The 57671-nt window shown below is 46.1% G+C and carries 53 protein-coding genes (2 of these 53 running past the window's edge); 23 read left to right on the top strand and 30 right to left on the bottom strand.

The window, feature by feature from the left end; all coding sequences use genetic code 11:
* Together KIO97_RS17790 and KIO97_RS17785 are read left to right on the top strand one after the other, a co-directional pair.
* On the top strand, positions 1–970 hold the 3' portion of the coding sequence (locus KIO97_RS17790) for a DUF3549 family protein (protein ID WP_285383571.1). It extends 68 nt beyond the left edge of the window; only the last 970 of its 1038 coding nucleotides appear in the window; its start codon lies off the left edge, out of view; its stop codon occupies positions 968–970.
* 13 nt (positions 971–983) lie between these two features.
* A complete protein-coding gene (locus tag KIO97_RS17785; RefSeq protein WP_005446190.1) occupies positions 984–1283 on the top strand; it encodes a DUF3301 domain-containing protein in 300 nt (99 codons plus the stop codon).
* Here KIO97_RS17785 and KIO97_RS17780 read toward each other — a convergent pair.
* Positions 1243–1728, bottom strand: coding sequence for a GNAT family N-acetyltransferase (locus KIO97_RS17780; protein WP_010650007.1), 486 nt, complete (start codon positions 1726–1728; stop codon positions 1243–1245). The genes KIO97_RS17785 and KIO97_RS17780 overlap by 41 nt on opposite strands.
* A 920-nt stretch (positions 1729–2648) precedes the next feature.
* On the opposite strand from KIO97_RS17780, the gene KIO97_RS17775 reads away from it, so the two are divergent.
* Positions 2649–2942, top strand: coding sequence for a hypothetical protein (locus KIO97_RS17775; RefSeq protein WP_010650004.1), 294 nt, complete (start codon positions 2649–2651; stop codon positions 2940–2942).
* Positions 2939–3382 (top strand): YaiI/YqxD family protein, encoded by a 444-nt coding sequence (locus tag KIO97_RS17770; protein ID WP_285383570.1) that lies wholly within the window; start codon positions 2939–2941, stop codon positions 3380–3382. Before KIO97_RS17775 ends, KIO97_RS17770 begins: the two co-directional genes overlap by 4 nt.
* Positions 3383–3489: 107 nt before the next feature.
* Here KIO97_RS17770 and KIO97_RS17765 read toward each other — a convergent pair whose 3' ends face one another.
* The 3 genes from KIO97_RS17765 to KIO97_RS17755 form a co-directional block, all read right to left on the bottom strand.
* The gene (locus KIO97_RS17765) at positions 3490–5076 is read right to left on the bottom strand and encodes an AbgT family transporter (RefSeq protein ID WP_010449785.1); all 1587 of its coding nucleotides are present in this window, start codon (positions 5074–5076) and stop codon (positions 3490–3492) included.
* A 228-nt stretch (positions 5077–5304) separates the two neighbouring features.
* On the bottom strand, positions 5305–5430 hold the full coding sequence (ykgO, locus tag KIO97_RS17760; protein ID WP_005380299.1) for a type B 50S ribosomal protein L36: 126 nt from the start codon (positions 5428–5430) through the stop codon (positions 5305–5307).
* Positions 5431–5433: 3 nt separating this feature from the next.
* Positions 5434–5694 (bottom strand): type B 50S ribosomal protein L31, encoded by a 261-nt coding sequence (locus tag KIO97_RS17755; RefSeq protein WP_010650001.1) that lies wholly within the window; start codon positions 5692–5694, stop codon positions 5434–5436.
* Positions 5695–5816: 122 nt separating this feature from the next.
* Here KIO97_RS17755 and tsaA point away from each other — a divergent pair, with 122 nt between their 5' ends.
* The 5 genes from tsaA (at position 5817) to KIO97_RS17730 (ending at position 9692) form a co-directional block, all read left to right on the top strand.
* Entirely contained in the window at positions 5817–6512 is a 696-nt protein-coding gene (tsaA, locus tag KIO97_RS17750; RefSeq protein WP_285383569.1) for a tRNA (N6-threonylcarbamoyladenosine(37)-N6)-methyltransferase TrmO, read from the top strand.
* A 111-nt stretch (positions 6513–6623) separates the two neighbouring features.
* Positions 6624–8339 carry a proline--tRNA ligase gene (locus KIO97_RS17745; RefSeq protein ID WP_285383568.1) on the top strand — a complete coding sequence of 572 codons (1716 nt, stop codon included), beginning with the start codon at positions 6624–6626 and terminating at the stop codon, positions 8337–8339.
* Positions 8340–8512: 173 nt separating this feature from the next.
* Complete coding sequence (locus KIO97_RS17740; protein WP_050904963.1) at positions 8513–9181, top strand: tellurite resistance TerB family protein; 669 nt, start codon at positions 8513–8515, stop codon at positions 9179–9181.
* 113 nt (positions 9182–9294) lie between these two features.
* On the top strand, positions 9295–9501 hold the full coding sequence (locus KIO97_RS17735) for a YaeP family protein (protein ID WP_005529380.1): 207 nt from the start codon (positions 9295–9297) through the stop codon (positions 9499–9501).
* Entirely contained in the window at positions 9501–9692 is a 192-nt protein-coding gene (locus KIO97_RS17730; protein ID WP_010449802.1) for a DUF4250 domain-containing protein, read from the top strand. Before KIO97_RS17735 ends, KIO97_RS17730 begins: the two co-directional genes overlap by 1 nt.
* 93 nt (positions 9693–9785) lie before the next feature.
* Here the strand turns inward: KIO97_RS17730 and KIO97_RS17725 are convergent, their stop codons facing one another.
* Entirely contained in the window at positions 9786–11150 is a 1365-nt protein-coding gene (locus KIO97_RS17725) for a sodium-dependent transporter (RefSeq protein WP_005427479.1), read from the bottom strand.
* Positions 11151–11552: 402 nt separating this feature from the next.
* Here KIO97_RS17725 and KIO97_RS17720 point away from each other — a divergent pair, with 402 nt between their 5' ends.
* On the top strand, positions 11553–14093 hold the full coding sequence (locus tag KIO97_RS17720; protein ID WP_285383567.1) for an Ig-like domain-containing protein: 2541 nt from the start codon (positions 11553–11555) through the stop codon (positions 14091–14093).
* Between the two features lie 76 nt (positions 14094–14169).
* Here KIO97_RS17720 and KIO97_RS17715 read toward each other — a convergent pair whose 3' ends face one another.
* The gene (locus KIO97_RS17715; RefSeq protein WP_050904966.1) at positions 14170–14913 is read right to left on the bottom strand and encodes a YggN family protein; all 744 of its coding nucleotides are present in this window, start codon (positions 14911–14913) and stop codon (positions 14170–14172) included.
* A gap of 60 nt (positions 14914–14973) precedes the next feature.
* On the bottom strand, positions 14974–15453 hold the full coding sequence (locus KIO97_RS17710) for a GreA/GreB family elongation factor (RefSeq protein WP_285383566.1): 480 nt from the start codon (positions 15451–15453) through the stop codon (positions 14974–14976).
* Positions 15454–15529: 76 nt separating this feature from the next.
* On the opposite strand from KIO97_RS17710, the gene KIO97_RS17705 reads away from it, so the two are divergent.
* Positions 15530–17455 carry an ATP-dependent DNA helicase RecQ gene (locus KIO97_RS17705; RefSeq protein WP_285383565.1) on the top strand — a complete coding sequence of 642 codons (1926 nt, stop codon included), beginning with the start codon at positions 15530–15532 and terminating at the stop codon, positions 17453–17455.
* Here the strand turns inward: KIO97_RS17705 and dinB are convergent.
* The gene (dinB, locus tag KIO97_RS17700) at positions 17452–18480 is read right to left on the bottom strand and encodes a DNA polymerase IV (protein ID WP_045369612.1); all 1029 of its coding nucleotides are present in this window, start codon (positions 18478–18480) and stop codon (positions 17452–17454) included. The genes KIO97_RS17705 and dinB overlap by 4 nt on opposite strands.
* A gap of 211 nt (positions 18481–18691) precedes the next feature.
* Between dinB and KIO97_RS17695 the strand changes: the two genes are divergently transcribed.
* Positions 18692–19906 (top strand): diguanylate cyclase, encoded by a 1215-nt coding sequence (locus KIO97_RS17695; RefSeq protein ID WP_285383564.1) that lies wholly within the window; start codon positions 18692–18694, stop codon positions 19904–19906.
* A 72-nt stretch (positions 19907–19978) separates the two neighbouring features.
* Here the strand turns inward: KIO97_RS17695 and nqrM are convergent, their stop codons facing one another.
* The 9 genes from nqrM to bolA form a co-directional block, all read right to left on the bottom strand.
* A complete protein-coding gene (gene nqrM, locus KIO97_RS17690; RefSeq protein ID WP_005427386.1) occupies positions 19979–20212 on the bottom strand; it encodes a (Na+)-NQR maturation NqrM in 234 nt (77 codons plus the stop codon).
* A 22-nt stretch (positions 20213–20234) separates the two neighbouring features.
* Positions 20235–21239, bottom strand: coding sequence for an FAD:protein FMN transferase (locus KIO97_RS17685; protein ID WP_005427326.1), 1005 nt, complete (start codon positions 21237–21239; stop codon positions 20235–20237).
* A 154-nt stretch (positions 21240–21393) separates the two neighbouring features.
* Positions 21394–22617 (bottom strand): NADH:ubiquinone reductase (Na(+)-transporting) subunit F, encoded by a 1224-nt coding sequence (gene nqrF, locus KIO97_RS17680; protein WP_005529391.1) that lies wholly within the window; start codon positions 22615–22617, stop codon positions 21394–21396.
* 33 nt (positions 22618–22650) lie between these two features.
* Positions 22651–23247 (bottom strand): NADH:ubiquinone reductase (Na(+)-transporting) subunit E, encoded by a 597-nt coding sequence (gene nqrE / locus KIO97_RS17675; protein WP_005427385.1) that lies wholly within the window; start codon positions 23245–23247, stop codon positions 22651–22653.
* Between the two features lie 7 nt (positions 23248–23254).
* Positions 23255–23887: an NADH:ubiquinone reductase (Na(+)-transporting) subunit D gene (locus KIO97_RS17670; RefSeq protein ID WP_012128720.1), complete on the bottom strand. Its 633-nt coding sequence runs from the start codon at positions 23885–23887 to the stop codon at positions 23255–23257.
* A complete protein-coding gene (locus KIO97_RS17665) occupies positions 23887–24672 on the bottom strand; it encodes a Na(+)-translocating NADH-quinone reductase subunit C (RefSeq protein WP_005427293.1) in 786 nt (261 codons plus the stop codon). The genes KIO97_RS17670 and KIO97_RS17665 overlap by 1 nt, the downstream gene beginning before the upstream one ends.
* Positions 24662–25903: an NADH:ubiquinone reductase (Na(+)-transporting) subunit B gene (locus tag KIO97_RS17660; RefSeq protein ID WP_005427308.1), complete on the bottom strand. Its 1242-nt coding sequence runs from the start codon at positions 25901–25903 to the stop codon at positions 24662–24664. The genes KIO97_RS17665 and KIO97_RS17660 overlap by 11 nt, the downstream gene beginning before the upstream one ends.
* A 3-nt stretch (positions 25904–25906) precedes the next feature.
* Positions 25907–27247, bottom strand: a complete 1341-nt coding sequence (locus KIO97_RS17655) for a Na(+)-translocating NADH-quinone reductase subunit A (protein ID WP_038891887.1) — start codon at positions 27245–27247, stop codon at positions 25907–25909.
* A 471-nt stretch (positions 27248–27718) separates the two neighbouring features.
* Positions 27719–28027, bottom strand: a complete 309-nt coding sequence (bolA, locus tag KIO97_RS17650; RefSeq protein WP_005427328.1) for a transcriptional regulator BolA — start codon at positions 28025–28027, stop codon at positions 27719–27721.
* A 205-nt stretch (positions 28028–28232) separates the two neighbouring features.
* Between bolA and KIO97_RS17645 the strand changes: the two genes are divergently transcribed.
* The 4 genes from KIO97_RS17645 to KIO97_RS17630 all read left to right on the top strand — a co-directional run bounded on the left by KIO97_RS17645 (position 28233) and on the right by KIO97_RS17630 (position 31968).
* Positions 28233–29390: a class I SAM-dependent methyltransferase gene (locus KIO97_RS17645; protein ID WP_285383563.1), complete on the top strand. Its 1158-nt coding sequence runs from the start codon at positions 28233–28235 to the stop codon at positions 29388–29390.
* A gap of 39 nt (positions 29391–29429) precedes the next feature.
* Positions 29430–29999, top strand: a complete 570-nt coding sequence (locus tag KIO97_RS17640; protein ID WP_285383562.1) for a YajG family lipoprotein — start codon at positions 29430–29432, stop codon at positions 29997–29999.
* On the top strand, positions 29999–30544 hold the full coding sequence (locus KIO97_RS17635; RefSeq protein WP_285383561.1) for a peptidylprolyl isomerase: 546 nt from the start codon (positions 29999–30001) through the stop codon (positions 30542–30544). The genes KIO97_RS17640 and KIO97_RS17635 overlap by 1 nt, the downstream gene beginning before the upstream one ends.
* Before the next feature lie 71 nt (positions 30545–30615).
* Entirely contained in the window at positions 30616–31968 is a 1353-nt protein-coding gene (locus KIO97_RS17630; protein ID WP_038891891.1) for an MFS transporter, read from the top strand.
* 72 nt (positions 31969–32040) lie between these two features.
* On the opposite strand, the gene KIO97_RS17625 is transcribed toward KIO97_RS17630, so the two are convergent.
* From KIO97_RS17625 to KIO97_RS17610, 4 genes are read right to left on the bottom strand one after another with little or no spacing between them, the layout of a single operon-like run.
* Positions 32041–32703: a ChrR family anti-sigma-E factor gene (locus KIO97_RS17625; RefSeq protein ID WP_285383560.1), complete on the bottom strand. Its 663-nt coding sequence runs from the start codon at positions 32701–32703 to the stop codon at positions 32041–32043.
* Positions 32700–33284, bottom strand: a complete 585-nt coding sequence (locus tag KIO97_RS17620; protein WP_045421765.1) for an RNA polymerase sigma factor — start codon at positions 33282–33284, stop codon at positions 32700–32702. The genes KIO97_RS17625 and KIO97_RS17620 overlap by 4 nt, the downstream gene beginning before the upstream one ends.
* 46 nt (positions 33285–33330) lie before the next feature.
* A complete protein-coding gene (locus tag KIO97_RS17615; RefSeq protein WP_285383559.1) occupies positions 33331–34665 on the bottom strand; it encodes a DUF4397 domain-containing protein in 1335 nt (444 codons plus the stop codon).
* Positions 34662–35258 carry an LON peptidase substrate-binding domain-containing protein gene (locus tag KIO97_RS17610; RefSeq protein ID WP_050904974.1) on the bottom strand — a complete coding sequence of 199 codons (597 nt, stop codon included), beginning with the start codon at positions 35256–35258 and terminating at the stop codon, positions 34662–34664. The genes KIO97_RS17615 and KIO97_RS17610 overlap by 4 nt, the downstream gene beginning before the upstream one ends.
* Before the next feature lie 323 nt (positions 35259–35581).
* Between KIO97_RS17610 and KIO97_RS17605 the strand changes: the two genes are divergently transcribed.
* The 4 genes from KIO97_RS17605 to csdA all read left to right on the top strand — a co-directional run bounded on the left by KIO97_RS17605 (position 35582) and on the right by csdA (position 39208).
* A complete protein-coding gene (locus KIO97_RS17605; protein ID WP_012128732.1) occupies positions 35582–36403 on the top strand; it encodes an outer membrane protein OmpK in 822 nt (273 codons plus the stop codon).
* 107 nt (positions 36404–36510) lie between these two features.
* Positions 36511–37401: a 2-dehydropantoate 2-reductase gene (gene panE / locus KIO97_RS17600; RefSeq protein ID WP_285383558.1), complete on the top strand. Its 891-nt coding sequence runs from the start codon at positions 36511–36513 to the stop codon at positions 37399–37401.
* The gene (locus KIO97_RS17595) at positions 37398–37997 is read left to right on the top strand and encodes a DJ-1 family glyoxalase III (protein ID WP_038885195.1); all 600 of its coding nucleotides are present in this window, start codon (positions 37398–37400) and stop codon (positions 37995–37997) included. The genes panE and KIO97_RS17595 overlap by 4 nt, the downstream gene beginning before the upstream one ends.
* Entirely contained in the window at positions 37997–39208 is a 1212-nt protein-coding gene (csdA, locus tag KIO97_RS17590) for a cysteine desulfurase CsdA (protein WP_285383590.1), read from the top strand. Before KIO97_RS17595 ends, csdA begins: the two co-directional genes overlap by 1 nt.
* Positions 39209–39309: 101 nt before the next feature.
* Here the strand turns inward: csdA and csdE are convergent, their stop codons facing one another.
* From csdE to KIO97_RS17570, 4 genes are all read right to left on the bottom strand, one after another.
* Positions 39310–39738 carry a cysteine desulfurase sulfur acceptor subunit CsdE gene (gene csdE, locus KIO97_RS17585; protein WP_285383557.1) on the bottom strand — a complete coding sequence of 143 codons (429 nt, stop codon included), beginning with the start codon at positions 39736–39738 and terminating at the stop codon, positions 39310–39312.
* Positions 39739–39759: 21 nt separating this feature from the next.
* Positions 39760–40569, bottom strand: a complete 810-nt coding sequence (gene tcdA, locus KIO97_RS17580; protein ID WP_005427322.1) for a tRNA cyclic N6-threonylcarbamoyladenosine(37) synthase TcdA — start codon at positions 40567–40569, stop codon at positions 39760–39762.
* A 102-nt stretch (positions 40570–40671) separates the two neighbouring features.
* A complete protein-coding gene (gene mltA, locus KIO97_RS17575) occupies positions 40672–41784 on the bottom strand; it encodes a murein transglycosylase A (RefSeq protein ID WP_010649948.1) in 1113 nt (370 codons plus the stop codon).
* 265 nt (positions 41785–42049) lie between these two features.
* Complete coding sequence (locus KIO97_RS17570; RefSeq protein ID WP_005427286.1) at positions 42050–42505, bottom strand: DUF2850 domain-containing protein; 456 nt, start codon at positions 42503–42505, stop codon at positions 42050–42052.
* A 164-nt stretch (positions 42506–42669) separates the two neighbouring features.
* On the opposite strand from KIO97_RS17570, the gene argA reads away from it, so the two are divergent.
* Together argA and KIO97_RS17560 are read left to right on the top strand one after the other, a co-directional pair.
* Positions 42670–44007: an amino-acid N-acetyltransferase gene (argA, locus tag KIO97_RS17565; protein ID WP_038891899.1), complete on the top strand. Its 1338-nt coding sequence runs from the start codon at positions 42670–42672 to the stop codon at positions 44005–44007.
* A 253-nt stretch (positions 44008–44260) separates the two neighbouring features.
* A complete protein-coding gene (locus KIO97_RS17560) occupies positions 44261–44446 on the top strand; it encodes a hypothetical protein (protein WP_005427310.1) in 186 nt (61 codons plus the stop codon).
* A 40-nt stretch (positions 44447–44486) separates the two neighbouring features.
* Here the strand turns inward: KIO97_RS17560 and KIO97_RS17555 are convergent, their stop codons facing one another.
* The 5 genes from KIO97_RS17555 to recC all read right to left on the bottom strand — a co-directional run bounded on the left by KIO97_RS17555 (position 44487) and on the right by recC (position 55617).
* Positions 44487–44858, bottom strand: coding sequence for a hypothetical protein (locus KIO97_RS17555; RefSeq protein ID WP_038891900.1), 372 nt, complete (start codon positions 44856–44858; stop codon positions 44487–44489).
* Complete coding sequence (locus KIO97_RS17550) at positions 44846–45862, bottom strand: LysM peptidoglycan-binding domain-containing protein (protein ID WP_045421777.1); 1017 nt, start codon at positions 45860–45862, stop codon at positions 44846–44848. The genes KIO97_RS17555 and KIO97_RS17550 overlap by 13 nt, the downstream gene beginning before the upstream one ends.
* Positions 45863–46024: 162 nt before the next feature.
* A complete protein-coding gene (gene recD, locus KIO97_RS17545; RefSeq protein ID WP_285383556.1) occupies positions 46025–48184 on the bottom strand; it encodes an exodeoxyribonuclease V subunit alpha in 2160 nt (719 codons plus the stop codon).
* Positions 48184–51822, bottom strand: coding sequence for an exodeoxyribonuclease V subunit beta (gene recB, locus KIO97_RS17540; RefSeq protein ID WP_285383555.1), 3639 nt, complete (start codon positions 51820–51822; stop codon positions 48184–48186). The genes recD and recB overlap by 1 nt, the downstream gene beginning before the upstream one ends.
* Positions 51823–52143: 321 nt before the next feature.
* Positions 52144–55617 carry an exodeoxyribonuclease V subunit gamma gene (gene recC / locus KIO97_RS17535; RefSeq protein WP_285383589.1) on the bottom strand — a complete coding sequence of 1158 codons (3474 nt, stop codon included), beginning with the start codon at positions 55615–55617 and terminating at the stop codon, positions 52144–52146.
* A gap of 367 nt (positions 55618–55984) precedes the next feature.
* Here recC and KIO97_RS17530 point away from each other — a divergent pair, with 367 nt between their 5' ends.
* On the top strand, positions 55985–57671 hold the 5' portion of the coding sequence (locus KIO97_RS17530; protein WP_285383554.1) for a DUF3413 domain-containing protein. Its footprint extends 137 nt past the window's final position; only the first 1687 of its 1824 coding nucleotides appear in the window; the start codon lies at positions 55985–55987; the stop codon falls past the right edge of the window.

Here is a 57671-nt window from a genome sequence, read left to right as displayed (position 1 = left end):
TGGTCGTCGTATCAAGACCATCGAGCCACAAGTCTTTGCGGATGTGGAAAAAGGTCAATGCCCTTACCCATTCCCAATGCAACGCAAAGCGCATTTGGCTATTGCCTACTGGAATGAGCAAAAGCAGCCTTGGATTTGGTTCTTGAAGTTCGAGTTGGATGAACGTGGCCTGCTCAAGCAAGCGGATATTGGTAACTTCATTAAATACGTCGTAGAAGCCATGGGTACTCGTTTAAGCGAGGAAATGTCGGAAGAGCAACAACAAAAGCTTTCTAACAACCCATACACTTTCAAACCTGCGGAAGAAAAGATGGCCGTCTTCCACAGCCAAGTTCGCGCTAACTTGGACTTACCCACCAGCCAATATTACGAGCACACCCAGCATTACTTTACCGGTGGTTTAGGTTGGGAAAACTGGCAAACTGTAGGCCTACAAGGCATCACAGATATGGCTGCACGCCTAGGCAAAGAACAAAATGCCGTCACCTTACGTAAAGCCCTGAATCATTTACCTAATGAACCGCTTTATGCTCTACTTGGTGCGCTTGAACATGTCGACCTACAAGAACGTTTGGCGGGGCGCATTGCCGAGAAAGCGCAGCAAGAAATCGAAAGCAACGAACCTGACTTGTTCCTACTTTCCGCTCTGATTCGAGCTCTGGCGGGTGCACCGATCGAGGTGTCACAGCCCATCTTAATAATGATTTTGCAAAGCCCGCGCTTGAGCCACCAAGAAGTGTTGATCGGTATCGCTGGCCGTACTTGGCACTTATTAGCCAACGCAGATATCGCTGAACAATTTTTGCTGCGCCTCGCACAAACGGGTAACCAAGCCCTATTTAATCAGTTGTTTGCCGATTTAGTTATGCTTCCAGAGCTAAGAATGGTATTGCTTCCTTTGCTGCACTCTAGCCCATCGGAAGAGCTAGCGACTGCATTGGTAAAACTGCAGCAAGCAACAAAAGGATAATAAAGGATTAGGGATGATCGGTGACCTATTAGCCATTTTAGGACTGTGCTTCTTCTGTTTTTTGTTTTGGCAGCAACGACGTCAATCAGAGTTGGCAAAAGCGGCCATTACACGTAAATGTGAGCAGTTAGATCTGCAATTGGTGAGCATTGCATTTGGTGCGCATAAATTGAAAACGCCAGACGGAATCTGGCGTTGGCATACAGTGTATCAATTTGAGTTTTCATCCCTTGGTGATGACTGCTACCAAGGTGAGTTAACGATGATCGGGTTTAGGCCGCTGAACTTTCACCTACCGCCACATCGCTTGTGAATTCCATTTCAAAGTAAGGGCCGTAAAGGTCCTTGCTTTCTCTTTTCTTCGTAAATCCCAGTTTTTCCAGTACTGCCATGGATGCTTCGTGGTGGCTATTCACACTTGCTTTGACTTTGTGCAGCCCAAGCTCACGGCACGCTTTCGGAAAAAACGCCTTTAGCGCTTCTGTCGCTAACCCTTTGCCCCAATAAGCCTTATCAAAGATAAAACCTAGCTCTGGTTCATGATCTAGGTTTGAAATGAACACGTGTCCCATGTAATCACGGCTTGTACTCTCAAGCACCGCCATACTGTGGACATTCTCATCATCCAAGATCTTCTCAAACAACTGTTTGGCAGAAGATACGGTATGAGGTCCATTCATCTCTGCGCGGTTTTTAGCGCAGCAATTTAACATCACGAACTCTAGTTGCAACGACTCATTGTAGGGTAGAAGAAGCATTCTTCTGGTTACTATGGTCACATCTGTTCCTTGATTACAGCAAACTTAATTTATCCACATAGCAAAATTCAATAACGATAAGTTTTGTTACGCTATGACATTGTTATGCGGCACATAACGCCTTTTGAGAAGCCGAAAGTTAAACCAACTGATTGGAAAGGATATTGATCTGGATTGTTTTTTATTCAGTGTTATGAGGAATTTATAAACTTTGTGATATTGATACTTTTAATTATTGTAAGTTGTGCAAGTACAAAATAAGAAAGACCCCGATACTAGCGTATCGGGGTCATAGTCTTACTCGCAGCAGTCCGGCTACTAATTAGTGCTCCATGCATCATCCATAATAGTGGCTGATTCCGTCAGCTTAGTCCTTACGTCGCCGTCCTAGCGGTGTCCTTATCATCCTGATAGCTAACATTCCTCGTTAGCGCGCTTCACTTGTTCCTTGAGCGGTGTCCTTTGCATCGTCCTGATGCTGTCCTTACCTCAATCCTATGAGGGGTCCATTGTCTTTCCTTAGTCATCAACATCCTATTGATGATTGTGTCCTTACAATGTCCTACGCTCCTTGCTTGATCACTCATCCTGAATAATCAAATCGTCGTCCTGACGATGACCAAATCCTTGGTGCTTTCCTGTTCCATGTCTGCTTCCTGCCGACAAGGTTTAATTTACGCTTTTCCCTTTAAATCACAATCTACCCTAGGAAATCTTTTGCTGAAAAACTTAGTTAACAGTATGTTAAAATTATATTTTTCATAGACTTAAAGATAAAAATTTCTGTTTGGCTGATGACGAAATCGTTTTCTCTCACAACCCGTGTGAGAGATCTCGCACAAGGCACTGCCGAAATTGCTATTCGCTAAAATGTGCAGCGCAAAGTATGATGATATAAGTCATTTTAGTAGGGACAAATTATGTTAACTCAAGACGTCACTAAAGAGCTGGAAGCCGTGATGGAACAGTTGCAACAGCAAGGTAAAGAGCCGACCGTTGCTCTCGTTAAAGCTCGAATGAAAACACCAGTGCCAATGCCTGCATTAATCGCAACCATCAAAAGTTGGAAGAGCGCCAACCGCATTCCTAAAGTCGAGGTTGCGGTTCAAACGCCGAAAGAAGAAGATCGCATTGTTGCGCTGGAGAATACGGTGGCGAAGTTGGTTGCTCGAGTAGAAGAACTAGAAGCAAAGCTGAGTGAGAAAACATCATGAAACTGTGGGTAGATGCGGATGCTTGTCCGAAAGTAATCAGAGAGACGATTGTACGTGCCGCTGAGCGAACCGGTGTTGAATGTACATTTGTAGCGAACCATGTGGTCCCTGTACCCAAGCGTACCAATATTCACTCTCTGCAAGTACCCGCTGGCTTTGATATTGCCGATAACGAAATCGTCCGTCGCGTGGAAGCTAATGACTTAGTGATCACGTCTGATATTCCATTGGCAGACGAAGTGATCAGCAAAGGTGCTCAAGCACTAAGCTCACGAGGCGAGTTATATACCAAAGACACCATCAAAGCGCGTTTGAACATTCGTGACTTTATGGACACCATGCGCTCAAGTGGCATTCAGACTGGCGGCCCTGCTGCTTTGTCTCAAACGGAACGCAGAGAGTTCGCTAACCACCTCGATAGAATCCTTGCCAAGCGTTGATGACATCCCCCCCTTCCTCTCTCACATCAGCGGATTAATAGGCTAGACCATGAAACAAAAAGCCTGCGATAGACGCAGGCTTTGATTGAGCTGAGTGAGGTTGCCAATTAAGGCGTGTAATACGTTGCCGCACCAGGACCTACTGGTAAACCAAATACGAATACCCATAGGTAGAACAGTACGCTCCAACCAACAATGAAGACGATTGAGTAAGGCAGCATGGTCGCGATCAGCGTACCGATACCTAGGTTCTTCATGTAGCGTGTTGCTACCGCAAGGATAAGACCGAAGTAGCTCATCATCGGTGTGATGATGTTCGTCGTTGAGTCACCGATACGGTAAGCTGCCTGAATCGTTTCTGGCGCGTAACCAACAAGCATTAGCATAGGAACGAAGATTGGTGCTGTCACAGCCCACTGCGCCGATGCCGAGCCAATCATCAAGTTGATGAAGCCACACATTAGGATGAAGGCGAAGAACAGCATTGGACCCGTTAGACCGATTTCTTGCAGGAAGCTTGCCCCCGCTACCGCGAAGACTTGACCAAAGTTTGTCCACTTGAAGAAGGCAACAAATTGAGCCGCAAAGAATACCAAAACAATGTACATGCCCATTGAAGACATTGACTTCGACATTGCATCAATCACATCGCGATCATTTTTCATCGTGCCAACAACGCGACCGTAAACAAAGCCCGGTACTGCGAAGAAAACAAAGATGAACGCAACAATACTCTTCAGGAATGGAGAGCCTGCAACCGTGCCTGCATCAGAGCGCAGAACACCGTCAGCTGGAACGATAGTCCAAGCTAGTAGCGCAGAAACCGCCAGTACCGCAATACCTGCTAGTTTTAGACCTTTCTTCTCTACGTCAGTCAGACCACCCATCTTATCTTGAGATAGGTCTTCTGCCGCTTCTTCATCATTGTATTTGCCAAGTTTTGGCTCAACGATCTTCTCAGTAACAAATGCACCGGTAATCGCGATGAAGAAAGTAGAAACAAACATGAAGTACCAGTTTACTTCTGGGCCTACTGTGTAAGTTGGGTCAATCATCTGTGCAGCTGTTTCAGTGATACCTGAAAGCAGTGGGTCAACCGTACCAATCAGTAGGTTTGCAGAGTAACCACCAGATACACCAGCAAACGCCGCTGCTAGACCAGCAAGTGGGTGACGACCTAGAGAGTGGAACAGCATTGCCGCCAGTGGGATCAACACCACATAGCCAAGCTCAGAAGCCGTGTTTGAAATGATACCAGCGAAAACTACCGTTACCGTAACCATGCGCTGAGAAGCGCCCATTACTAGGCCACGCATTGCAGCAGAAAGTAGTCCAGAATGTTCTGCAATGGCAACACCAAGCATCGCAACCAGTACAGTACCTAACGGTGCGAAGCCTACGAAGTTTTTCACTAGGTTAGTAACAATCAGTTGTAAGCCTTCAGCGTTTAACAGGCTAACGACTTGAATCATGCCGTCGGCAGCGCGACCAGGTGCACCTTCAGGGCGAGGGTCAACAACGGAAACTTCGAAGTAACCAGCAATGCCGGACATGACTAGGATTGCAAGACAGAAAATAGCGAAAAGTGTGATTGGGTGGGGTAATAGGTTCCCCAAATATTCAACTGTATCTAAGAAGCGCGTGAACATTGGCTTCTTTGGCGAGTTTTGTTTCATTGAAGCAGATGAACTCATCTGTTCCCTCCTTGTATGTATTCCTGCGCATATGTAACAAAAATGTCACTAAGCATGCGCAGGGTACTCGACACAAGGGTTAAGTGAAAGTTCAAAACGTTACAGAATGTAAACAACAGTCGAACTTATGACCTATAATCGATAAATATATAGTTATATCACCCACATATAGATCATAAATTAGAATTATAGGTAACTACATTCCATAAATTCTTGCGATGTTTAAGGTTATTTCTGAACGGCCTTAAAACGCGGGTTTGTCTTGCAGATAACGTACAAACGCCCTCTTCGCTTAACGATTTGGCAATCTGGGTGACGGCTTTTTGCGCTCTTCAATGATTTAACCACTTTCATGTCTTAATCCTTATCTTTGCTAAATTGCCCAAAACGGCGATTAAAGTTCGCGATACGGCCTTCTGCTTGAACGACACGTTGCTTACCTGTGTAGAACGGATGGGACTCAGACGAAACGTCTAAAGTGAAGTACGGGTAAGTTTTTCCGTCTTTCCACTCGATAGTTCGGTCGGTTTGCAGCGTTGAACCAACCACAAAATATTCGTCTACGCTGGTGTCGTGAAATACCACAGGTCGGTATTCGGGGTGGATACCTGGCTTCATAAAAATTGTCCTTTTGATTAATTGTTATGTTATAACATTATAATTAATAATCATTCTCAAAAAGAAAAGCAAGCGAAATTTGTGATACTTTTCTTCTCAAACCTTTCATCAAGACACAAACCATGTATTCCATAGAGCCAGTTGGCATTATTGAAAGCCCGTATAAAGAGAAGTTCGCTGTTCCTCGCCAGCCACGTTTAGTGCCCGCAGCGCGATCTCGCGTCAAACTTCAAGGCGCAGCAAATAGCCCTGAAGCCGTGCGCGGATTGGAGCAGTTTTCTCATGTGTGGTTACTGTTTTTGTTTGATCAGAACTTAGAAGCGGGATGGAAGCCAACCGTGCGCCCACCCCGCCTGGGCGGCAACGAACGTATTGGCGTATTTGCTTCACGTTCTACCTTCAGACCCAACGGTATCGGCATGTCCGCAGTAGAGGTCAAAGGCATCAGCAAGAAAGGAGATCAGATCTATTTGGAGCTGGGTAACGTAGACTTGGTCGATGGCACGCCGATTGTCGATATCAAACCATATATCCCCTACTCGGATTCAATTGTAGAAGCGCAAGGTGGTTATGCCGAAGACGAGCCTGAAACTTCGCAGGTAGACTTCTCTGATATTGCACTGGCAACACTCAAAAAGCGTAGCGATACTGAGTATGTCAAAGCGGTAATCGAACAAGTTCTGGCGCAAGATCCCCGTCCGGCTTACAAGAAAAACAAGCCTGATAGTAAGGAATATGCGGTAAATTTGTTCGATCTGAACGTCAAGTTCACAGTAAGCGATAACTTAATAACAGTTACTGCGATTGAAAGCTTTTGACAAAGGCATTTGGCTGATATTATAAGCGGCTAACAATTTTCCCTTCGTGGGACCTCCATACTCTTGTCCATTCCGGCTTGAGTATCTAACTTTAATAAACGGATAAATTTAATGCGTACCAGTAATTATCTTCTTTCTACTCTGAAGGAGACTCCAAACGACGCAGAAGTAGTGAGCCACCAGCTCATGCTACGCGCGGGTATGATCCGTAAGCTGGCTTCAGGTCTATACACCTGGCTGCCTACTGGTCTACGTGTGCTGCGTAAAGTCGAAAACATCGTTCGTCAAGAAATCGACAATGCAGGTGCAGTCGAAACTTTGATGCCCGTTGTTCAGCCGTTTGAACTATGGGAAGAGACAGGTCGTTCTGAGAAGATGGGTCCTGAGCTACTTCGCTTTACTGACCGTCATACTCGTCCGTTTGTTCTTAGCCCTACAGCCGAAGAAGTGATCACTAGCCTTGTGCGTAACGAAGTGAGCTCTTACAAACAGCTTCCGCTAAACCTGTACCAAATCCAGACTAAATTCCGTGATGAGCGTCGCCCACGTTTCGGTGTAATGCGTGCACGTGAATTCTGCATGATGGATGCATACAGCTTCGACATCGACAAAGAAGGTCTAGAGAAATCTTACCAAGCGATGCACGATGCTTACTGTAAAGCATTCGATCGCATGGGTCTTGAGTACCGTCCAGTACTTGCTGACTCTGGCGCTATCGGTGGTAGCGGCTCTCAAGAGTTCCACGTACTTGCTGAAAGCGGCGAAGACCTAATCGCATTCTCTACTGAGTCTGATTACGCAGCGAACATCGAAAAAGCAGAAGCAGCAGCGCCTGCAGGTGAGCGTGCTGAGCCAACTCAAGAGATGACGCTGGTTGATACGCCAAACGCGAAAACAATCGCTGAGCTTGTTGAACAGTTCGACATGCCTATCGAGAAGACAGTTAAGACGCTTTTCGTTAAAGCATCTGATGAAGTAGACGCGGACATCATCGCTCTTATCGTTCGTGGTGACCACGAACTAAACGAAGTGAAAGCAGAAAACCTACCTCAAGTTGCTTCTCCACTAGAGATGGCTACAGAAGAAGAAATTCGTGCACTGATTGGCGCAGGTCCTGGCTCTCTAGGCCCAGTAAACCTTGAACTGCCATTCATTGTTGACCGCACAGTAGCTGTAATGAGCGACTTCGGCGCAGGCGCTAACATTGATGACAAACACTACTTCGGTATCAACTGGGGCCGTGACGTTGAGCTAGGCCAAGTTGAAGATCTACGTAACGTAGTTGAAGGCGATCCAAGCCCATGTGGTCAAGGTACGCTAATGCTTAAGCGTGGTATCGAAGTTGGTCACATCTTCCAGCTAGGTAATGTTTACTCTCAAGCGATGAACTGTGGTGTTCTTGGTCCTGACGGTAAAAACGTAATCCTAGAAATGGGTTGTTACGGTATCGGTGTTTCACGTGTTGTTGCTTCTGCAATCGAGCAGAACCACGACAAATACGGCATCATCTGGCCAGACGCACTAGCGCCTTTCAAAGTGGCTATCGTTCCTATGAACATGCACAAGTCTGAAGAAGTGAAAGAAGCGGCTGAGAAGCTGTACGCTGAACTGACGGCTATGGGTATCGAAGTACTATTCGATGACCGTAAAGAGCGCCCAGGCGTAATGTTCTCTGATATGGAACTTATCGGTATTCCTCACACTATCGTGATCGGTGATCGTTCAATGAAAGAAGGTAACTTCGAGTACAAGAACCGCCGCTCTGGTGAGAAGACAGCCGTTGCGATGGCAGACATCGTTGAGCACGTTAAAGCTCAGCTACAATAAGCTGCACTAAGCACACTGTGCTGAATATATAGCGATGAAAAGGGTTGGCTTCGGTCAGCCCTTTTTTACATCTGTTTTTTTAAATCTGCTGACTCCCTCTAATATTTGCGTTGTTAATCTTTGGTTCAGATTCATCACCTTACACTGAATTCAATCTAGTAAGGAGGTCACTCATGGATCTAAAAAGTCTTCTTAACCAAGCTCTCAAATCAGACCTGATCAAGCAAGGTGCCGATGCGCTTGGTAAACAATCGAGCAATATCAAATCTTCATCTAACTCTAGCCAACTAAAAACCCTTGGCGCAGGTGCGATCGGCGGCGGCCTTATCGGCATGCTGATGGGCTCGAAGAAAAGTAAAAAGATGGCGAAGAAGATGGGCTCTGGCGCACTTAAAGTCGGTGGCGCGGCAGCATTAGGTGCTTTGGCTTACAAAGTCTATAACGATTGGCAAGCGAAGCAGGATACACAAGGCGTTAGCGAAACCTTTGACCCAGATGACAATAAGCACGCGAAGTTGATCCTTAAAGCCATGATTGGTGCAGCTAAAGCCGACGGCCATGTCGATCAACAAGAAATGGCTCGTATCGAGCAAGCACTGACAGAAATGGGCGCAGATGATCATGTAAGACAGTTGGTTCATCAAGAGCTGCATAAACCTCTCGATCCAGCAGAAATCGCCCGCTTAGCAACGTCGCCACAACAGGCTTCAGAAATATATCTGGCATCACTGATTGTGGCCGATGAGCAAAATTTTATGGAAAAAGCTTACTTACAAGAGCTTGCGAAACAGCTCAACCTTTCTCCAGAGGTCACGCATCAATTGGAAGCACAGTTGCAGTGATGAATGTTTGCTCAAGTTGCTTGTTAACTTGAGCCAAAACAATTCTCTGCTTTGAGTTTCAAAACGGCTATGTGTATATTTGAGAGCAGTTATCATTTATTAAGGATTTAGCCATGCAAGTATACGGCTGTTGTGAATTAGTTCGTGAGCTTTACGCTCAAATCGGTAGTGGCGATCAAGCTTACGTGCCTCAAGCAATCTCGTGTGCCGTAAGAGCACTGAATGACGTTGCGGCAGACGAGTCTCTACCAAAAGACGTTCGTGAAAAAGCGGCATTTGCTGCGGCAAACCTACTGATCTCTGATTTCGAGGATAAGTAATGAATTTAGCGAACTTCGAATCCATGGATCCAATCATGCTGATGAGCATCGTCAACATGAAGCTACGTGACGACTTCGGTGGTGATCTGGATAAGCTGGTTGCATTCTTTGATATCGACCGCGCAGCACTTGAAGCAAAACTGGCAACGGCGGGTTTTGACTTTCTGCCTGACGCAGGTCAGTTCCGTTAACAGCCCATCGCGACGGACAACGTAAACAACGAATAGAAAAAAGGGCTTGATGCACTCATCAAGCCCTTTTCTTTTGTACTTTGCGTAAGCCGATTAGCCGAACGAAGCCCAAATAACGGTCGCTACCAGAATCGGACAAACAAACTTCACGTATGCCGGCCACAGCTTACCAAACCAACCTTGAGTGAACTCAGGACAACCTTGCTCAAGCTCTTTGATTTTTGAGTGACGGTTCCATACCCAACCACCAAATAGACAGAACAATAACGCCGCCATAGGCTGTAGGTATTGCGTTGCGATGGTTGCAACCATGCCAAACAGTGCACCGAAGTTAAATACGATAACCACACTGAACAGCGCAATCAGGCCACCCAATACCCAGCTTGTCGTGCTGCGTTTAGTATTGAATCGTTCACTTACTAGAGCAACCGGACATTCAAGCATCGAGATAGAAGACGTCAATGCTGCAATCGTCAGTAGTAAGAAGAACACGATTGAGAACAGTTGCCCAAGCAAACCTAAGCTATCAAACATCAGCGGTAGAACAGTAAATACCAGCGTATCAGAACTCAATAGCGAGCCATCTTCTGCGTAGATTTGAACGCCTTTTTGCATCGCAACGAACATCGCAGGCATCACCACGAGACCCGCAATAAAGGCAACCGCGGTGTCTACCATGGTTACGTTCATTGCCATCTTCGGTAGGTTCTCTTTCTTGCTTAAGTAAGAGCCGTAAATAAGCATCGAACAGCCACCAATGGTCAGAGAGAAGAAGCCCTGTCCCATTGCTGCAAGAATAAGCTTGCGATCCCATACTTTCTCGAAATCAGGCACTAGGTAGTGCTTCAAACCTTCCATCGCACCGTTTTGCGTCATGATGTAGATGAACAGCAAACCGAACAGAACAAACAGTGCTGGCATTAGACGTGTCGACCACTTCTCGATGCCCTGCTTCACGCCGCCTTGTACGATCAAAATGGTTAATACATAAAATGTAATCGTACCAAACAAGTTGCGTTCAACGCTGAAACCTTTCAACCATTGTGTCGCTGCTTCCATGCCCATGATGTCAGTAACTGCGCCCAACATAAAGCAGATCAACCAGCCGCCTACAATCGAGTAAAACGCCAAAACCGCACTTGGTACACTCAGGCCAATCCAACCAACTAGGCCGCCAAGCTTCTTGCCCACAGGGTTGTCTGTTAGAGAACGCATACTGTCTACTGGGTTTGCTTGACCATGACGACCGATCGCCATTTCAACCACCAGCATTGGGAATGCAACGATAAGAATCATCACCAAGTACACCAACAAGAAGGCGCCACCGCCGTTACTTGCTGCTTGGGTAGGAAAGCCCCAAATATTACCTAGACCCACTGCAGCACCTGCTGCCGCTAAGATGAATCCAAGGCGTGAGCCGAAATGCTCACGCGGCTGAGAAGAAGTTTGTTGTGTCATACCACTCACACAAAATATCAATGAACTAGCTGACTAGTACACTATAGTAATATCTTCTACTCAACAAGAGTGATTAGGTTAATTACTCGACAATCAGATCAATTAGCAGACATTCAGTTTGTAAATTTCCACGTACATCTCATATTCACCAAGTCTCCCATTCGCCCCTTTTGATGGATTTATAAATCAGCGTGAAGTGAGCCGAAAAATAATGAGCCGCGTTGTAAAGCACGAATAGTTCAGCGTGATTTCGTGTTGAAAAGTAAAACAAATTGCTTCGATTTTTCCTCATCAGGTCTATTTATCAACTAGTTATCTAACTATACCCATGTCATCTTGATGATACTTGGGGATGTATTTGTTCATGTTCTTTCGAACATCGAGTAACTCAAGGAGAGAAAAATGAAGGTCACGCTACTGCATGGTGCGGTCGTTGCAGCACTCAGTGTCAGCTACCAAGCTCAAGCCTACAATTGCCAAGATTTATCGGTCTGGGATAGTTCCACCGTTTATAATTCTGGCGATCAAGTACAAACTAAAGGCGCTGCGTATGAGGCAGCTTATTGGACGCAAGGCAATGATCCGGTCAATAACTCGGGGCCATGGGAAGCATGGAAAGGTCTTGGACAATGTGATAGTAGTGGTACAAACCTACCTCCGACGGTGTCCTTCTCTTCTCCTGCAGATAATGCGCAAATTCCAGAAGGCAGCGTGATCACTTTATTGGCGAACGCAGCTGACGAAGATGGTCAGGTCGCTCAAGTAGAATTCCTTGCTGGTAACCAGACCGTTGCTGTTGTTACCCAATTCCCTTTCCAAGCGGAATGGACAGCGGTAGAAGGTGTCTCTCAGTTAACAGCTATCGCCACCGACAATGAAGGTGCGATCACCACAACCAACGTGTCTATCTTCGTTCAACCGCAAACCGAATTACCACCTCCAACCGTTTCTCTCACGAGCCCTACGGGTACAGAAACACCAAATGTGGGTGACATCATCGCGGTAACAGCCGATGCAGCAGACAGCGATGGTTTAGTCACCCAAGTTGAGTTCTTCGTAAACAACCAATCCGTTGCTGTCGATACTGCGGCTCCATATGAATACGTCTGGACGGCGGCAGTCGGTACTCATACCTTCAAAGCGCAAGCAACCGATGATTCGAACCTGTCAACCATGAGCCAAGAAGTCTCACTCGTCGTCAGCGATTCCAGCTCTGGTGGCTGTGCAGATGCCGTGCCTTACGTTGCCGGCAACCGCTATGAAGCTGGTGCGCTCGTCTCCAACCTAAACCAGAAATACCGTTGTGATGTTGCGGGGTGGTGTTCTTCCGATGCCGCTTGGGCTTATGCTCCAGGTGACGGTTTGTACTGGCAAGATGCATGGACAGGCCTAGGTGCATGTTCGACGCCGCCTCAAGTGGCTATTACCGCACCGAGCGAAGGACAAGTATTACTCGCAGGCGACAACGTTGAAGTGTCCGCAGATGCCAGCGATGCAGATGGTAACGTGACTCAAGTGGAGTTCTTCGCCAATAACACCAGTTTAGGTGTGGTTGCTCAAGCACCATATTCCGTTCTATGGAATGCAACGCTAGTTGGCGCGAATCAACTAAAAGCCGTTGCCAAAGACAACGATAACAATACGTCCGAGTCTGTCGTTAACGTGACGGTGAGTGACCAAGATTTGGTGATTTCATTGACGTCACCGAGTGCAGGACAAACCGTCGGTTTAGGTAAGAATCTCGTTCTAAGCGCAGATGCAACTTCACTAACCTCTGGCGTGAAACACGTAGACTTTATGGTGAACGGTGCAATTGTCGCAACCGACACAACCGCACCTTACTCAGCGAACTGGACACCTGCCGCGATTGGTAGCTTTACGGTAAGCGCTCAAGCCACTGATCTTGCAGGCACAACAGCGCTTTCTGATGCCGCTTCGATTACCGTGGTTGAGCAAACAGAGAAACGCCACAAGCTGGTTGGATACTGGCATAACTTTGTGAACGGTGCGGGCTGCCCAATTCGCCTAGCGGATATGTCTGATGCATGGGATGTGATTGATATTGCCTTTGCAGAAAACGACCGTAACAGCGATGGTACCGTGCACTTCAACCTGTACTCTGGTGACATCTACAGTGACTGTCCTGCGCTAGACCCAACTCAATTCAAGCAAGACATGGCAGCACTGCAAGCTAAAGGTAAGAAGTTCGTTCTGTCTCTTGGTGGCGCAGAAGGCACAATCACGCTCAACACAGACCAAGATGAAGCAAACTTTGTATCGAGCCTGACCGCATTGATTGCCGAATGGGGCTTCGATGGCTTGGATGTGGATCTAGAAAGTGGTTCTAACCTGCTGCATGGTTCGCAAATCCAAGCACGTTTAGGTGGTGCTCTGCTGCAAATCGAGCAGAACATGGGCGGCGATATGTATCTCACCATGGCGCCAGAGCACCCTTACGTACAAGGTGGCTACATTGCTTATAGCGGTATTTGGGGGGCGTACATTCCTGTGATTAACGAAACACGCAGTACACTCGACCTTCTACACGTTCAGCTATACAACAACGGCGGCCTGCCAAACCCATACATGCCTGGCTCAGCTCCAGAAGGGTCTGTGGATATGATGGTGGCGCAGTCTAAGATGCTGATTGAGGGTTTTGAATTGGCAGACGGCACCATGTTTGAACCACTGCGTGATGACCAAGTGGCGATTGGTTTGCCATCCGGTCCGAGCTCCGCTAACTCAGGCCAGGCTCCAACTCAGAACATTCTAGACGCGCTAGACTGTCTGACCAAAGGCACCTCATGTGGCACAGTGAAACCAGCATTCAACTACCCGAATTACGCAGGTGTGATGACATGGTCAATCAACTGGGATGAACATGATGGCTTTAACTTCTCGAAGCCAGTGGGTGACAAATTGACCCAGATGAATGCGCAATAATTCGCGTAGATTCTGAATAGCACCGAAGTAAAAAGAGCGCCTTGATAGGCGCTCTTTGTTGTTTGTGCTTCGCGAATTAAATGGTGAAGACTTGATAATCTTTTAGCTCGGGGATCTTCTTCAGCAGATCTTGTTCTTCAACCGCCATATCATCCAGAGATTCACACAAGTCTTCCGCTTGTTTTTCTACGTCTTCCGAGTGTTCCGCTAAGCGTTCTTGAACCTTAGCTTGCAGTTCGGTCATGCTTTCAGACAGTGCGGTTAAGTTCAAGCCGCCGTCTTCTTTCATCTTGGCAGACAACGCATCAAATGCGCTGGTTAGGAATTCTTTGTTGAAGATTTCTTGTGCTTTTTCGAAGTCTTGTGACCATGATTCAGTCATCGAATCAAAGCTATCAGCAGGTAGAATAAAATCACCGTCTTTGTAGTAACGAGCTTCTACATCGGCAAAGAAGTCTTTTACTGCGACTTTCACGTTATCAAATGAATCTGGTGCATCAAGGCTAACCGCGATGTCATCTATAATGTCGTTTGCCAATGCTAAGCCATCACTTGCCAACTGTTTTGCTTGCGGAATGTAAGCATTCATCTTCTCGCGGTAATTCTCGATTGCCGCTTTCTGATCATCATCAAGCTCGATCAGCTCGCCTTTGATAAACAGGTTATTGTCTTCGTCGACAACCGCTTTTTCACCATTAGTATGCACGATTTCTAAGTTCTGACCATCCATACGAACTTCGTTGTTAATATCGACGCGACACTGGGCTGCATAGCCACTGGCGCTGATGGTCAACAATGAGAGTGTGAGCAGTTTCTTCATTACTTTCTCTTTTTTCATGGTTATTCTGTTTAACTATAACAAGCAACTATGGATAAGATGTCAGCAAACCGTCACGACTTCATAACAAGTTGTTTTATCGCCAATTTTCACATCAATGTCTTCCCCTTCTTCTTTGCCGACCAAAGCACAACCAAGGGGGGATTTCGGCGTGAGAACAAACACTTCTTTGTCTTGCCATTCAACGGTCAGTCCACCGGAGCAAGGGCCAATAAAGAAGGCTTTTTCAACATCGTTCTCGTCGACTAATTCCACATAAGCACCAACCGCGATACGTGCATCAACAAAATCACGCAACACAAGAGTGCGGTACTGGCGAAGCTCTTCTTCACTCTCTTGTACACGCATTGCTTGCCCGTGTGCCAGATACGATGCCTCGAGTGCTAATGTATCGTACTTGTGCTCAGGTACGGTCTCTTCATCTGTCGCAGCGTCAATGGCTCTTTGCGTCGAGGCGTGAGCAACGTGCAGTTTGTCTTCGAGTTGTTGAATGATTATTTGGACTAAATCGGCTTTGTTCATACTTTTAGGACGCGCTTTAGGCACTCAGGGTGTGTTAATGTAATCCAGTTTATCATCAAACCAAGGTTTCCCTATTATGCAAAGTGACTCGCTTCAGCAAACGCTTCAATCCGTGTTCGGGTTTGACTCATTAAGATCCGGCCAACAGCCGGTGATTGAAGCAGTAATGAACGGACACTCAGCCGCAGCCATCTTCCCAACTGGCTCAGGGAAATCGCTTTGCTACCAACTTCCTGCTACTCAGTTACCACATCTAACATTAGTGATTTCACCGCTTCTTGCGTTGATGAAAGACCAGCTTAGCTTTTTACAAAGCAGAGGCATTGCTGCGGCATCTATCGACAGCAGCCAAAGCCGTGAGGAAACACAGCAGGTGATGGCTGGCGTGAAGAATGGACATATCAAGATTTTGATGATCTCGGTAGAGCGACTCAAGAACGAACGTTTTCGCGAATTTATTCGTCAAATTCCGCTTTCTCTAATGGTGGTCGACGAGGCGCACTGTATTTCGGAATGGGGTCATAACTTCCGTCCTGACTACCTTAAACTGCCGCAATACCAGCGTGAACTGAATATTCCTCAAACTCTGTTGCTGACCGCCACGGCAACGCCTGCGGTTATCGAAGACATGCAAAGTAAGTTTGATATCGCTGGCGAGAACATTACGGTTACTGGTTTCTATCGCTCTAATCTCGATATTTCTGTGGTGCCTTGCGATGAAGAAAATAAGCAAACACAGCTGAATGACATCATTGCTGCGGCCCCTAAACTGCCGAGTATCGTGTACGTAACTCAGCAGCAAACCGCGGAGCAAGTAGCCAGCTCATTAATTCGTTTAGGCATCAATGCTCACGCTTATCATGCGGGTATGAAGAGCGATATTCGAGAGAAAATCCAACAGCAGTTTATGGACTCGCAAATCGACTGTATTGTCGCCACAATCGCGTTTGGTATGGGAGTAGATAAATCCGACATTCGTCGTGTTATTCACTTCGATTTACCGAAATCTATCGAAAACTACGCACAAGAAATCGGGCGCGCTGGACGAGATGGGCAACGTTCGGAGTGTATTCTTTTGGGGAACACCTCTGGCTTAACAGTATTAGAGAACTTTGTTTACGGTGACACACCAGAGCCAAGCTCAATCAATTATGTATTAGAACAAATTCGCGAGAACACACCTCAGTGGGAAGTGATGGCGCTGCGCTTATCTCGCGACAGCAATATTCGCCAACTGCCACTGAAGACCTTATTGGTTTACTTAGAGCTGGCAAAAGTGATTGAAGCCAAATACAGCTATTTCGCGGAATATCGCTTCAAGTTCTTACAAGACCAGTCTTTCATCCTCAATCAGTTCCAAGGCGAACGACGTCAGTTTGTTGAAGCTATTTTTGCTTGTTCAACCAAAGCGAAAGTTTGGTGCCAAGTGGATTTAGAAGCCTTGTGGATGAACTATCAATCTGAGCGTAGCCGCGTGATTGCGGCGCTTGATTACTTCCACCAAAACGGTTGGATTGAATTAGAAAGCAAGCAACTCACGGATGTGTATTCGGTTCTCCCTGCGACTCAAAATCAAGAAGTGATTTCTCAGCATTTGGTTGAGCTGTTCCAATCCAAAGAACAGAAAGACATTGAACGAATTCATACTATGTTGGATCTGTTCCAATCATCGGACTGCTTGAGCCATCAATTAGCGCATTACTTTGCTGATCACAATGCACCAGCGCAATGTGGTCACTGCTCAGTTTGTCGTGGACAAGTCGCATCGTTCCCTCAGCCACAACAAGAGCAACCTGAGTTGACTCACCTATCCGCTTGGGTTGATGAGTTTGTTCAGCTTTCACCAACGGCGATTAGCAATGCCGCCGTAGCTCGCTTCCTGTGTGGGATCAGCACGCCAATCATTGCTCAGCTTAAAGCTAGCAAACTGCGAGGCTATGGCTCAATGGCGAATATCTCTTTTGAACAGGTTCTAAAGCAGGTTGAGTTAGCACGAGCTTAAAAGAAGCTCAATTGGCGTGCTTGTTGTTCAGGCTTGAGCATCACACTCAAGCCTAACAGCCTTATTTCTCGGCCGTTTTGGCGCTTAAGAATATCTCTCAACAGCACTTTGAAATCTTCAAGCTCCAGCTGAGGGTGAATGTGCTCAATCGTTGTGAGTTGAAAATCAGCAAACTTGAGCTTGATACCCTGCTTAATGATCGACTTATCCGGGCTGGCTTTCTCTAAACGTCTCTCTAGTTCAGGGAAGAGCTTATCTTCGATCACCTGCCAGCACTCATCGTAAGTAGCAATGTTTTCGCTAAACGTACGCTCTACCCCAACCGATTTACGCTCGCGTTCCACCACCACTTCGCGGTCATCAATACCATGGCTGCGCTTCCACAATGAAGCGCCTTGGCGCCCAAATTGGCGCAACAACTCACGGTAATCACTGTTTTTGATATCTTCACACAGGTAGAAGCCAGCTTGGTGCAGCTTCTCCAAACTCACTTTGCCAACACCTGGGATCTTTTCCAAAGGCAATTTATCGACTACCTCTTGGACTTTATCGGGTGGAATCACAAACTGGCCATTGGGCTTGTTCATGTCTGAAGCAACTTTGGCAAGAAACTTAATTGGCGCAATACCTGCCGATGCCGTTAGTCCCAACTCCGTATGTATGTCGCGACGAATCGATTCTGCAATTAAGGTGGCAGAGCCTCGACAGGCAGTGGAGTCCGTTACATCAAGGTACGCCTCATCAAGGGACAACGGCTCAATGAGCTGAGTGTATCGTTCGAAGATAGCTCGGATCTGTTGAGAAACTTGCTTGTACACGTGCATTCGCCCTGGAACGACAAGTAAGTTAGGGCAAAGCTGGAGCGCACGCGCTGTTGGCATTGCACTGCGCACACCAAACTTACGCGCTTCATAGTTGCACGTACTGATCACGCCTCGCTGCTTCTCATGACCACCTACAGCAAGCGCAACACCACGATAGCTCGGGTTATCACGCATCTCTACCGCGGCATAAAAGCAATCCATATCCACGTGAATAATTTTTCTGACTCGCTCAATCACGTTTCGCACACAAAAGCACTGTTTAAAAAAACAGTATAGCGATAAATAGACACATTGGAAATAGTGTTATCTGGAGTCAGAGATCAAGAATTTTTCATGGTATTCAAATTGTATTTCATTATTATTGATACCTATAACACTAAAGTTGATTTATACACAAAAGTAGGGAAACTTTTTGAGTAACAAAATACTGGTCGTCGAAGACAGCCGTGCCTTTAAAAACTACTTACAACAGCTGTTAAGCCAAGCAGGTTATAAGGTACTCACGGCAGAAAGCTATGCTGAAGCCCAATCGATTTTAGCAACTCAACCAGAATTGCTTTGTGCCGTTCTCGACTATTGCCTCCCCGACGCACAAGATGGCGAAATCATCGACTTGGTACTTTCTCATCAGCAAAAAGTCATCGTGCTGACGGCTATGTTTCAAGATGATGCTCGCGAAAAAATGTTGGCCAAAGGTGTACTCGATTACATCTTAAAGGACAGCATGGCATCGGTATCCTACCTGCTTCCACTCCTCAAACGATTAACGAATAATCAGCACCATAAGTGTTTGGTGGTCGATGATTCAATGACGGTTCGTCGCCATGTGGTGCAACTACTAGAGCACCAATACATACAAACACTACAAGCTGAAAATGGCCAGCAAGCCATTGAGCTGATCGAGCAGAATCCAGATATCACCTTGGTGCTGACTGATCACGATATGCCAGTAAAAGACGGCATTACCATGATTCGCGAGCTACGCCAGAAACTAGATAAGAACCAACTTGCTATTCTTGGTATCTCAGGCAGTGACGATCACACAATGACTGCTCGCTTTCTTAAAGCAGGTGCGAATGACTTTCTATATAAGCCTTTCAATCAAGAAGAGTTCTTCTGCCGAGTTCATCAAATCTTGGACATGAAGGAAGCAACAACAGAACTGTTTAGAATGGCGAACCAAGATGCTCTCACGGGCCTGTGGAATCGACGTTTCTTGTTTGGGCAAGCGTGTAGCGGCTGCGAAAAGCGCAACATCGCAATGTTAGATATCGACTTTTTCAAGAAGGTCAACGATAACTACGGGCATGATGGGGGTGATGCTGCACTTGTGATGGTGGCGAATATCTTGAAGATCTATTTCCCAGAAGATGTAATTGCTCGCTTTGGCGGGGAAGAGTTCTGTATTCAAGCCTGTGGCAGTTATGACGACTTCGTCATTCGATTAGAGCAAATGCGCCAACGTGTTGAAAAAACTCCAGTCCCTTACCAGAACGATAGCATCCAAGTAACCATAAGTATTGGTGTATCGAGTGTTGAAGGAAACCTTGATCAACAGATTAAAGTGGCCGATGACCGTTTATATCAAGCGAAAGAAAGTGGTCGAAACCAGACTGTCTACCAATAGCGCCCTGTTTCTCGATTACAAAAAACAAAACCCAGCCGCTGGCTGGGTTTTTTCATTCTGACTATCGCTCAATTAAGCAATACGATCTTTTTCCCACGCAGCTAGCTTTTCTGCGCGCAGTGCTTCACGTGCTTCACGCTTTTTACGTGCATCACATGGTTCTGGGCAGTTACATACTTTTTCAATACCAACCGCACCAAGGCCACCGCAGCTACCTTTTACGACCTTCTTTTGGAAGATGTAACCCACTGCCATCGCTGCAATTACCGCAACAAAGACAGCAAAAGTAATTAGAAATGTACTCATAAGGACATGCTCACTTCTGTTGTTATTTCTTCATGAACGGCTTGTATGCTTCCGAAGCCAGCTCTTTAAAACCATCATCCGTTTTCACGATCATGAAAACAGGAATGTTGTTCTCGTTCGCGATTTCCATGCCTTTGTCTTCACCTAGAACCATAAGGCCAGTTGCAAGACCATCAGCCGTCATCGACGATTTATCCAGTACCGTTACAGACACCACTTTATGATGGATTGGTTTGCCTGTTTGCGGATTGATGATGTGAGAGTATCGCACACCATTACTCTCAAAGTAATTACGATAGTCACCACTTGTTGCAATTGCCATGTCGCCAGGCTCAATAATTTCTTGAATTGAGCGCTCATCAACAGTCGGCTTTTCAATGGCAATACGCCATGGCACACCTTCACGGTTAATACCTTTCAAACGCATTTCACCGCCAACTTCTACCATGTAGTTGTGAATGCCTTGTGATTGTAGATAATCCGCAACCACATCAACACCCCAACCTTTTGCGATAGTCGATAGGTCAACGTACAAGTTTGGAATGTCTTTCGACATTTTATTGCCTTCAACCGAAAGATGGTGAATACCTGTGTTTGCTTTACGAGCTGATAGCTCTTCATCTGTCGGAACCACATCTGGACGTGCTTCTGGACCAAAGCCCCAAAGGTTAACCAAAGGACCAACAGTGACGTCTAGTGCACCTAAAGTAAGACCGTTTAGACGAATCGCTTCTTTCACTACTGTCGCCGTTTGCGGTGATACTTCAAATGGCTCACTCGTTGTGTGTTGGTTAAAGCGGCTAAGCTCTGAATCTTCACGGTACGTCGACATTTGATCGTTCACTTCTTCAAGCAAGCGATCGATTTCTGTTTGCAAAACTTCAGGCGATGGCAGGCCGTCTTGCTCGATGTATTTAATGTTGTATGTGGTGCCCATTGTTGGGCCACTTAAATGAACTTGATCTGCTGGTTGTTCACAACCAGCTAGAACCAATAGAGAAGCGAATGCAACAAGCCACTTTTTCACTTGTTTACTCCTATTGTCGTTAAATTGATATGGAAAATGGGTTCTCTCAAGACAAACCGATTTCCTATAGCAACTGTTGAATATGGTTTTTATTTCTACAAAAAATAATGGCTAGCTCTTAGAGAGCTAGCCATAGATTCAATCACTTGGGGGATTAACCACCGAAGTCATCTAGAAGGATGTTTTCATCCTCTACACCTAGATCTTTCAGCATGCCGATTACAGCAGCGTTCATCATAGGTGGACCACACATGTAGTATTCACAGTCTTCTGGCGCTTCGTGATCACGTAGGTAGTTCTCGTAAAGAACGTTGTGAATGAAGCCAGTGTAACCATCCCAGTTATCTTCTGGAAGTGGATCAGACAGTGCACAGTGCCATACGAAGTTATCGTTCTCAGCCGCTAAGCCGTCGAAGTCTTCTACGTAGAACATTTCACGCTTAGAACGTGCACCGTACCAGAATGACATCTTACGCTTAGAGTGCAGACGTTTCAGCTGGTCGAAGATATGAGAACGCATTGGAGCCATACCTGCACCACCACCAACGAATACCATCTCAGCGTCAGTATCTTTCGCGAAGAACTCACCGAATGGACCAGAGATCGTACACTTGTCGCCTTCTTTTAGAGACCAGATGAACGATGACATGATACCAGGTGCAACGTCTGGGTTGTTTGGCGGCGGAGTTGCGATACGAACGTTAAGCATGATGATACCGTGCTCTTCTGGGTAGTTAGCCATAGAGTATGCACGAATTGTCTCTTCATTAACTTTAGACTCGTAGCGGAATAGGTTGAACTTCTCCCAATCCTCACGGTATTCCTCAGGAATATCGTAATCCGCGTATTTAACGTGGTGAGCTGGCGCTTCAATCTGGATGTAACCACCAGCACGGAAAGGTACTGATTCGCCATCTGGGATTTGTAGCTTAAGCTCTTTGATGAATGTTGCTTTGTTATCGTTAGAGATAACTGTACATTCCCACTTCTTAACGCCGAAGATTTCTTCAGGAAGTTCGATGTCCATGTCAGTTTTCATTGCAACCTGACACGCTAGACGCTCACCTTCACGCGCTTCACCTTTAGTAATGTGGTCAAGCTCGGTAGGTAGGATGTCACCACCACCTGATTTAACTTTTACGCGACACTGACCACAAGAGCCACCGCCACCACAAGCAGAAGATACGAATACGCCAGCGCCCGCTAGCGCAGATAGTAGCTTACCACCTGGTTGTGTAACGATCGCCAGTGATGGGTCATCGTTCACAGAAATTGTAATGTCACCTGTTGGTACAAGCTTAGACTTAGCGAAAAGAATCACTAGTACTAGCGCAAGTACGATCAGAGTAAACATCACTACACCAAGAATAATGTCCATTGACTATTCCTTAATTGTTGCGGTTTACCCGACTTACAGTTGAACACCAGAGAAAGACATAAAGCCTAACGCCATTAGACCTACAGTGATGAACGTGATACCTAGACCACGTAGACCAGGAGGTACATCTGAGTACTTCATCTTCTCACGGATACCTGCAAGAGCGACGATCGCTAGCATCCAGCCCACACCAGAACCGAAACCGTAAACGATAGATTCAGCAAAGTTGTAGTCACGTTGTACCATGAAAGATACACCACCGAAGATCGCACAGTTTACTGTGATCAGCGGTAGGAAGATGCCAAGCGCGTTGTACAAAGGTGGGAAGAAACGGTCAAGAACCATCTCTAGAATCTGTACAAGTGCAGCGATTACACCGATGAAGGTGATGAAGTTTAGGAAGCTAAGGTCTACGCCCTCAACTAACGCGTTCTCTTTCAGAACTAGGTTGTAAACTAGGTTGTTCACAGGAACCGCGATAGTTAGTACTACCACAACTGCAACACCCAGACCGAAAGAGGTCTTAACTTTCTTAGATACGGCAAGGAAAGTACACATACCTAGGAAGAAAGACAGTGCCATGTTTTCGATGAAAATCGATTTAACTAGCAGACTGATGTAATGTTCCATGACGCCCTTACTCCTTCGCTTCTACTTGTTCTGGCTTCAGAATACGGATTACCCAGATCAGGAAGCCGATTAGGAAGAATGCAGATGGTGCTAGTAGCATTAGACCGTTTGGCTGGTACCAACCACCGTTGCTCACTAGTGGTAGAACTTCCATACCGAATAGCTTGCCTGAACCAAATAGTTCACGGAAGAAGCCTACAGTGATAAGAACGAAGCCGTAACCTAGACCGTTACCGATACCGTCGATTAGCGATGGTACTGGTGCAGATTTCATTGCGAATGCTTCAGCACGACCCATTACGATACAGTTCGTGATGATAAGACCTACGAATACAGATAGCTGTTTAGAGATATCGTATAGGTAAGCTTTAAGCACTTGGTCTACCACGATTACTAGCGATGCGATGATTGCCATCTGAACGATGATACGCACACTGTTAGGAATGTGGTTACGGATCAGAGAAACAGAGAAGTTAGACAGTGCAGTTACGAAAGTTACCGCTAGTGTCATTACAAATGCTGTTTCTAGTTTAGTTGTTACTGCAAGAGCAGAACATACACCAAGAACCTGCAGCGCGATCGGGTTGTTGTCCAACACCGGCGCCATAATGCTCTTTTTAATGTTTTGTGCGCTAGACATTAGTTCAGACCTCCGTCACGAACTTTTGCTAGGAAAGGACCAAAGCCCATGTCACCTAACCAGAAGTCAAATGTACCTTGAACACCGTTACCAGTTAGTGTCGCACCAGATAGGCCATCAACGCCGTGTTCAGAACCTTCTGGAGCACCACCTTTAACAATCTTGATTGCTGGTTTGTGGTTCTCGTCGAATAGTTTCTTACCAACGAATTGAGCACGCCATGCTGGGTTTTCTACTTCACCACCAAGTCCAGGAGTTTCACCTTGCTCGTAGTAAGTAATACCAGACACAGTGTTACCGTCAGTTTCAACCGCAACGAATGCGTACATCATTGACCATAGGCCGTTACCGTGAACTGGGATGATAACTTTAGAAATGTCATCACCGTTTTTCACTAGGTAAACGATACCTGTGTTAGCACGACGTAGGATCTTAGCTTTGTCTTCATCAGCCGTTAGCTTGATAGACTCTGCTGGATCTTTCGCTGCTTTACGTTGGTCGTAGTTAGCTGCTGTAGAGCCGTCTTCAGCCTTCTCTACAAAATCACCAGTTTTGAAGTCAACTAGACGAGGTTCGATGTACTCAGCAAAAAGCTCAGGAACTTTCTTACCTTCAGCGTCGATACCCGCAACTTCTACAATCTTTGATTGCTTATCTAGTACAGCGTTAGCTTTTTGCTGGTCACGCAGACCTACTGCTGCTGTTGATACGATGATTGAACAAACAAGGCTCAACCCGACAACAACACCCAGCGTCTTTTTAATGCTGTCGTTATTACTTGCCATAGCGTGCTAGTCTCCGCTTGATGTTCTTCTCGATAACTACATGGTCGAACAGAGGTGCGAATAGGTTCGCGAATAGAATCGCCAGCATCATACCTTCTGGGTAAGCTGGGTTAACTACACGGATCATCACACACATTGCACCGATTAGGATGCCGTACCACCATTTACCGCCGTTGGTAAATGAAGCTGATACTGGGTCTGTTGCCATGAAGAACATACCGAATGCAAAACCACCTAGTACTAGGTGCCAGTGCCATGGCATGTTGAACATTGGGTTGGTGTCAGAACCGATCACGTTGAATAGTGTCGATACTGCAATCATACCGATCATTACACCTGCGATGATGCGCCATGAAGCGATTCGCATGTAAACGATCATCGCTGCACCGATCATTAGAGCAAGCGTTGATACTTCACCAATTGAGCCAGGGATGTTACCGATGAATGCATCCATCCAAGTGATAGGAGCGCCAGTGATGTTGTTGATCAACGCGCCGCTACCGCCGTGAGCCCATTGGCTAAGAGCAGTTGCACCAGAGAAGCCGTCAGCCGCAGTCCATACTACGTCACCCGAGATTTGCGCTGGGTAAGCGAAGAATAGGAAAGCACGACCTGCAAGAGCAGGGTTCAGGAAGTTACGACCTGTACCACCGAAGATCTCTTTAGCTACAACAACACCAAATGTGATACCTAGTGCCGCTTGCCATAGAGGTAGCGTTGGTGGAACGATAAGTGCGAATAGAATAGAAGTTACAAAGAAGCCTTCGTTAACTTCGTGCTTACGCACCATACAGAAAAGTACTTCCCAGAAACCACCAACAATAAATACTGTTGCGTAGATTGGTAGGAAGTAAGTCGCACCCAGTAGCATCTTACTGCCAACGCCCGCTTCTGCACCGATGGTGCCGCCAAGCATTTCTGTTAGCCAGTAGTGCCAGTTACCTGCGATAACTGTCGCTAGTTGATCACCAGCGTACATGTGGTTAAGTGCTGCAATAGCTTGGCCACCCGCGTTGTACATACCCCAGAACATTGCTGGGAATACTGCGAACCAAACCATGATCATGATACGTTTTAGGTCAACGCTATCACGAACGTGCGAGCTACGTTTTGTTACTAGACCTGGCGTGTAGAATAGTGTTGCAGCTGCTTCGTACAGTGCAAACCACTTTTCGTGCTTACCGCCTGGTTCAAAATGATGCTCGATATCCTCAATGAATTTCTTAAGCATGGATTACCCTTCCTTCACGATGGTATCTAGGCATTCACGAAGTAGCTGACCGTACTCGTATTTACCAGGACATACAAAGGTACACAATGCTAGATCTTCTTCATCCAGTTCAAGCGCACCCAGTGTTTGAGCACTGTCTGTATCGCCTGCACATAGATCACGAAGTAGCAAAGTCGGTTCCATATCAAGCGGCATTACGCGCTCGTAGTTGCCGATTGGAACCATTGCACGGTCACTACCGTTAGTCGTTGTTGTCATGTTGAACAACTGACCTTTGAAGATGTGACCAAGGAAAGATTTCGTGATTGAGAACTTGTTTTTACCAGGTGTAGCCCAGCCAAACAGTTCTTTGTCACGACCTTCGCGTAACACAGAAACTTGTTGGTGGTAACGACCTAGGTAGGCATGTGGACCAGACGCTTGAGTACCAGAAAGTACCGAGCCTGAAATCACACGAACTTCACCAGGCATCAACTCGCTGTCAGTTAGGTCTTCAAGAGAAGCACCTACAACTGTACGAAGAAGACGTGGGTTGTTCACAACAGGACCAGCTAGAGACACAACACGATCAGTGTAAAGCTCACCCGTTAGGAAAAGCTGACCGAACGCGATAACGTCTTGGTAGTTGATGCTCCATGCCACATTTTCTGCATTCACTGGGTATAGGAAATGCATGTGGGTGCCAGCAAGACCTGCTGGGTGAGGGCCATCGAAGACGTGTTCTTCTACGTTTGACTGAGAAGAGCGTGGCAAGCTAGTGCCAGACTTACATACGTAAACCTTGCCTTCTGTCAGGGCTGAAAGAATGTCTAGACCTGCAACGAATGCTTCTTGTTGTTCATTGATGATCAACTCAGGCTGTGCTGCTAGTGGATTAGTATCCATCGCAGTTACGAAAATAGCCTTAGTAGCAGACTCGATTGCTGGAACCTTGCTGAACGGACGAGTACGTAAAGCGGTCCAAAGGCCAGATTCAACCAATTGAGTCTTGATCACTTCGCGATCTAGACCTGCTAGTTGAGCTGCTTCGAACTTATCAAACGTAACCTGCTCTTCGCCTGCCACTTCAATCACTACTGATTGAAGTACACGCTTAGCGCCACGGTTAATTTCGATCACTTTACCGGCTGCTGGAGCAGTGAACTTCACGCCAGGGTTCTTTTTGTCTTCAAAAAGAACTTGCGCTTTTTTCACTTCATCGCCAACGCGGACATGCATGGTAGGACGCATGCCAACGTACTCTTCGCCAAGCAAGGCGACTTTTTTGATGGTCTTACCATCATTAATCACCTGGGATGGAGCTCCTGCGATAGGAAGATCCAAGCCCTTCTTTATTGTAATCATACGCACTTGCACTACTTTTATCGGGAAAAAGATTCTTTTGATTGCGTAACTTTTAGACACGACATCAGTGTCCGGTTTTGATGCTGTTTAAAACATCAAAATCGCAACATCCTATTAATTATCTCGTCACAAATATTAGGCGAGATTTATCAGGTGCCGTAGTCTAGCATTTTTTGGGAACTTGATGCCATGACCAATCTTAGGAAAGGAGGGTTTATTTCGGTAGAACGAGCTCTAAAAGGTTAAAGAATAGTCATAAGTTTGACCGAACGCACAAATGCCAAATCCCATATATTCGTTATGGAAATAAAACATTCATGCTTTGAAACATGCATTAATTTTCATTCATTTGTTGAAACACTGTTAACACATTTTTTAACCTTTATTTGTGCCACATTGTTGTCCCGAAAAGATGTAAAACAAAAAAAGATGGCCGAAACCATCTTTTTAAATCAGTGTTTTAATCGCTTTCTAGCGACCACCACCCATACACATAGGGCTATCTGGAGCACCATCTTGTTCTTGTTTCCACTCTTCATTGGTATAAGTGTGAATCGCCAAGGCATGGATGTGATTATCAAGCTCGTCGGCCAGTACAGTGTGTACCTGACGGTGACGTCCAATGAGGCGCTGACCAGCAAATGCATCACTGACCACAATCACTTTGAAGTGGCTCTCAGAACCCGGCGGAACATTGTGCATATAGCTCTCATTGATCACTTTCAAATAGTTAGGTTGCAGCTCACTATGCAGTTTCTTTTCTATGATTTCTTGGATCATATTCAGTCCTCATTAATACTAATCAGGTAAGTATATACTCTAGTTCCGCAAATGAAATCAACGAAACGTCCTTACTCCCTCTTTCACAATCCACACAGTTCGCTAAAAGCCTGTGAAAATCAGTAAATTTGACAGCTTTTTGTATCTTGAGCCTTCATCATTTGCGACAATAATCACTAATTTCCAAATCGACTTACGTTTAGTTATGAAAACCGAATTAGACCTTCACGATCGTAGCCTCACGCTGCATCGTTTCCCAAAGCGATCCAACGAAACTCTTCAAGCATGGGATGCGGGTGATGAGTACCTTATCAATCACGTAGAAGAAATGGCGTTGCCAGATAATCAAAATATCGTAGTTATTAATGATAACTTCGGTGCGTTGGCATGCTGGTTTTCAGACAAGCACAATGTGACGTTGATGAGTGACTCTTTCATCTCACACAAGGGTGCGCAACAAAACCTTGCAGACAACCAATGCAATCAAGTGTCTTTTCTCTCGACGATGGATGACATTCCAGAGAATACAGACCTAGTTTTGATGCAACTGCCAAAAAGTAACCGCCATCTAGTTTGGTTACTCAGTCAACTGCGTAAAGCGTTGCCAGCATCCTGCCCTATTGTTGCGGTCAACAAAGCGAAAGAGATCCATACGTCGACACTCAAACTGTTTGAGAAGTACTTAGGCGAGACCAAAACCTCTCTGGCGTGGAAAAAGCATCGTTTGGTATTCTCAAGTGCCAATGCTCAACCAGTAATAGATGTCGACCCAATGACGATTTGGGGCGTTGAAGGTGAGAGTATTCAACTGAAAAACCTGCCAAATGTATACTCAGGCGAAAGCTTGGATCTCGGCGCACGTTTTATGCTGCAACACCTTCCTCAAGATCCAACGTTGAAACACGTCATCGACCTTGGCTGTGGTAATGGTGTGCTGTCAGTAAAAATGGGGCAATTAAATCCTCAAGCTCGTTTAACCAGCGTGGATGAAAGCTTTATGGCTATCGAGTCAGCAAAACAAAACTTGATCGATAACCTAGGCGACGCCCGCGATATTCAATGCATTGCGAACAACTGCTTAGATGGTTTCACCACAGACTGTGCAGACATGGTGATGTGCAACCCACCGTTCCACCAGCAGCAAGCGATAACTGACCACATTGCGTGGCAAATGTTCTGCGATGCGAAACAAATACTGAACCAAGGCGGTAAGTTATTGGTCATAGGTAACCGTCACCTTGGTTACGATGCGAAGCTGAAACGTCTGTTTGGCGACAAAAATGTGAAATTAGTCGCTTCTAACAATAAGTTCGTGATTTTACAGGCAACGAAAAATCCTGCTAAATTAGGCGCCAAGCAATAAAGTCCTGACTTTAGCAATATGTTTAAAAGGAATAATAAGATGAAAAAACTGGTACTCGCGGCTTCGGTTGCCTTGCTTGCTGCATGTTCGGCGCCACAACAACCTCAACTGAACCTGATGCCTGAGACGACGCTAAGCACGAACCCGATCGTACAAGGCAAGAGCTACAGCCTAACCAGTAAAGACGTACGTGCGGCTCAGTATGTTGCTCTTGTCGATAACGGTCGTTCAAATATTTTGCCTCTTCACGCGAAACAAAACCTACGTATTTCTCTTGAAGAAGCATTAGAGAAGCAATTCTCTTCTCAAGGTTTCCATTCAGATCTGAACAGCGACAACTCGATTGAGCTTGAAGTGCAAGAAGCGTTGGTAAACGTGAAGCACTCTGTAATGGAAAACGAGATGGATGCAAAAGTCGTTCTAGAAATTACCGCAGAAACTCCGCAAGGCAAGCTTGTTAAGACCTATACTGGTACTGCTAAACGTTCAGGCACACTAAGCGCTTCAGACTCTGATATTGAGCAAACTCTTAATAATGTTGTTGCTCTAACTCTAAAAGAGATCGCGAATGACCCTGAGCTTCGCCAATACATGCAGGAGCGATTCTAATGCTACGTAAAGCTATTCTTTCTCTCGCACTTCTGAGCTGCAGCGTTTTTGCTGGTCCTAAAGTGACGTTTGAAACTACGTTAGGTAACTTCACCGTAGAGTTAAATGAAGAAAAAGCACCCGTTACGGTCGCGAACTTCCTTAAATATGTGGAAGATGGTAGCTACGAAGGTACGATTTTCCATCGCGTGATTCCTGGCTTTATGGCGCAAGGTGGTGGCTTTAACCAAGACATGCAAATGGTTAAGACCTACGCACCAATCAAAAACGAAGGGAATAACGGTTTGAACAATGACCGTGCCACTATTGCAATGGCGCGTACCAATGCTCCTGATTCGGCAACACGTCAGTTCTTCGTAAACTTGGTCGACAATGACTTCTTAAACTACGGTTCTCGCCCACCGGGTTATGCAGTATTTGGTGAAGTCACCGAAGGCTTCGATGTCATTCAAAAAATGGCGGCTCAGCCAACCAAATCCATCGGTCGCATGCGCGATGTCCCAGAGACACAAATCGTCATCACCAAAGCAACACTACTCAAGTAGCCAAAATCATAAGCCCTTTGAATATTCGAAGGGCTTTCTCTTTTAGTGGCTCTATTTTAACGGATTGATTTATGTCTTCATTACCTTCCATCACTTGGTTGGAAACGGTAAAAAGTTACCTCGATAAACGCTTACTTTGGGTTTTCATGCTTGGCTGCTCAAGTGGCTTCCCCTGGGTGCTTATTGGTTCAAACATGTCAGGCTGGCTAAAAGATGCTGGTTTGACGTTATCGGCAATCGGCTATTTTGGTAGCGTATTTGCTGTTTATGCGATCAACTTTTTATGGGCGCCATTGGTCGATCGCGTCAAACTGCCTGTGTTGCACCGCTTACTTGGACAACGTCGTAGCTGGATTTTCCTATGCCAGAGTATCGTGCTTGTTGCTACTCTGTTTATTGCCGGTGTGAACCCCGCTGAAAACCTGATTTTCACATCACTTCTCGCATTGTGTATTGCCACAGCCTCAGCGACACAGGATATTGCGATTGATGCGTTCCGTATTGATACCTTTCCTAAGACGGAAGAATCGAAACTTCCGCAAGCTTCTGCTATGGCGGTGATTGGTTGGTGGACGGGTTATTCACTACCAGGCTATTTAGCGTTCATTAATGCCGATGGCATAGGCTGGAATGGTGTCTATTACGGCATGGCTTTTATCGTTGTGCTCTTGATGATTTTCACTCTTTTAGTGGGTGAACCAAAAACACAACGTGAACAACTGCAGTTGGAAGCAGAACAACGTCACAAAGAAGTAGTGGGCTCCAAACTGGTGGCTTGGTTTACCGTTACCGTTGTGGAACCTTTCTTGGATTTCTTCAATCGTAATGGCGTTCGTGTTGCCATCACGCTTTTGTTATTTGTTTTCCTATTCAAAATTGGTGAGGCGTTCTTGGGACGCATGTCGATTGCCTTCTATAAGGAGATAGGTTTTAGCAATGAACAAATTGGCTACTACTCGAAACTGATTGGCTGGGGCGCAACCATGCTGTTCACCTTTGTTGGCAGCATGTTTAACGTTAAGTTTGGGATTGTACGTGGCCTGATGATTGGCGGTATCGCCATGGCGGCAAGTAACTTGATGTTTGCTTGGATTGCGAAAGTCGGCCCGAATGAGCATCTGTTCTTAGCGACGATCATTGTCGATAACTTCACAACCGCTTTCTCGACCGTCGCTTTTGTTTCGTTCTTGACGATCCTGACTGGACAAGCATTCTCTGCAACTCAGTACGCTTTGTTAGCCTCGCTGGGCAACTTTGGAAGGACTACCCTAGCTTCGTTCAGTGGCGAATTAGTTGATTATCTGAATGACTGGACGACTTTCTTTGTGATTACTGCGGTAATGGTCGTTCCGAGTTTGATCATGCTTTATTCATTGCGACATTACTTCACTGAGTTGCTAGAAAAAGCGAGACAGAGAAACTAAGAAGAGAAATGAAAAACAAAAACCACCGCGATGCGGTGGTTTTCTGTTTCTGATTCTGATTCTGGATGCTCGTTAAGGGTACATACCTTTGCCAAACATATTGAAGATTCTCGCCACACCTTGAGTAAACATCATCGGCTCGGTGAGTACCGTCAAACATAAACAATCTTCACCAGGCTTGGTGAACGGACTGTGCTTGACAGAGGAATCCCTCACCAATAAGTCTCCAGCTTCATAATGACCGTCTTCATCACTAAAACCGCCATGCAGAACAAGTGTCGACTCTGACCCCTTGTGTGTATGCTGAGGTATGCGCACGTCTTCGCTGATGTACATCAGATTTACTCGCGCATCTTCCCCTAGTTCGATTTGAGCACTGAAAACCTTACCACCGTAGCTCTTCCACTCTCCAACAAGATCAGAGAAGCGACTTAACGTTTTAGGTAATTTAAAATCTTTACCCGCAACGGCGACACTGACAACGTCATTGATAATGACAGTATCTAGCTTTGTTTCTGCAGTGACGATGTCGTTAAACATAGTGTCAAATTCAGCGTTGTAATCCCAAGATACGTCACTAACTTCGAACGTTGCTTGCTCGGCTTCCATTTCATTTACATACGCTCGGCATTTCGGACAAGTCTCTAAGTGCGTGGCAACCACCAGACCAGAAACTGCATCAATATTGCCCGAGGCGTATGCCTCTAACAAGTTGTTGTCTGGGTGTTTGTTCATAATTGCTCCGTATGCATTGAATGCCTTAGTTTTTCTACCGCTAGCCTTAGCCGGGATTTCACGGTTCCCAGAGGTATGTCAAACAGTTCAGCGACTTGCTGATGTGGTAGCTCTTCCAAGTACACTGCCTGTAACACATCCCTTTGGTTTTTCGGCAGTATGTCTAGGAATTTGACAACCTGTTCTTTGAGCATATCTTGCTCTGGTGAATAATGGTCGACCAAATCAGGCGGATAGTAATCTGATGGCCAAATGTCATCAGAATGAATATGTAGGTCTTTACCTTTCTGCTTTCTCAAAAGGTCGAAACAAAGGTTACGAATTATCGTGTATATCCATGTCGACAAGGCGCTTTTCGATCCATCGTAAAGGTGCGCTTTTTGCCACACTGTTGCCATGGTTTCCTGCACCATTTCCATTGCCACTTGCTCGTTGCCGACATGTTTGTAGGCGAACTGTTTAAGCTTCGGTGCATAAAAACGAAATACAAAAGCAAAAGCGTCTTTGTCTCTCGCTTTCACCTTGTTCATATACTCGTTCCATTCGCTTCGCCCTAATTTTTGCGGGCTTTCACTCATCATAATCAGCCTTAATCATTGGGAGGAGTTTCCTCCTCCCATCCTAATGTTACTTGGTAATGTCACCAACAAGCAGACCAAAACCACCATTGTCATCAATTGCAATCGCCTGATATACCATGCCATTTTCTAGTGTAGGCAAAGGCGCAGGACCAATGACCGGAGTTTTATCACCTGGCGCTGTTACGGTTACAAAGTAATCGCCAGCAGTGACGTAAACATTTTGAGCACTATCTTTATACGCAAAGTTAGCTAATGCTGGATCACTTTGAGAAATATCTTGCGACGGTGTTAGATAAACATCCACACTTGCGGCTGCTGGATTTGCTGCTGCGTGAGTGACATTCAGTACCGCGCTTGTCGCAATCGATCTTCTGTTATCCGATACCACAAGAGGCTCTACCGCAAGTGGTACCGCAGTACCCACAGCGTAAACACTGTAAGACATGCCACTATCCAAAGTTACATCAGCATCGATAATAGGGTCAGTTAGCCCCGCATCAACTGTTGCATTGTAGGTACCTGCATCAACCGAAAGGTAATTAGAGATATCTTTAAACATCACGTCGTTAAGTACGACATTGCCATCCAGCGCGACGTCCACATTTGGTGCACCATCGACAAGATGCCCTACTCTCAACTCAGATTTGCTGCCTGTATTTAAAATAATAGACGACCCCATACCATCTAGCACTAGTAGCTTGACTGGTGAGCCCGAGTTCGTGCCGCCGGTTTTAATGGCAGCAATGGTCAAATCTGCGTTTGCAGGGAGCGGTATGGTACCGGAGTCAAAAGCAACGTTACCACCTGCAACAAGACGAACTTGGTAATCCCCAGCAGGAATATTCAACACGTCGGTCGATGCTTTGTATGCCAAGTTCGTTAATGGTGTTGAAGAAGCCAGGTCAGCGCCTGGTGCTGTCACATACAAATCTACAGCAGGAACACCAGATGCAGCGTGCACAACTTGAACATCCAAGCTGTCATCATTTGCCATTGATTCGGCGCTTCGGGTAACGATTAAAGGTTCAACAGGGTTTGGTGTACCAGAAGCATCGCCGACAACAAAGACGGTGTAATTGGTGTCAGAATCTAGGTCTAAAGATGTCTTGTCAACAACGGTCGCGACATCACCTCCAGGAAGCTGGACGTCCACTTGGACCGAGTTGGTTCCCTCTGGCAGCATCAAATAGCCTGAGCCGACACCATAATCAACGCCTGTTAAAGTGGCTTCGTCATTAATCCAGACATTAGCTAAGGGCGCATCTGCAGAAGCGTGCACCGCTTGTAAGTTGGTAAATTTAATTGAGTCACTGTCAGAACCACACGCAGCGATCCCAAACACAGCAAGCAAAGTTACTGCGGTTTTGGTTAATCCTTTCATAATCTAGTCTCTCTTTCCGATGGGACTTCTATCGCTTGGTTGAGAAATTCCAATGCGGGAAGGCAGTCTGTCGCCCCAACCAGCTTTTCAAACAAAACACTGTCGAGAGGTAAAAGCTCTAGCCACCGTTGGGTAACCCAAGACGCATCGTCATAAAAACGATGTTGATAAAGTTTTCCAAGCTGAGGGAACTGCTCGTACACGTGTGCAAGCTGCTCGCTTAGGTAAAGAAAGTTTGGAGGGGTCATTGGTTCACACCAATTTTCTATCCAATCCACCTCAGCATGACGGAGACCATCAGAATCGGCCCTTACTCGTCTGACAGTGAAGCGCTTCTCACCGACAACGGTTATGCCAAGAAGTCCATCACTCAGTCTTTCAAAATCAACGATAGTGACCAAAGTACCGATAGACGACACATTCCCTACTGCTTTTGGATCGTCCCCACTGCCAACAAGACAAACCCCGAAACCGACGTTTCGGACACTGCACTCCTTGACCATGCGCTGATAGCGTGGCTCAAAAATGCGCAGATTCATCTTTCCTTCTGGCAATACAACTGAGGTTAAAGGGAATAACATGACTTCATTCATTAAATCGTCCTCTTTGATTCCCAAACTCATACGAACGCTGTATTAGAGAGATCACTAACGATTTATGTTGGTTAATCGACTGGCTTAAAAAGTCATAAAAACGATTACGCAAACGATCTAAGTCACATATTTATTGCAAACCAATGCAACAATCAAAAAGTTCCGTGAAATAAACCCATTTCGTGACGAGCTTCACTAAAAACCTTCATTTTTGCATCCTTTATCACTTTCATTTGAGATTTTTATCGCTATTATTCCCGCCAATTGGAAAGCGCAGCACAGATTGCGTGTTCTGAATCATTACAAACATAGAGAGTCCCCTTATGCGTAAATCACTTTTAGCTCTTAGCCTTCTAGCGGCTACTTCAGCTCCAGTTATGGCTGCTGACTACTCAGACGGCGATATCCACAAGAACGATTACAAGTGGATGCAGTTCAACCTAATGGGTGCATTCGATGAGAAAGGTGCAGGTCCAGAATCTAGCCACGATTACCTAGAGATGGAATTCGGCGGTCGCTCTGGTATCTTCGACCTATACGGTTACGTTGACGTATTCAACCTAGCTTCTGACCCAGGCAGCGACAAAGCTGGCGCAGAAAAAATCTTCATGAAGTTCGCTCCACGTATGTCTCTGGACGCACTAACTGGTAAAGACCTATCTTTCGGTCCAGTTCAAGAGCTATACGTTGCAACTCTTATGGAATGGGGTGGTAACTCTGGCGTAAACAACCAAAAAATCGGTCTAGGTTCTGACGTAATGGTTCCTTGGTTGGGTAAAGTAGGCCTAAACCTATACGGTTCATACTACGGCAACAACAAAGATTGGAACGGTTTCCAAATCTCTACTAACTGGTTCAAACCATTCTACTTCTTCGAGAACGGTTCATTCATTTCTTACCAAGGTTACATCGATTACCAATTTGGTATGGAAGACAAAGAAGGCAACAAGTTCAACACTAACACGTCAAACGGCGGTGCTATGTTCAACGGTATCTACTGGCACTCTGATCGTTTCGCAGTTGGTTACGGCCTGAAACTATACAAAGACGTATACGGCTTTGAAGATGGTAAAGCACTACCATGGACTCAAACTGTTGACTCTTCAGGCGTAGCACACTACGTTGCTGTAACTTACAAGTTCTAATAGAACCGATAAGTTCCCCAAAAATGGCGCCTCTTGGCGCCATTTTTATTTGCTTTCCTTTTTTCCCTCATTATCCTTGCAGCAAACCTTTTTAATGAGAGCGTTTGGTGAATATTCTCATCTTAGGTCCAGGAGCCGTTGGCTCACTTTGGGCGACTAAATTCAAACTTGCTGGACACAATGTTTCCTTGTGGGGAAGAAGCTCAAACAGCGAGCAGTCGCTCCAACTTGATGACCATCCAGCAATCAATTTTTCTAATCAGCACATCCCTTCTGTTCAAAGTGCAGATCTGATTGTTGTGACAGTAAAAGCATGGCAAGTGGAAACCGCGATTAAGCCTCTTCTTCCTTATATCAACACTGACACCATCATAATGCTGATGCACAACGGAATGGGAACCGCACAACTCATCGAAACCAAACTTGCTGATAACCCATTAATCGTTGCCACAACAACACACGGTGCTTACAAAGCGAGTAAAGAGCAGGTTCTGCATACTGGCCAGGGAAATACTCAACTGGGTGGTTTTAATACTAAAGGTGCTCAATGTGACTTCTTAGCGGAGGTGATGAATCACGCTTTGCCAGAGGTCAATTGGAACCCAAATATCAACGCTGCCCTGTGGACCAAGCTTGCGATCAACTGTGCTATCAACCCCCTGACGGCCATTCATCAGTGTAAAAATGGTGAGCTTGCCGCTCCGGAATTTACCACCGAGTTGGCGAACATCACTCGCGAGTTGGTAGAGATAATGAATAAAGAAGGGATAAAGGTCGATTTTGATTCTCTTCACACCACTGTTATGCAAGTGGTGAACGCAACAGCAGCCAACTACTCTTCAATGAGACAAGATGTTTATCACCAGCGTCGCACCGAAATTGATTTTATTACCGGCTATTTGCTGAAAGCTGCTGAAAAGCATCACATTAGTACGCCAGAGAACGCCAAACTCTATCAACGCATCAAACAGATTGAACAAAGCTGGACAGAACAATGAATAAAAAGATCTTAGTACCTATCGCGCCGGGCACAGAAGAAATGGAAGCCGTAACCGTTATCGACTTGATGGTTCGAGCTGGCTATGACGTAACCGTCGCAAGCGCAGATTTCGATGGTGCACTGACTATGAAAGCGTCTCGAGGCGTGACACTTACCGCGGATTGCAAGCTGGTCGATATTGCCGATGACGAGTTTGATGCGATTGTTCTGTCTGGTGGCGTAGGTGGTGCAGAAACCTTCCGTGATAGCACCATCATGATTGAGATCCTGAAACAGCACATGTACGAAGGTAAGCTGGTTGCGGCAATTTGTGCTGCACCTGCTTTGGTTTTGCAACATCACAACCTTTACCCAGAAGCCTTGATGACATGCCATCCAAGCTTCCAATCTCATATTCCGGAAGACAAATGGCGAGCTAAACGTGTCACCATGGATGTGAATCACAACCTACTGACAAGTCAGGGACCAGGAACCGCACTTGAGTTCGCGATGGAAATCATTATCAAACTTTCTGGTAAAGAGCATGGATGGATGGTTGCAGAGCCACTAGTTACCATCCCAACACTGCATTATCACGAGCTCGGTGACGAATGATGTTTGACGTAAACGCTGTACGCGAACAGTTCCCAGCCCTAAATCAAGACGTAAACCAATCGCCTTTGGTTTACCTTGATAGCGCAGCAACAACGCAAAAGCCACAGTGCGTGATCGATGTGATTAGCCGTTACTACAGTGCACAAAATGCTAATGTGCACCGTGGCAGTCACAGCTTAACAGCCAACGCGACCAGTCAATTTGAAGCGGCTCGTGACACCGTTGCGAAGTTCATTGGGGCGAGCAGTTCAAAAGAAATCATTTGGACTCGAGGCGCAACCGAAGCACTAAACCTAATCGCGCAAACTTATGCTCGAAGCTCACTCCAAGCGGGTGATGAAATCCTGATCAGTGAAATGGAACATCACGCCAACATCGTGCCTTGGCAAATTGTCGCAGAGCAAACGGGCGCGAAAGTCATTAAGGTTCCGATGACCTCCGATTGCCAGTTCGATATCGATGCGTTTGAAGCACTGTTATCGGAGCGCTGTAAAATCGTAGCGTGTGCACAAATCACCAATGTGACGGGCTCTCGTCAGCCTATTGAGAAAATCATCTCCATGGCACATTCGGTAGGCGCGGCTGTTGTTGTTGATGGTGCACAAGGTATTGTTCATGAACCGTTGAACTTGGCAGAGCTCGATGTTGATTTCTATGTTTTCTCTGGTCACAAATTGTATGCACCTGCTGGAATTGGCGTACTGTATGGCAAGCTTGAACTTTTAGAAGCGATGCCACCATGGCACGGCGGCGGCAAAATGGTCGAAAGAGTTTCGTTCGAGAAAACCACCTTCTCTGCCTTGCCGGGTAAGTTTGAAGCGGGTACACCGAACGTCGCAGGCGCAATTGCTTTAGCAAAAGCTATCGATTGGTACCAAGGCTTTAACCAAACCGAAGTAGAGGCACATCTGCATTCTCTGCAAGACAAAGCTTACCAAGCACTAAACCAGTTGGACGACATTCAAATCCTCGGTTATCAACCGAATGCTTCAGTGCTTACTTTTGTGATGGATGGTGTTCACCATCAAGATATTGCCACCCTGCTTGATCAACAAGGCATCGCTGTTCGTGCTGGTCATCACTGTGCTCACCCTCTGATGGATGCGCTCAACGTCAAAGGCACGGTGCGCGTTTCTTTTGGTATCTACAATACGTTAGAAGATGTTGAGAAGCTGATTGCAGCAGTAGAGAAAGCGGTCGATATGCTTTAACAATAAAAATTCCACTGTAGATTTATAGAAAAAGAGTTGAAACCATTTGGCTTCAACCCTTTTCTTTGTTTTGTTCTTTATGCGGTGTTAACTAATCGCAATTACTGAGCCTGTGTTTTGATCTGCTCAACAATCGCTTTCAAACCGTTGCCACGCGATGGGCTTAGATGAGCGATTAAACCCAGCTTTTCAAAGTAAGCATCAATATCAAACGCTTGAATTTGCTCTGCTGTTTTGCCGTCGTAAGCTGCCATTACCAAGGCAATCAGGCCACGAACGATACGTGCGTCAGAATCAGCACATAAGTGCCATACACCGTCTTGCTCTTTGCTCACCAACCACACTAGGCTCTCACAACCAGATACAGTGACTTGCTCTGATTTAAGCTCTTCAGGCATTTGAGGCAGCTTTTTACCCCATTGAATCACCTGACGGTAACGGTCTTCCCAACCTTTAAATTGCTGCATGGTTGCGGCGATGTCTTCACTGGTGATGTCGGTGCCAAACGGCGAAACAGGAAAATCCGTCATTGGTGCGCTCTCTTCTTTGAATTACTTCTTATGCTTTTGGATCAGCTTTTCAACGATGCGTGATACCGCAACAAAACCGAACGTTGCGGTTACGACCGTCGCGGCGCCAAAACCACTCGCACAGTCCATACGTTTTGGACCTTCTGCTGTCGATTTCACGCCACATACTGAACCATCGGCTTGTGGGTACTTCAATTGCTCCGTAGAGAAAACACAATCGATACCAAACTTACGCGCTGGATTTTTCGGGAAATTATGATGACGACGCAATGTATCTTTGATCTTCTTCGCCAGTGGATCTTGGATAGTCTTGGTCAGATCCGCCACCATGATTTGGGTTGGATCGATTTGACCACCAGCACCGCCGGTTGTGATCACTTTAATCTTGTTACTACGGCAGTAAGCCAGTAGAGACGCTTTTGCTTTTACGCTATCGATCGCATCCAACACGTAATCGAACTCTTTGCTCAAGTACTCGTGCTGGTTATCTGGCGTGATGAAATCGTCAATCAGATTCACCTTACACTCTGGGTTAATCAGCTTAACGCGCTCTGCCATCACTTCAATTTTGCTTTGACCAACCGTGCCAGTCATCGCGTGGATTTGACGGTTAATGTTAGTCACACACACGTCATCCATATCAATCAGCGTCAGCTCACCAATACCAGTACGTGCCAGCGCTTCTACCGCCCAAGAACCTACGCCACCAATACCAATCACACACACGTGTGCAGCACGAAGAATTTCTACTTCGCTGTTGCCGTAGAGACGACGAGTGCCACCAAAACGTTGGTTGTAGCTGTCAGATGCCGGAGTATCGAGTTCACGCATATTGAAGTTCCAGATGATCGATAGAAAAACAAAGAGTGCGATTTATACGCACTCTTTGAGGAAATGTCTAGATGATGAGAGGCGATTCCTCTCGCTAGGCGCTTATTGTAACTTCTCTGGCGGCAAAGCCCAAGGTGCTTGCGTTGGCGTGTTTTCCAAGCCCAACTTCCATACTCGACCAAAGTGCTTGTAGTGACCGGCTTCTGTACCCGCACGTGGTCCCATACCGTGGTATAGATCGAGATGATTTTGTTTCACCGCACCGCCAGTGTCTAACACTATAAGAAGACGAAGTTGGTGTGCCCCGCTCCATGTACCGTCTTTATTAAGTAGCGGCACTTCCGCCAAAATTGGCGTACCCATAGGTAGAATCGAACGATCGCCTGCTACCGATGCCATTGGCAGTAAAGGAATGCCCGCAGAGCCCGTTACTGGCGCGTCCGCTTGTGGCGCAAAGAAGACATAAGAAGGGTTCTGCTCTAACAACTCGCGAACCGTTGCTTCATCATTCTTCATTACCCAATCTTTGATAGCTTTAAGTGACATCTCTTCACGTGGCACTTCACCACGCTCAATTAGAATTCGGCCAATACTCACGTACGCTTTGTTGTTCTTGCCTGCGTAAGCGAAGTATTCCAGCGTATCGTCATCTTCAAAATGAACAAAGCCGCTGCCCTGCACTTCCATCATAAACGGGTCAATCATATTGGGTGCATAGCCAAGCTCTAGACCTTGCCCCTCTAGCGCCCCATTATAGATCTCGGCACGTGTCGGACAGTTTGAGCTGCAAACCGGCTTGCCATACACCGGGTATTTAAACGTTTCGTTTGGTTCGTGACGCAATTCCATCACTGGTGAGAAGTAACCCGTGAACAACACGTTACCCTTCTTGTCACCGCCACCCAGCTGCGCGGCTTGAATGCCGTAAGCACTGAGCGCAGTCGTATCACCACTCTGCAATGCCCATTCACTCAACTTCTCGTAAAGTGGCTGGTACATTTTTGCCATTGAAGGCGACTTAATCACAACCTGTTCTGCTTGTTTGTTGAACTCAGTAAAATCTTGTGGCTTGTTCGATTCAACAACATCGGCTTTATTCAAAATATGCGAAAACTCGCCATCGTAATCTTGCTTAGCAAGTAGGTTTTGTTCTGGCTCAGCCGCACAACCAAATAGCAGACTTAAAGAGACAATAGGAAGGAGTTTTTTAAACACGTGTTTTTTCCGTAAAAGAAGATAGCAAAAGGATGGCAAACAAATGCAAACGACGCAATTGAAAAGCTGCGACAAAGTGTATCAGCGTTAAGGCAAAGACTTGGTTTGCTGCCAATTTATCCATTTAAACTGGGTTGAGGATAATAACAGCAATGGAATCAAACGATTGTCCGGAAAATGTTTGTGAAAAGTCGCAAGAACATAAAGATGTGACAAAACGCGATTCCCTGCCACACGCAACGAATCACGCTTTGAGAAACGGGGGTTAGCGAACCGCTAAATTAGAATGACCTTCCAAACGAAACACGGGAAGGTAATGAGCATTTGAGTCCAGTTTTATCTCAGCGTAGTGCTGGTCTGTAAACTCAAATGTGCGTACCGTAGAGCCCACTTTATATGACAAAGTATCACCATCAAACTCAAAGTCCGTCGCAACAGTTGATCCGCGTACCGTTACTCCTCTTTCACTCAGAACAAACTCTTCTCGAGCATAGGGAGCTACATCTTGCTCGACCCATTTTCCATAGATGGTCGATTTAGGGATCGGAGGATTTACATAGCGCGTAATCAAATCACCGTACATCATCAAAACGGCGAAAGTACCGATGAGCGCCGTCAGCATAAGTGAACGTTCGACCCACTTTCGAAATGTCGATTTGGTTGAGGAATTTTGCTCGGTTTGAGCAGCGATCGCAGCATTCTTATTTACAACTGAAGACATGAGGCTCACGTGTTTGAACTAGACCCATGCATTGTACCCCCATCGACCAAACACAACCAAGCACCACGCTCACGATGTTTGTGCTTTATTCCAAAAAATTGGCTTGCCAACAATTGAATAAAAAGACAATATTAAAGCATAAATAAACACAAGGAATGGCTGTAGTGAAAATTCGTAGTACTGCTCTGGTTAAAGGATTCCGTCAATCCACACCCTATGTGAATGCACACCGTGGAAAAACCATGGTATTGATGCTTGGAGGCGAAGCGGTTGCTGATAAAAACTTTGGCAACATTATCAACGACATTGCTTTAATGCATAGCTTGGGCATTAAAGTGGTTGTGGTGTATGGAGCTAGACCTCAGATCAATCAACTACTGGAGAAACAGGACCTTACCACGCCATACCACAAAAACGTTCGTATCACAGATGAAGCAGCCCTTTCAGTAGTTATGCAAGCCGCAGGGCAGCTTCAACTGGCCATTACTGCACGCTTATCTATGAGTCTAAATAATACGCCAATGGCAGGTACCCAACTGAACGTCGTGAGCGGCAACTTTGTCATTGCTCAACCGCTCGGTGTTGATGATGGCGTCGACTATTGTCACAGCGGCCGCATTCGTCGAATCGATACTGATGCTATCCATCGCACACTCGATCAAGGTTCCATTGTGTTACTTGGTCCAATTGCCAGCTCAGTCACAGGCGAATGCTTCAATCTGCTTTCAGAAGAAGTGGCCACCCAGTTGGCGATAAAGCTTGGAGCCGACAAACTGATTGGCTTCTGCTCAGAGCAAGGGGTGATTGACGATAACGGTAACGCCGTCGCTGAACTGTTCCCTATCGAAGCAGAGCATGTCATTAAGAAGCTTACTGAGAACACCGCACCAGACACCGACTATAACTCCGGTACATTACGTTTTCTTAAAGGCTCTATTGCAGCTTGCCGTGCAGGAGTGCCACGAAGCCACCTTATCAGCTACAAAGTGGATGGCGCACTCATCCAAGAATTGTTCTCTTTCGATGGTATCGGTACACAAGTAGTGATGGCCAGTGCCGAACAGGTACGTGAAGCGGACATCGACGATATTGGCGGTATTTTAGATCTAATTCGCCCATTAGAAGAGCAGGGCGTACTAGTAAGGCGTTCTCGCGAGCAACTTGAGCAAGAAATTAATAAATTCACCATCATCGAGAAAGATGGTCTGATCATCGGATGCGCGGCTTTGTACCCATATATTGAGGAGCAAAAAGCGGAGATGGCTTGCGTGGCGATCCACCCAGACTATCGCGACGGTAATCGTGGATTATTGCTACTCAATTACATGAAGCACCGCTCTAAGTCAGACAGTATCAATCAGATTTTTGTCCTGACAACACACAGTCTGCATTGGTTTAGAGAACAAGGTTTCTATGAGGTGAGCGTCGATTATCTACCAGGGGCAAAGCAAGGGCTGTACAACTTCCAGCGTAAGTCGAAAATCCTCGCGTTAGACCTATGAGGAAGAACGAAACTCAGTACGTTCTACGACTAAATAATTATGCAAAGCTTTACATTGATATTGGTCGCAATTTAACCTTTTCAATATACATACTGTTGGTTATACTCTGCGCAACAAACGGTCGCATTTCAAACAATCGACAAATGGATCTAGGTGAATAAGTATCACCCTAAAGTGCGGAGCAAGCTTAGCTGCTCTGCATGACGCATCAAGGACAGTTGTTACTCTTACAATGAATAAGATGAGCACTGTTATGAAAACCATTATTTGTAACTCACTTCAAAGCTTCTGGGATATGGCGGATAACCATTTTCTGGAAGGGCTAGACGTCCACTGCGTATTTCCCGTCAATGACGCCATTAAAGATTTTATCTTGGCTTACCAACAGCAGTACAAAATTCGCAGCGTGTCATTTACCAATGCGTTTACACAAAATTAAAAAAGACCGAGCATCGCGCTCGGTCTTTTTGTAAGTATGCTCAGTGAAAGGCCATAATTAATAACGTCGAGAATATAACAAATAGAATGATTAGCAGTATCAACCAATAAACCACGCTAACCTTAATCAGCCATTGAGGACATATGCTGCGTACATCGCTCAGTCCTCTTTTTCGGCCAAGTCGAGGAAACGCGATGGCAGCCAACAATGCAAGGCCATGTATCAAGGCTCCAAAATGGAAGCCAGAAACCAAAGCCAGCTCTACCGCTGTATAGTGCTTACCTGTGTAAGCGTATTTTTTAACCTGATCTGGTGTAACGTATATCAAAAATATGCCTACAACTAGATACCAAAAGACTAGCAAACCACCTGCGATAAAAAATGCAATAAAAGATAACTCTAATAACTGCATACTTCTCCAACCCTAGTTTTCTTGACCAAGTCGACATCGCTATATAGTTCTTTATATACATTAGCGACAACTTTGCCGGAAGCGTAACTCGCAATACCAGATGTAACACCTAACGCAAGGGCACCAATCCAACCAACCGGAGTCGCCAGTACGACTAGCGATATAACAGCACCTCCAGCTAGACCAACCACAGTGCTTACCGCGGTATCTACTAATATTTCATTTTTCTCCACATCAGTTTTCGCACGCGCTATTTGGTTACAAGCCAACCCAAGATTCACAGCAGTAAGAACTGTTCCACCTTTAGCAGCCGCTTTTGACAACTTAGCAAGTTTGTCTGTATTTTTCTTTATAACAGATGTCGCAGGAACTCCACCCTTCCTTGAGATCCTCATTGATTCACGTGCTTTCTGGCCGTTAAAGAATAGCTTTTCTGTGGGGCCTAGATTTTTAGCAACCGTCTCCAATAGCTTTCTTCTGCGATAATCATACTGCCCTTTTGTTAATCTACTGGCTTTGTAGTCTTGATAAAGCCCATCGAGCTTTTTGAGTTCTGATATGTTCCCTTTGGACTCACTTCCTAATAAAAAACCCATTGAAGCAAAACTAGCACCTATTCCAGTGCTTGCAGGTCCCCAGTTATCATCTAGCCAAGAGAGCGCCCAAAATGCTTCTCGCTCAGGTATAGACAACGCCTTAACTGTAGAGTCGAACTGTTTTTGGTCTGCTTCAGAGATAGTTTGGACATTTGTACTAGCTGGTCGACTTTCAACACCAGTCGGAGTGTTTAACTTTCTAAGAATAAGCGATTGCCCAATCTTAATCTTATCGGGATCATTTATTTGTGGGTTATCTAAGATAATTTGCTGAAGTGCAGCTTTGTATCCACCGCTTCCAAATCTAATCTGGTAAAACTTGAAGATGATCTTTGATAAGGTATCGCCTGGTTTTACGCTATAGACCGAAGTGTATCGATTAACGCTATTGAAGTGAGTTGTATTCATGGAAAGCCTCATAATGCACTAAAGTGCATAAGATGATATCGCCAAGAATTCCAACACTTCAATTTTGAATAAGACTTGCAGACATAAAAATGGCGGGATTACGACCCGCCACATAAAAACATATTTAGTTCATGAAAACTTCTCATTTTTGAATGAGTAAACTCAATTTCTAAGTCGCTCAACCAAACCACTCGCTCGAGTAGTTTTCACCTTAATACCGCGCTTGAGAACATTCATCTCAGCGTACATCGCAAGGCGTTTCTTCGCGCGAGTAATGCCAGTGTAGATCAGCTCGCGAGTGAGGATTGGACTGAAATCTGGCGGCAAAATCATCAGCGTGTATTCAAACTCACTGCCCTGTGATTTATGAATGGTCATCGCATATGCGGTTTCGTGCTCAGGGACTCGGCTTGGCAGTACCGACTTCACGCTGCCATCCGGTAGTTCAAAGAACACTTTGAGACGCGATTCGCCTTCGCTGTCGTCTCGCATACAAATGCCAATATCACCGTTATATAACCCCAAGCCATGATCGTTACGAGTGACCATTACAGGTCTACCGTGATACCAAAGCTCTTCTTGGGTTTGAATCAACTTACGTGCAGCTAGTGCTTTTTCAATGCGTTGGTTTAAACCTGTCACACCAAAATCACCTTCTCGGATGGCACACAATAATCGACATTGATTAAAGGTATCCAACACGGCTTTGGCTTTATGGGTCAGTGTTTCTGGTTCCCCAGTCTTCTGGTCAATCTCTTGCTGTCCGATGCGTTTTAAATAACGACCATATTCGGCAACCAAAGTCTGCATCATCTGATTGTAATTTTGACTACTCAGTGCGAAATGCTCGATATCAGCAAAATCACGACTCCAAACGTCGTCTACTTTTGCAGCTGAGCCAGCGTTGACCGCTTTCGCTAGCTGACCGATACCAGAGCGGGCATCGAATCTGTAACTCTTTTGCAGCATACATAAGCTATCGGCAATCGAAGCATTACTGTTGGTGCTGTAAGCCAAGGTGTCAAAACCCGTTAACTTCGCGACCGCAGACGCCTGCTCTTTGCCAAAGCCAAATGCGTGGAACGAACAGATATCACCGAGCACCGCACCCGCTTCTACCGATGCCAACTGGTCTTTATCTCCCAGAAGAATCAAACGTGCATGCTTTGGCAGCGCATCGACAACTTTGTACATCATCGGCAAATCGACCATGGAGGCTTCATCCACCACTAAAATATCGAGATGTAGCGGATTTTGCTTGTTGTGACGAAACTCTGCACTATTCGGGATCGCGCCCAGTAGTCGATGCAAAGTGCTCGATTCGGTTGGAATTTTCGCTTTAAGCTCAGGCTCCACTGGCAACTCTTGAATCGCTTTACCAATAGACTCCGTCAATCGCGCTGCCGCTTTACCTGTTGGCGCCACCAGCTTGATGGTGAGGTTTTTCTCTTGTCCTGCTTGCTCAATCAATGCGGCAAGCAGTTTGGTTACCGTAGTGGTTTTACCCGTACCCGGACCACCTGAAATCACCGCAAAACGACGCGTCAGTGCCACCGCAGCAGCGACCTTCTGCCAGTTAACACAAGCCGATAATGGCACAAGCTTGTCCAGCACTTGTAGATCGTGAACTTGTTTAACTTGGCAGATCGCCCCGTCAATGGCTACCCAATCGAGACTGTCTACGGTAGCCACATCCAAATGGTCACAGACTAGCTGCTGGCGTAACACTTGATTGCTGGTTCCTGCCTCTGCCGCTTTGGCAAGTGCATTGAACAGAAAGTGGTACTGACGAGCGAATAAATGATGCAGCAACTCAGACAAACGTGTGAACTCTTGAGGCTGTAGGTTTACAGCCGCACTGAGTTGATTGAGCTTGTCCGCCAACGTCACTTCATAGTGCCAGTAACGATGCAAGTAGAGACGTTCGCCATCAAACATCATTGGCAAAGCTTCACCTTGAGTACCAACCAAAGGCGATACTTGCAGAAGCTCCACCCAATTGACGCCCTGCAGTTGAGTATTAAGCGCTAACGCAGACTCCCCAAATAGACCGAGCTTACTGGCAAGGTCTGTTGGCTGCCCTTGGCTGTCAAACAGAGGCAAGCAGATGTGCCCTTTGCCTAATTCACTGCTGACCACACCAGCAATAAATGCCAGTTCTTGGCTGTTCGCTTGTTGCTCAACTTGCGAATAGATAAAGCGCGCGAACTGGAAATCCAATTGGCGAATCGCCCCTTTTTTTGCCAACGATTCTAAAGTTGCCAATAGATCTCGTGTTGCTACAGGGCTGCTTTGCTCAGAAAGAAGATCATTGGTTTTCATCAAATTAACTCCATCTGACCCGATTCGCTGGATCGCGTGTCAGGTGCTTGACCATCAATCAAATGATCCATTTCTTGTAAAAATTCAAAGGTTGGCTTGGCAGAAAAAATACCATGATCACTTTGCCCATCCATACCACGCAAGAACAGGTAATAAACACCGCCAAAGTGCTGTTCATAATCATAATTTGGCAATCTGCTGCGTAAGAAACGATGCAGCGCCAAAGCATAGATTTGGTATTGCAGATCGTAACGATGAGCCGCCATCGCCGACTTCAACGCATCGCCATGATAGTGGAGCACATCATCGCCTAAGTGGTTCGATTTCCAGTCGAGAACGTAGTATTTACCTTGGTGCTCAAACACCAAGTCAATAAAGCCTTTCAACATGCCTTGCACAGTTTGGAAACCCAGATCGCCCGCTTTGGCAGACAACGGATCATGACGTTGAATCACGCGGTTCAATGCTGGTGCAGATAGCACTTCAATCGGTAATAAGAATTCCATCTCAACCAAACGTTGCGTCGGACCTTTCTGATTGAGTAGCAGTGCTTTGCTATCCAAAGGCGTTGCCAGCACGGTATCAATCAACTGTTGCAGGATTGGCAGCCACTCTTCATCAAGCTGTTCACTTTCCATCAAGCCGAGGATGATTTGGGTGTTCTCTTCTGTCGTCGCGGGCTGAGTAAACTCAATTTCCTCAAATAAGCTGTGCAGAAAAGTACCCGGACGTGCGCCACGCGGGAAGTTGAAGATAGAGCGTTCTGGCTCAACCAATTCCGCCTCATCTTGCTCTTCTGAAGAATCGATATCAAAGCCGGTAATTTCAATCGTCGCGTCATGCTCGGCATGATGAGAACCTTGTTTAACCAAGCCCGAGTAACTGGTGATTCGCCAGTTTCTATCAATCGGGTTTTGCAGCTCTTTAGCTGTCAGTGCATCCAACTCTGTTTGCTCCGCAACATACATCTCGTCGTGCTGCTTTGGGGGATCACAAATCACGACATTCTCGAGATTCTCTTGCTGCTTCTTCAACCCAACAAACAAATCGTTAATGCCGCCCTCTTGACCATTTTGCACCAAATAACCAATCGCACTGTGATGCACGCCAGTTGGCTCTTTGGTTGAGCGGCCATTGCGTAGTGGTGAAGCACCAATAAAGCAGGCATACACGGCACGCGTTAGCGCTACATAGATAAGGCGCAAGTCTTCAGCAAGGCGCTCTTTATCTGCCTGTTTTAACGACGCATCGTTACCCGTGATATCAAGCACGGTGCGATCGTTCTCAGCGTCGTAGTATTTGGCTTCACTTGCTTCTCGGTAACCAAACACAAATGGCAAGAAGACTAAGTCATATTCCAGACCTTTGGATTTGTGAATGGTGACGATTTGCACCAAGTTACGCTCTGATTCCAGACGTTGAATTTGGTCATCACTGCCACCCAACCCGTGCTCTGCATCGCTGATAGATTGTGCTAACCAACGCAGCAAGCCGTGATCGCTGTCTAATTCGTTACTCGCTTGCTGCAATAGCTCACCAATGTGCATCAAATCGGTAAGTACTCGCTCACCGTTTTCGCTTTGTGAGCTCGCCCCTTCTTCTAGCAGACGCTCAGCAATATGGCGCTTGCTGATCACTGCACGCAGCATAGGTAGCACGCCACGTTGCACCCAAAGTTTGCGGTATTCTTTGAACTCATTAACCGCATTTTCCCACACGGTTTCGTCGTTGTTGAGGGCGTCTAAGCTGGCTGCATCTAGAGCAAATAATTCTGATGCTAGGCTGGCACGCAATGCTCTGTCATTTTCTGGCGTTAACACCGCTTGCAGCAAACGCTGTAAGTCTTGTGCGACAGAACTGGTAAACACGCTATCGCGGTTAGAAAGGTACACGCTGGCAATGCCTTGGTCGGCTAACGCCTGTTTGACCATGCGACCTTCGCTACCCGTTCGCACCAACACAGCAATGTCACCCGCTTTGACTGGTTTTTGCTTTTCGCCATTGACCAAACACGCTTGGCCTTGTTGCGCTGCGGTCAAAATGGTTTGAATTTGGCTCGCTGTCGCCTCTGCCATGGCGGTGAGATATTCGCCTTTTGGCAGAGGTTTATCTTCCGCTTCTTGCAGCCAATAAGTCAGTGCAGGTTGCTTTTGACCACCCATGGTCCAAACGCGTTTGTCGGCACTTGGGCTGTAATCCACAGGGTGGAATGGAATGTCGGAGTCATAAATAAACGGGCTATCTGGCAGAGCAAAAATCTGATTCACTGCCAATACCATATCGGCACTTGAGCGCCAGTTGGTGCCAAGCGTGTAGTGAGCACTAACTTGGTTACGCGCCTTGATGTAGGTGAAGATGTCCGCCCCACGGAAACCGTAAATCGCCTGTTTCGGATCACCGATCATAAACAAACCGCACTCAGGATTATCCAAATAAATGCGGCTAAAAATACTGTATTGCAGTGGGTCGGTATCTTGGAATTCATCGATCATCGCTACCGGATAAAGCGTGCGAATACGCTCTGTCAGTAATGCGGTTTCATCGGTATCAATCGAGGCAGAAAGCTGAGTCAGCAAGTCATCGAATGACAACCATTGTTTCTGATTTTTTGCTTTTGCCAGCATCACGCGACAATGCTCAATCGCATGAGCTAACAATGGCGCTTTTAAGCTGATTGGGTTGGCAAGGAAGGCTTCTATCGCCTCAAACACAGGATGCTGTGGCGCAGTGCCTTTCGGGGTTTTCTCAAATAACACATTCTGCGCGAACTTCTCCAGCTTATCTGGATAGTCATAACCAGTGGTTTCTGTCGAAGCCCATACGTTGACCGCTTCTAACCACGTCGGCAAAGACTTTTTGGTGTAGCTGCGTTTGTTGACATCGGAATCAGAAATCAACGCGAGGAAATCATCTTGGTTATCACGCCACTGGGCTTTCAAAGCATCAATTTGCTTTAAGTTTTGCTCATGCAAATCGGCAAGGCTACCTTGCATTGCAGGAACAGAGAGACTTAGCGGCGCGCCCGTGAGGTAGTTGCTGATGTCATACAAAAGATCCGATGGCGAGCCCCATAATTGACGTACTTCTCCAGCCAAAGCGAATGGCAGAGGGTAGAAGTTACGACGCCAGTAATCGGCAACCACTTGCGCTTTTAGATGGCTTTCGTCTGTCACAAACTCATTATTGAAACGACTACCAGATTCGAAAGCGTTTTGCGTCAGCATGCGTTGGCAGAAACCATGAATGGTGTACACCGCGGCTTCATCCATTTGGCGCTCTGCTTGCAAAAGGATCTCGGCGGCTTGCTTATGATCCTCGATTTCTTCCAACAAAGGTTGAATCACAGGATCTGAGCTTTGTCCGCGAGCGAATGCGATCCTCGCGTCGTGAATACGCGCACGAATACGATCACGCAGCTCCGCTGTTGCAGCTTCGGTAAAAGTCACTACCAGAATTTGATCCACAGTCAAAGGTACGCGGTGCTTCGTATCTGTCGTGCCATGCCCTAGTAGGAGTCGCAGATACAAACCCGCGATGGTAAAGGTTTTACCTGTACCTGCCGATGCTTCAATTAACCTTGCACCATGCAGTGGAAAAGTCATGGTTTGCAGTGGAGTTGGAACTGACATTTGCGCCATAACGCTGAATCTCTCCGGATTATCGACTGACCGAACTGTGATCTGTCGTTAAAAATTCTATTTATATGTCTAACAAGTTGGAATATTTAGAGGTTAGTGGGATCTCACTCACGGTTATCCTGATCTTCAACCGCTAGTATGCGCGTCACGAGATGAGCACTGATAACAGATCAATCACTTTAACGTATTGATAAATGATCAGGCTAAACACTCAAACGAATCATGGTCCCTCTGACCTTGTGGCCGTACAGCGAACGCCCTACAAAAAATAATGATTTTCTGGCGGCCACCCTACTCTCTTCTTTATCTAAATAATCCAACTTACTTTTCATCATCGGCATCCATCGCCGCCAGTCTTGCGCCTTGAAGAACCAATGCGGTCAGCATGCGAACTTCTGCTGCAAGCTCGTCATTCCAAGTAGACCAAATACGCGAAATATACGCATTGTTTCCTTCGCCTGGGCTCATGTAACCATCATTGAATGCATCCGCCATTTTCTTCAGCGATTTCTCTTCGTCATCAGCCCAGTGGCCACGACTAAAGCCCGCCTCGACACACGCCAGTGCTGTTTTCGGGAAATATGGCAATGGCTTGGTCATGCCTTCAAAAAACAGACGTACTAATTCAGCAAGAAATTGTTTCGCGTGCTCAGCATCTGCCATTGCTGGGTAAACTAAATGTACCGCGCCTTCCTTTCGGTCATAACCGATAACGTGGGTCTTTCTAGCGTGACCCGAGGCAGACATAGCAAGATGATCAATCCATGCAGCAAGGTAATCCTGCGCACGAATTTTACCGCTGCGGTAGCGAATCAAACCGGACTGATAGCATTGAGTTAACCAACCGGTTAGACGGATGTTTTTTCCTTCACCAAGCACATCGAAGGTAAGGTCGATTTCTAAATCGTCTTGCGGTGCGCCGAATAAAAACGCCAACTTATCCACCAGCTCTTCTGCTTGCACGCGGTTGGTTTCAAACTCGATATCACCAAATGCCCCAACCGGTAATTTGCCTTGCGCGCGTTGCTCACTCATAAAGTTTTTGAGCACGTCTGCTTTTGCAGACGGTTGAGCAATGGCGGTTTCGAGCAAGGTTTCCAGTAGCTCATCACGCATTTGATAACTTTCTAAACCGCCTAACACGAATGGCTCATCGTCTTCCATCACAGGCAATGGCGGCTCGAACATCACTTTCAAACGACGGTTAAAGAAATACTGCACAGGCAAACGCCAGAAGCGTTGTAATTCCACCAAGTCCAACTCAATTGGGAAGGTTGCGCCAAGTAAGTAATCATCTAATGCGCGGTTAAACTCGCCACGCGCATGACCTTGCGATTGATTGCTTTGGGTCAACGCAGCTGGAATCCACTCTTTGGCATAGCTTGAATGAGAACCTTGGAATGCGCTTGGGCTGAATGGCACCATGGCATGTACGTTCACTAACTCGTTGAGTAGTTTATCTCCGGAGTCATCGACAGGCTGGTCTTGATCGCCATCTAAGCAGTAGTTCTGATGGCAATATTCCATTAACTCTGACACCAGCACAGACGGCACGCGCTCAGTGTTGTCTTGGATAGAACGCCCAACGTAACTGATGTACAAACTTTGCTGTGCAGACAGCACGGCTTCTAAGAATAGGTAACGGTCATCGTCTCGACGTGAACGGTCGCCCGGTTTAGTGCGCCCTGTCATTAAGTCAAAACCTTCTGGTGGCATTGAGCGCGGGTAAACACCATCGTTCATACCCAGTAGACACACGGTTCTAAATGGGATCGAACGCATCGGCATCAGAGTACAGAAGTTCACTTGTCCGGCAAGGAAGCGCTGGCTGACCCGTGTTCCTGACAGCTTGTTTTGTAGATACTGGCTAACAATAGAAGGCGACAAGGCATCATCAAATGCCGCATCGGTTAGCTGTTCTTTCAGTTGGCTTAAGGTATCTCGAATCGACTTAAGCGCCATTTCCCCTTCTAGCTCAACGGAGAAGAAGTCATCCAGCATCGCCACCAAGGTTTCACGCCATGCATCAATCGACTGAACATGTGAAAGTTTGCGGCGATATTGGCTAATTTGTTGAATAAAGTGAGCTAACTTACCAGCAAGTTCTGCGCCCATACCTTGTACTTCATTGTATGGCGAGAGGCTACCCTCTTGCGCTTCAAACAAACCAGCAGATTCTGGCATCGCGTAGCCTAATAACATACGCTGGATACCAAATTGCCATGTGTTTTGGCGTGTCTCTGGCAGTTCAAATTCGCTGCCGGTATGGCTATCTAGCCCCCAGCGAATGCCGGATTCTTCCACCCATTGTTTAGCTTGAAGGAAATCATCTTCGCTTAAGTCGAATCGCTTCAAAATCGCCGGCGTTTCTAACAGCTCAAGTAATTCAGAAGCCAAGCAACGTGTATTCGGTAAATTAACAAGTTGCATGAAAGCCGCCAAAATTGGGCTTTCTTGATCGGCCGTTCGGTCTGAAATCGAGTAAGGAATAAATCGCTCACCCGGCGCATTGCCGAATACCGCCTGAATCGCAGGGCTGTAGGCATTAATGTCTGCCACCATGACAATAATATCGCGCGGTTTCAGTGTTGGATCAGCATCGAACATCGCCAGAAGCTGGTCGTGTAGCACTTCCACTTCTCGCATTGGGCTATGGCAAGAGTGCAAGCCCAAAGATTTATCACCCAAACTCACTACTTTTTTGTGCTGGCTGCTGTCGATTTGCTCATCGTCTTGGTGCTCTTCTAGATTAAGAATATCTGCTTGAAGTTGATGGAGCAGACTGTCGCGCTCGACATCAACAAAAGCTTCTATCTCATGGGATTCAAGCTGCGACAACAGATACATGTTATCGCGTCCAAGTTTGCCCATCGAAGCCAACAAACTGTTACCCACCACATCGGTGTGCAGCTCATCAATCACGTTTTCTTCTAGTGAACCTTTTAACTGCTCAGTCTCACCTTGCACTTCAGAATGGTCTTCTTGCCACACCACGTGCTGACGATGTTTTGCTGCTAAGCGAGCTAGGAATTTACGGTCGCGTACCTCACCCCAGTAATAACGACAAGGGTTGGTAAACATCAAGTGCACATCAATGTGTTCACCAATGGCTTTGAGCGCATCCATGTAACGTGGCGGCAGTGAAGAGATACCAAACACAAACAGACGCTTCGGCAGATGGTCAAAGTTGCCGTTGAAGTTTTCGAGCGTATCAATGAAGTGTTCGTACAAATTGGCACGATGATAAGGCGATTGCCCAAGAGTAACCGTGTGATCGTACAATGCTTGCCACAAAACCGGTTGCCATGGATGCTCATCCTCAAGTTCGGGCACCATTTGTCCTGCTTCCCAGCTTGCAATCCATTCTGGGCGATACACCAAATAGCCATCGAAGATATCAGCAATTTTCTCTGCCAACTGATACAGCTTGGAGTTGTCAGTGTCGTCTTGAAGATAACGAGCCAAAGGTTCGAATGACGCTTCGTTGAGCAAGCCCGGAAGCAAGTGCATCAGCTTCCACGTCATGGCTTCTTTGTTGAAGGCACTGCGCTTTGGCACATCAGCCAATACTTGGGTAAACATTTCCCAAATGAAAGTCGCTGGCAGCGGAAACTCTAAGTTTGCTGCAACACCAAACTCTTTCGCCAATTCCATTTTTAACCACTGAGACATACCCGGGCTTTGCACCAGGATTTGCTCTTTTTCGAATGGGTTTTCTAATGGGTTGATGCGAATCAGTTCAACAAGAAGTGATTTGAGAACATCGACCTGATTGGAGTGATAGACAGTAAACAACGTAAGTGCACCGAGCGCCAATGGAAACTGCTAGCAAGCTTAGCACAGCCGCATATATTCCTAGAGCGATCTCGATAGCTTAAATAACAAAAGGTTAGAGAACACCCGAACTCTGCGCAAATAACCAGCAACTGACATTTGTAAGTCACGTCTTACATGCAAATACAAAACGTGACATCAATCACAACTATTTCATGATAAAAAACACTGTTTTATAATTAACGCAAATATTTACAACAATACCCATCAAATTGAATATTGAGTGGAAAGCGAAGAACCGCGGGGTTCAAATCGTTTTGATGTCACGCTAAACCACACTTTGTTCTTGATTTGATAGGGATGAGAAAAGCACTGGAATACCACAACTATGTTGCGCAAATTTTCTTCAAATGGCGCTTGGCTGATTGCATTTTTTGCTTGCTTTGCGCTTTATCTGTCGATCGCTTGTTACCCATTTTTGCTGTCAAACAACCAAGTAGGACCGCTCACCTTTCTGCAAGAATATTATTTACTTGCCACACAATTTGGCTGGTTGGGTTTAATTGCTCTTCCGCTGATGTTGGGTTGTTTATTGCTGTCCTTTTTGCCGACGCGCATGTTCAAAGTCGTTGTGATCACCATTGCCATCGCACTCTTGATCATGTTGAAAACCGATATCCTCGTTTTCCAGCAATACAAACTGCACATCAATGGCCTGTTGATCCGCATGTTCTTCGAAGGCGGTCGCGACGTATTTGAAATATCTTGGATGAGTTGGCTAATTTTTATTAGCGATATTGCACTGCTCGCCATTGGTTTGGCATTCACTGTTTGGTTAGCCAATAAACTGGCTCAGAGCCGAGCAAAGTTCGTGATCGTGGCAGTTTGGTTTGGCTTGTTGCTGAGTACTCAGGTTATCCACGCCTATAAGAACGCGCTCTATGACGACGAAGTCAGCCAGTTCTCGAACAACTGGCCTCTTTACTACCCGTTAACGGCACGTAATTTTATCTATCGCCATCACTTGGTGGATGAAAATATGGCCTCACAAAACCGAGTGGAGCTAAAGAATATTGAAAGCAGTTCACTGAACTACCCACTCGCCCCTGTAAATGTAGAGGCGAAAGACAAGCAACCGAATGTGTTATTCATCTTGATTGATGCGTGGCGCTACAGCGATGCAACACCAGAAATCATGCCAAATGTCAGCAAGTTCACCGAAAAAACGGTCAACTTCTCTCAACACATGAGCGGTGGCAACTCTACTCAAGCGGGCATTTTTAGCTTGTTCTACAGCTTACCTGCAACTTACTGGGACAGCTTTTATGCGAGCCAAAAATCCCCTGTATTCATGGATACCTTGCAAAGCCAAGGCTATCGAATGGGTATTTTTGGTTCGGCTTCCTTAACGAGTCCTCCACTATCACGCACAGTGTTCAAAAAGGTAGAGGATTTAACCATCAAACGAGAAGGTAAAGGCCAGATAGAGCGAGACAGAGAAATCACCGATGAATTTCTCGAGTTTCAAAGACAGGATAGCGACCAGCCATACTTTAGCTTCTTGTTTTACGATTCTGCTCATGGCACCAGTTTTCCAGAACCTGAATTCGCTAAGTTCAAACCTTATTGGGAGCGCGTCGATCATATTCTTCTGAACAACGATTTTGACGCCTCGCTTTACCATAATCGCTATAAAAACTCGTTGTATTTCATCGACAGCTTGATTGCAAAAGTGCTCAGAAATGTCGACTTGGAGAACACTATTGTGGTGATCACTTCCGACCATGGTGAGGAATTTAACGATCATAAGATGAACTACTGGGGTCACACGGGTAACTACAGTGGCACTCAAGTGCATGTGCCACTGTACCTTTATCTTCCGGATCATCAGCCGGAGCAGATCAACTACCGCACCACACACTATGACATTGTGCCTACTCTAATGAACGAGCTATTCGACGTTAAAGGCAACACACAATCGTATAGCGTAGGAAGAGACCTATTTGATAATTTTGTTCCACGTGATTGGTTCATTGCGGGCAGTTATTACAACTACGCGCTGGTAGGGAAAGAAA

This window comes from Vibrio sp. B181a (genome assembly GCF_030248375.1).
Taxonomy (GTDB): Bacteria; Pseudomonadota; Gammaproteobacteria; order Enterobacterales; family Vibrionaceae; genus Vibrio; species Vibrio campbellii.
The sequence above is the reverse complement of the archived record's forward strand: the minus strand, read 5'-3'. Positions and strand labels throughout refer to the sequence as shown.

Coding starts and splice junctions, on each gene's coding strand:
- KIO97_RS17610 (WP_050904974.1), bottom strand. CDS start 35,258: ATGAATGAAGTCATGTTATTCCCTTTAACCTCAGTTGTATTGCCAGAA.
- KIO97_RS17635 (WP_285383561.1), top strand. CDS start 29,999: ATGCTACGTAAAGCTATTCTTTCTCTCGCACTTCTGAGCTGCAGCGTT.
- KIO97_RS17735 (WP_005529380.1), top strand. CDS start 9,295: ATGCAAGTATACGGCTGTTGTGAATTAGTTCGTGAGCTTTACGCTCAA.
- tsaA (WP_285383569.1), top strand. CDS start 5,817: ATGTATTCCATAGAGCCAGTTGGCATTATTGAAAGCCCGTATAAAGAG.
- recB (WP_285383555.1), bottom strand. CDS start 51,822: ATGGCGCAAATGTCAGTTCCAACTCCACTGCAAACCATGACTTTTCCA.
- csdE (WP_285383557.1), bottom strand. CDS start 39,738: ATGACGGATTTTCCTGTTTCGCCGTTTGGCACCGACATCACCAGTGAA.
- KIO97_RS17645 (WP_285383563.1), top strand. CDS start 28,233: ATGAAAACCGAATTAGACCTTCACGATCGTAGCCTCACGCTGCATCGT.
- KIO97_RS17655 (WP_038891887.1), bottom strand. CDS start 27,247: ATGATTACAATAAAGAAGGGCTTGGATCTTCCTATCGCAGGAGCTCCA.
- KIO97_RS17765 (WP_010449785.1), bottom strand. CDS start 5,076: ATGAGTTCATCTGCTTCAATGAAACAAAACTCGCCAAAGAAGCCAATG.
- KIO97_RS17640 (WP_285383562.1), top strand. CDS start 29,430: ATGAAAAAACTGGTACTCGCGGCTTCGGTTGCCTTGCTTGCTGCATGT.
- KIO97_RS17550 (WP_045421777.1), bottom strand. CDS start 45,862: ATGAATACAACTCACTTCAATAGCGTTAATCGATACACTTCGGTCTAT.
- KIO97_RS17720 (WP_285383567.1), top strand. CDS start 11,553: ATGAAGGTCACGCTACTGCATGGTGCGGTCGTTGCAGCACTCAGTGTC.
- KIO97_RS17560 (WP_005427310.1), top strand. CDS start 44,261: ATGAAAACCATTATTTGTAACTCACTTCAAAGCTTCTGGGATATGGCG.
- csdA (WP_285383590.1), top strand. CDS start 37,997: ATGTTTGACGTAAACGCTGTACGCGAACAGTTCCCAGCCCTAAATCAA.
- KIO97_RS17725 (WP_005427479.1), bottom strand. CDS start 11,150: ATGACACAACAAACTTCTTCTCAGCCGCGTGAGCATTTCGGCTCACGC.
- KIO97_RS17705 (WP_285383565.1), top strand. CDS start 15,530: ATGCAAAGTGACTCGCTTCAGCAAACGCTTCAATCCGTGTTCGGGTTT.
- KIO97_RS17595 (WP_038885195.1), top strand. CDS start 37,398: ATGAATAAAAAGATCTTAGTACCTATCGCGCCGGGCACAGAAGAAATG.
- KIO97_RS17605 (WP_012128732.1), top strand. CDS start 35,582: ATGCGTAAATCACTTTTAGCTCTTAGCCTTCTAGCGGCTACTTCAGCT.
- KIO97_RS17710 (WP_285383566.1), bottom strand. CDS start 15,453: ATGAACAAAGCCGATTTAGTCCAAATAATCATTCAACAACTCGAAGAC.
- recD (WP_285383556.1), bottom strand. CDS start 48,184: ATGAAAACCAATGATCTTCTTTCTGAGCAAAGCAGCCCTGTAGCAACA.
- KIO97_RS17785 (WP_005446190.1), top strand. CDS start 984: ATGATCGGTGACCTATTAGCCATTTTAGGACTGTGCTTCTTCTGTTTT.
- nqrF (WP_005529391.1), bottom strand. CDS start 22,617: ATGGACATTATTCTTGGTGTAGTGATGTTTACTCTGATCGTACTTGCG.
- KIO97_RS17715 (WP_050904966.1), bottom strand. CDS start 14,913: ATGAAGAAACTGCTCACACTCTCATTGTTGACCATCAGCGCCAGTGGC.
- nqrM (WP_005427386.1), bottom strand. CDS start 20,212: ATGAGTACATTTCTAATTACTTTTGCTGTCTTTGTTGCGGTAATTGCA.
- KIO97_RS17740 (WP_050904963.1), top strand. CDS start 8,513: ATGGATCTAAAAAGTCTTCTTAACCAAGCTCTCAAATCAGACCTGATC.
- KIO97_RS17630 (WP_038891891.1), top strand. CDS start 30,616: ATGTCTTCATTACCTTCCATCACTTGGTTGGAAACGGTAAAAAGTTAC.
- ykgO (WP_005380299.1), bottom strand. CDS start 5,430: ATGAAAGTGGTTAAATCATTGAAGAGCGCAAAAAGCCGTCACCCAGAT.
- KIO97_RS17780 (WP_010650007.1), bottom strand. CDS start 1,728: ATGCTTCTTCTACCCTACAATGAGTCGTTGCAACTAGAGTTCGTGATG.
- KIO97_RS17730 (WP_010449802.1), top strand. CDS start 9,501: ATGAATTTAGCGAACTTCGAATCCATGGATCCAATCATGCTGATGAGC.
- KIO97_RS17555 (WP_038891900.1), bottom strand. CDS start 44,858: ATGCAGTTATTAGAGTTATCTTTTATTGCATTTTTTATCGCAGGTGGT.
- bolA (WP_005427328.1), bottom strand. CDS start 28,027: ATGATCCAAGAAATCATAGAAAAGAAACTGCATAGTGAGCTGCAACCT.
- KIO97_RS17625 (WP_285383560.1), bottom strand. CDS start 32,703: ATGAACAAACACCCAGACAACAACTTGTTAGAGGCATACGCCTCGGGC.
- KIO97_RS17755 (WP_010650001.1), bottom strand. CDS start 5,694: ATGAAGCCAGGTATCCACCCCGAATACCGACCTGTGGTATTTCACGAC.
- KIO97_RS17665 (WP_005427293.1), bottom strand. CDS start 24,672: ATGGCAAGTAATAACGACAGCATTAAAAAGACGCTGGGTGTTGTTGTC.
- KIO97_RS17660 (WP_005427308.1), bottom strand. CDS start 25,903: ATGCTTAAGAAATTCATTGAGGATATCGAGCATCATTTTGAACCAGGC.
- KIO97_RS17745 (WP_285383568.1), top strand. CDS start 6,624: ATGCGTACCAGTAATTATCTTCTTTCTACTCTGAAGGAGACTCCAAAC.
- tcdA (WP_005427322.1), bottom strand. CDS start 40,569: ATGCGTGAACTCGATACTCCGGCATCTGACAGCTACAACCAACGTTTT.
- KIO97_RS17615 (WP_285383559.1), bottom strand. CDS start 34,665: ATGAAAGGATTAACCAAAACCGCAGTAACTTTGCTTGCTGTGTTTGGG.
- KIO97_RS17670 (WP_012128720.1), bottom strand. CDS start 23,887: ATGTCTAGCGCACAAAACATTAAAAAGAGCATTATGGCGCCGGTGTTG.
- KIO97_RS17775 (WP_010650004.1), top strand. CDS start 2,649: ATGTTAACTCAAGACGTCACTAAAGAGCTGGAAGCCGTGATGGAACAG.
- dinB (WP_045369612.1), bottom strand. CDS start 18,480: ATGGATTGCTTTTATGCCGCGGTAGAGATGCGTGATAACCCGAGCTAT.
- KIO97_RS17770 (WP_285383570.1), top strand. CDS start 2,939: ATGAAACTGTGGGTAGATGCGGATGCTTGTCCGAAAGTAATCAGAGAG.
- KIO97_RS17620 (WP_045421765.1), bottom strand. CDS start 33,284: ATGATGAGTGAAAGCCCGCAAAAATTAGGGCGAAGCGAATGGAACGAG.
- nqrE (WP_005427385.1), bottom strand. CDS start 23,247: ATGGAACATTACATCAGTCTGCTAGTTAAATCGATTTTCATCGAAAAC.
- KIO97_RS17570 (WP_005427286.1), bottom strand. CDS start 42,505: ATGTCTTCAGTTGTAAATAAGAATGCTGCGATCGCTGCTCAAACCGAG.